General features: G+C 67.3%; 59 protein-coding genes and 3 pseudogenes. 38 read left to right on the forward strand and 24 right to left on the reverse strand.

The genetic code is table 11. The features are described from left to right. Positions 1-152 precede the first annotated feature (152 nt). Complete coding sequence (locus QM693_RS17740; RefSeq protein WP_283353004.1) at positions 153-941, reverse strand: pirin family protein; 789 nt, start codon at positions 939-941, stop codon at positions 153-155. A gap of 52 nt (positions 942-993) precedes the next feature. Next, on the reverse strand, positions 994-1,503 hold the full coding sequence (locus QM693_RS17745) for a VOC family protein (RefSeq protein ID WP_283353005.1): 510 nt from the start codon (positions 1,501-1,503) through the stop codon (positions 994-996). A 100-nt stretch (positions 1,504-1,603) separates the two neighbouring features. Here QM693_RS17745 and QM693_RS17750 point away from each other — a divergent pair, with 100 nt between their 5' ends. The 4 genes from QM693_RS17750 (at position 1,604) to QM693_RS17765 (ending at position 3,642) form a co-directional block, all read left to right on the forward strand. Then, positions 1,604-2,065 carry a MarR family winged helix-turn-helix transcriptional regulator gene (locus QM693_RS17750; protein WP_009476979.1) on the forward strand — a complete coding sequence of 154 codons (462 nt, stop codon included), beginning with the start codon at positions 1,604-1,606 and terminating at the stop codon, positions 2,063-2,065. Between the two features lie 17 nt (positions 2,066-2,082). Next, entirely contained in the window at positions 2,083-2,559 is a 477-nt protein-coding gene (locus QM693_RS17755; protein ID WP_283335696.1) for a carboxymuconolactone decarboxylase family protein, read from the forward strand. 123 nt (positions 2,560-2,682) lie between these two features. Beyond that, the gene (locus tag QM693_RS17760; protein WP_283330859.1) at positions 2,683-3,237 is read left to right on the forward strand and encodes a YceI family protein; all 555 of its coding nucleotides are present in this window, start codon (positions 2,683-2,685) and stop codon (positions 3,235-3,237) included. A gap of 165 nt (positions 3,238-3,402) precedes the next feature. Next, the gene (locus QM693_RS17765; RefSeq protein ID WP_005237803.1) at positions 3,403-3,642 is read left to right on the forward strand and encodes a DUF6400 family protein; all 240 of its coding nucleotides are present in this window, start codon (positions 3,403-3,405) and stop codon (positions 3,640-3,642) included. A 242-nt stretch (positions 3,643-3,884) separates the two neighbouring features. On the opposite strand, the gene QM693_RS17770 is transcribed toward QM693_RS17765, so the two are convergent. After that, positions 3,885-4,667, reverse strand: coding sequence for an IclR family transcriptional regulator (locus tag QM693_RS17770; RefSeq protein WP_009476976.1), 783 nt, complete (start codon positions 4,665-4,667; stop codon positions 3,885-3,887). 197 nt (positions 4,668-4,864) lie between these two features. Between QM693_RS17770 and QM693_RS17775 the strand changes: the two genes are divergently transcribed. The 3 genes from QM693_RS17775 to QM693_RS17785 are packed head-to-tail and all read left to right on the forward strand — an operon-like array spanning position 4,865 to position 7,523. Further along, the gene (locus tag QM693_RS17775; protein ID WP_016884572.1) at positions 4,865-5,632 is read left to right on the forward strand and encodes a CoA transferase subunit A; all 768 of its coding nucleotides are present in this window, start codon (positions 4,865-4,867) and stop codon (positions 5,630-5,632) included. Beyond that, complete coding sequence (locus QM693_RS17780; protein ID WP_005260718.1) at positions 5,629-6,291, forward strand: 3-oxoacid CoA-transferase subunit B; 663 nt, start codon at positions 5,629-5,631, stop codon at positions 6,289-6,291. Before QM693_RS17775 ends, QM693_RS17780 begins: the two co-directional genes overlap by 4 nt. A gap of 32 nt (positions 6,292-6,323) precedes the next feature. Continuing rightward, entirely contained in the window at positions 6,324-7,523 is a 1,200-nt protein-coding gene (locus tag QM693_RS17785; protein ID WP_105414646.1) for an acetyl-CoA C-acetyltransferase, read from the forward strand. A gap of 36 nt (positions 7,524-7,559) precedes the next feature. Here QM693_RS17785 and QM693_RS17790 read toward each other — a convergent pair whose 3' ends face one another. Beyond that, positions 7,560-8,222, reverse strand: a complete 663-nt coding sequence (locus QM693_RS17790) for an enoyl-CoA hydratase/isomerase family protein (RefSeq protein ID WP_283353006.1) — start codon at positions 8,220-8,222, stop codon at positions 7,560-7,562. Continuing rightward, positions 8,219-8,857 carry a TetR family transcriptional regulator gene (locus QM693_RS17795; RefSeq protein ID WP_105414648.1) on the reverse strand — a complete coding sequence of 213 codons (639 nt, stop codon included), beginning with the start codon at positions 8,855-8,857 and terminating at the stop codon, positions 8,219-8,221. Before QM693_RS17795 ends, QM693_RS17790 begins: the two co-directional genes overlap by 4 nt. Positions 8,858-9,010: 153 nt before the next feature. Between QM693_RS17795 and QM693_RS17800 the strand changes: the two genes are divergently transcribed. From QM693_RS17800 to QM693_RS17815, 4 genes are read left to right on the forward strand one after another with little or no spacing between them, the layout of a single operon-like run. Further along, positions 9,011-10,453, forward strand: coding sequence for a sugar porter family MFS transporter (locus QM693_RS17800; protein WP_280782732.1), 1,443 nt, complete (start codon positions 9,011-9,013; stop codon positions 10,451-10,453). A 36-nt stretch (positions 10,454-10,489) separates the two neighbouring features. After that, positions 10,490-10,849: a universal stress protein gene (locus QM693_RS17805; RefSeq protein ID WP_283353007.1), complete on the forward strand. Its 360-nt coding sequence runs from the start codon at positions 10,490-10,492 to the stop codon at positions 10,847-10,849. Between the two features lie 8 nt (positions 10,850-10,857). Further along, positions 10,858-12,042, forward strand: a complete 1,185-nt coding sequence (locus QM693_RS17810; protein ID WP_283353008.1) for a Gfo/Idh/MocA family protein — start codon at positions 10,858-10,860, stop codon at positions 12,040-12,042. A 1-nt stretch (position 12,043) separates the two neighbouring features. Beyond that, positions 12,044-13,045 (forward strand): Gfo/Idh/MocA family protein, encoded by a 1,002-nt coding sequence (locus QM693_RS17815; RefSeq protein ID WP_283353009.1) that lies wholly within the window; start codon positions 12,044-12,046, stop codon positions 13,043-13,045. Positions 13,046-13,051: 6 nt separating this feature from the next. On the opposite strand, the gene QM693_RS17820 is transcribed toward QM693_RS17815, so the two are convergent. Next, complete coding sequence (locus tag QM693_RS17820) at positions 13,052-13,723, reverse strand: nucleoside/nucleotide kinase family protein (RefSeq protein ID WP_283353010.1); 672 nt, start codon at positions 13,721-13,723, stop codon at positions 13,052-13,054. Between the two features lie 240 nt (positions 13,724-13,963). Here QM693_RS17820 and QM693_RS17825 point away from each other — a divergent pair. From QM693_RS17825 to QM693_RS17855, 7 genes and pseudogenes are all read left to right on the forward strand, one after another. Next, positions 13,964-14,191 (forward strand): annotated as a pseudogene (locus tag QM693_RS17825) (wax ester/triacylglycerol synthase domain-containing protein); the annotation flags it as partial. Beyond that, positions 14,169-14,454, forward strand: a pseudogene (locus tag QM693_RS17830) (exodeoxyribonuclease III); the annotation flags it as partial. The pseudogenes QM693_RS17825 and QM693_RS17830, both read left to right, overlap by 23 nt. Before the next feature lie 188 nt (positions 14,455-14,642). Next, a complete protein-coding gene (locus tag QM693_RS17835; protein ID WP_283353012.1) occupies positions 14,643-15,458 on the forward strand; it encodes an IclR family transcriptional regulator in 816 nt (271 codons plus the stop codon). A gap of 48 nt (positions 15,459-15,506) precedes the next feature. Then, positions 15,507-16,301 (forward strand): 2-keto-4-pentenoate hydratase, encoded by a 795-nt coding sequence (locus QM693_RS17840; RefSeq protein ID WP_054246730.1) that lies wholly within the window; start codon positions 15,507-15,509, stop codon positions 16,299-16,301. Beyond that, positions 16,301-17,092, forward strand: coding sequence for a 2-keto-4-pentenoate hydratase (locus QM693_RS17845; protein ID WP_005572659.1), 792 nt, complete (start codon positions 16,301-16,303; stop codon positions 17,090-17,092). Before QM693_RS17840 ends, QM693_RS17845 begins: the two co-directional genes overlap by 1 nt. Next, positions 17,092-17,328 carry a tautomerase family protein gene (locus tag QM693_RS17850; RefSeq protein ID WP_283353013.1) on the forward strand — a complete coding sequence of 79 codons (237 nt, stop codon included), beginning with the start codon at positions 17,092-17,094 and terminating at the stop codon, positions 17,326-17,328. Before QM693_RS17845 ends, QM693_RS17850 begins: the two co-directional genes overlap by 1 nt. 90 nt (positions 17,329-17,418) lie before the next feature. Then, on the forward strand, positions 17,419-18,687 hold the full coding sequence (locus QM693_RS17855; RefSeq protein WP_283353014.1) for an acyl-CoA dehydrogenase family protein: 1,269 nt from the start codon (positions 17,419-17,421) through the stop codon (positions 18,685-18,687). A 12-nt stretch (positions 18,688-18,699) separates the two neighbouring features. Here QM693_RS17855 and QM693_RS17860 read toward each other — a convergent pair whose 3' ends face one another. After that, complete coding sequence (locus QM693_RS17860; protein WP_283353015.1) at positions 18,700-19,722, reverse strand: AraC family transcriptional regulator; 1,023 nt, start codon at positions 19,720-19,722, stop codon at positions 18,700-18,702. Between the two features lie 124 nt (positions 19,723-19,846). On the opposite strand from QM693_RS17860, the gene QM693_RS17865 reads away from it, so the two are divergent. Genes QM693_RS17865 through QM693_RS17875 form a run of 3 tightly spaced genes read left to right on the forward strand, consistent with a single transcriptional unit; the run spans position 19,847 to position 22,452 of the window. Beyond that, a complete protein-coding gene (locus QM693_RS17865; protein WP_283353016.1) occupies positions 19,847-21,061 on the forward strand; it encodes a cytochrome P450 in 1,215 nt (404 codons plus the stop codon). Positions 21,062-21,064: 3 nt separating this feature from the next. Further along, positions 21,065-22,093 carry an NADH:ubiquinone reductase (Na(+)-transporting) subunit F gene (locus QM693_RS17870; protein ID WP_283353017.1) on the forward strand — a complete coding sequence of 343 codons (1,029 nt, stop codon included), beginning with the start codon at positions 21,065-21,067 and terminating at the stop codon, positions 22,091-22,093. Next, positions 22,090-22,452 (forward strand): EthD family reductase, encoded by a 363-nt coding sequence (locus tag QM693_RS17875; protein WP_283353018.1) that lies wholly within the window; start codon positions 22,090-22,092, stop codon positions 22,450-22,452. The genes QM693_RS17870 and QM693_RS17875 overlap by 4 nt, the downstream gene beginning before the upstream one ends. A 22-nt stretch (positions 22,453-22,474) precedes the next feature. Here the strand turns inward: QM693_RS17875 and QM693_RS17880 are convergent, their stop codons facing one another. After that, positions 22,475-23,482 (reverse strand): AraC family transcriptional regulator, encoded by a 1,008-nt coding sequence (locus QM693_RS17880; RefSeq protein ID WP_283353019.1) that lies wholly within the window; start codon positions 23,480-23,482, stop codon positions 22,475-22,477. A gap of 165 nt (positions 23,483-23,647) precedes the next feature. On the opposite strand from QM693_RS17880, the gene QM693_RS17885 reads away from it, so the two are divergent. Next, positions 23,648-25,210, forward strand: a complete 1,563-nt coding sequence (locus tag QM693_RS17885) for a 4-hydroxyphenylacetate 3-hydroxylase family protein (protein ID WP_283353020.1) — start codon at positions 23,648-23,650, stop codon at positions 25,208-25,210. 27 nt (positions 25,211-25,237) lie between these two features. Beyond that, the gene (gene nphA, locus QM693_RS17890; protein WP_005572670.1) at positions 25,238-25,768 is read left to right on the forward strand and encodes an NADH-dependent flavin reductase; all 531 of its coding nucleotides are present in this window, start codon (positions 25,238-25,240) and stop codon (positions 25,766-25,768) included. 68 nt (positions 25,769-25,836) lie between these two features. On the opposite strand, the gene QM693_RS17895 is transcribed toward nphA, so the two are convergent. The 5 genes from QM693_RS17895 to QM693_RS17915 all read right to left on the reverse strand — a co-directional run bounded on the left by QM693_RS17895 (position 25,837) and on the right by QM693_RS17915 (position 30,513). Then, the gene (locus tag QM693_RS17895; protein WP_283353021.1) at positions 25,837-26,256 is read right to left on the reverse strand and encodes a tautomerase family protein; all 420 of its coding nucleotides are present in this window, start codon (positions 26,254-26,256) and stop codon (positions 25,837-25,839) included. A gap of 26 nt (positions 26,257-26,282) precedes the next feature. Next, positions 26,283-27,035 carry an SDR family NAD(P)-dependent oxidoreductase gene (locus QM693_RS17900; RefSeq protein ID WP_283353022.1) on the reverse strand — a complete coding sequence of 251 codons (753 nt, stop codon included), beginning with the start codon at positions 27,033-27,035 and terminating at the stop codon, positions 26,283-26,285. 77 nt (positions 27,036-27,112) lie between these two features. Next, positions 27,113-28,591: an aldehyde dehydrogenase gene (locus tag QM693_RS17905; RefSeq protein WP_283353023.1), complete on the reverse strand. Its 1,479-nt coding sequence runs from the start codon at positions 28,589-28,591 to the stop codon at positions 27,113-27,115. A 15-nt stretch (positions 28,592-28,606) separates the two neighbouring features. Then, on the reverse strand, positions 28,607-29,638 hold the full coding sequence (gene dmpG, locus QM693_RS17910) for a 4-hydroxy-2-oxovalerate aldolase (protein ID WP_283353024.1): 1,032 nt from the start codon (positions 29,636-29,638) through the stop codon (positions 28,607-28,609). Continuing rightward, complete coding sequence (locus tag QM693_RS17915; RefSeq protein WP_283335704.1) at positions 29,635-30,513, reverse strand: acetaldehyde dehydrogenase (acetylating); 879 nt, start codon at positions 30,511-30,513, stop codon at positions 29,635-29,637. Before QM693_RS17915 ends, dmpG begins: the two co-directional genes overlap by 4 nt. 222 nt (positions 30,514-30,735) lie before the next feature. On the opposite strand from QM693_RS17915, the gene QM693_RS17920 reads away from it, so the two are divergent. Then, the gene (locus QM693_RS17920) at positions 30,736-31,818 is read left to right on the forward strand and encodes a VOC family protein (protein WP_005260745.1); all 1,083 of its coding nucleotides are present in this window, start codon (positions 30,736-30,738) and stop codon (positions 31,816-31,818) included. A gap of 90 nt (positions 31,819-31,908) precedes the next feature. Here the strand turns inward: QM693_RS17920 and QM693_RS37860 are convergent. Further along, a pseudogene (locus QM693_RS37860) lies at positions 31,909-32,624 on the reverse strand (lipase family protein); the annotation flags it as partial. 95 nt (positions 32,625-32,719) lie between these two features. On the opposite strand from QM693_RS37860, the gene QM693_RS37640 reads away from it, so the two are divergent. Continuing rightward, positions 32,720-32,848 carry a hypothetical protein gene (locus QM693_RS37640; RefSeq protein WP_349307448.1) on the forward strand — a complete coding sequence of 43 codons (129 nt, stop codon included), beginning with the start codon at positions 32,720-32,722 and terminating at the stop codon, positions 32,846-32,848. A gap of 45 nt (positions 32,849-32,893) precedes the next feature. Continuing rightward, positions 32,894-33,136, forward strand: coding sequence for a hypothetical protein (locus QM693_RS37645; protein WP_349307505.1), 243 nt, complete (start codon positions 32,894-32,896; stop codon positions 33,134-33,136). A 115-nt stretch (positions 33,137-33,251) separates the two neighbouring features. Here QM693_RS37645 and QM693_RS17930 read toward each other — a convergent pair whose 3' ends face one another. The 4 genes from QM693_RS17930 to QM693_RS17945 form a co-directional block, all read right to left on the reverse strand. Further along, on the reverse strand, positions 33,252-34,841 hold the full coding sequence (locus QM693_RS17930; RefSeq protein WP_283353025.1) for a GMC oxidoreductase: 1,590 nt from the start codon (positions 34,839-34,841) through the stop codon (positions 33,252-33,254). Positions 34,842-34,970: 129 nt separating this feature from the next. Then, positions 34,971-35,522: a TetR/AcrR family transcriptional regulator gene (locus QM693_RS17935; RefSeq protein WP_280782741.1), complete on the reverse strand. Its 552-nt coding sequence runs from the start codon at positions 35,520-35,522 to the stop codon at positions 34,971-34,973. Between the two features lie 42 nt (positions 35,523-35,564). After that, positions 35,565-35,870, reverse strand: a complete 306-nt coding sequence (locus tag QM693_RS17940) for a hypothetical protein (protein ID WP_283353026.1) — start codon at positions 35,868-35,870, stop codon at positions 35,565-35,567. A 2-nt stretch (positions 35,871-35,872) separates the two neighbouring features. After that, positions 35,873-37,378, reverse strand: a complete 1,506-nt coding sequence (locus QM693_RS17945; protein WP_283353027.1) for an APC family permease — start codon at positions 37,376-37,378, stop codon at positions 35,873-35,875. Between the two features lie 164 nt (positions 37,379-37,542). Here QM693_RS17945 and QM693_RS17950 point away from each other — a divergent pair, with 164 nt between their 5' ends. Then, the gene (locus QM693_RS17950) at positions 37,543-38,172 is read left to right on the forward strand and encodes a TetR/AcrR family transcriptional regulator (protein ID WP_105414701.1); all 630 of its coding nucleotides are present in this window, start codon (positions 37,543-37,545) and stop codon (positions 38,170-38,172) included. Positions 38,173-38,181: 9 nt separating this feature from the next. On the opposite strand, the gene QM693_RS17955 is transcribed toward QM693_RS17950, so the two are convergent. Further along, positions 38,182-39,795: an amidohydrolase gene (locus QM693_RS17955; protein WP_283353028.1), complete on the reverse strand. Its 1,614-nt coding sequence runs from the start codon at positions 39,793-39,795 to the stop codon at positions 38,182-38,184. Between the two features lie 328 nt (positions 39,796-40,123). Here QM693_RS17955 and QM693_RS17960 point away from each other — a divergent pair, with 328 nt between their 5' ends. The 7 genes from QM693_RS17960 to QM693_RS17990 are packed head-to-tail and all read left to right on the forward strand — an operon-like array spanning position 40,124 to position 46,006. Next, positions 40,124-41,491, forward strand: coding sequence for an MFS transporter (locus QM693_RS17960; protein WP_283353029.1), 1,368 nt, complete (start codon positions 40,124-40,126; stop codon positions 41,489-41,491). A gap of 21 nt (positions 41,492-41,512) precedes the next feature. Then, complete coding sequence (locus tag QM693_RS17965) at positions 41,513-42,157, forward strand: GntR family transcriptional regulator (protein WP_283335714.1); 645 nt, start codon at positions 41,513-41,515, stop codon at positions 42,155-42,157. A gap of 17 nt (positions 42,158-42,174) precedes the next feature. After that, positions 42,175-42,987 (forward strand): carbon-nitrogen family hydrolase, encoded by an 813-nt coding sequence (locus QM693_RS17970; RefSeq protein ID WP_283353030.1) that lies wholly within the window; start codon positions 42,175-42,177, stop codon positions 42,985-42,987. Continuing rightward, positions 42,984-43,661 carry a DUF2848 domain-containing protein gene (locus QM693_RS17975; protein ID WP_280782749.1) on the forward strand — a complete coding sequence of 226 codons (678 nt, stop codon included), beginning with the start codon at positions 42,984-42,986 and terminating at the stop codon, positions 43,659-43,661. Before QM693_RS17970 ends, QM693_RS17975 begins: the two co-directional genes overlap by 4 nt. Before the next feature lies 1 nt (position 43,662). Further along, the gene (locus QM693_RS17980) at positions 43,663-45,120 is read left to right on the forward strand and encodes a pyrrole-2-carboxylate monooxygenase subunit (protein ID WP_011596400.1); all 1,458 of its coding nucleotides are present in this window, start codon (positions 43,663-43,665) and stop codon (positions 45,118-45,120) included. A 6-nt stretch (positions 45,121-45,126) separates the two neighbouring features. Next, positions 45,127-45,474 (forward strand): cupin domain-containing protein, encoded by a 348-nt coding sequence (locus tag QM693_RS17985; protein ID WP_016884597.1) that lies wholly within the window; start codon positions 45,127-45,129, stop codon positions 45,472-45,474. Between the two features lie 7 nt (positions 45,475-45,481). Next, positions 45,482-46,006, forward strand: a complete 525-nt coding sequence (locus tag QM693_RS17990) for a flavin reductase family protein (RefSeq protein ID WP_005237834.1) — start codon at positions 45,482-45,484, stop codon at positions 46,004-46,006. Between the two features lie 76 nt (positions 46,007-46,082). Here QM693_RS17990 and QM693_RS17995 read toward each other — a convergent pair whose 3' ends face one another. Further along, entirely contained in the window at positions 46,083-47,102 is a 1,020-nt protein-coding gene (locus QM693_RS17995; protein ID WP_283353031.1) for a LacI family DNA-binding transcriptional regulator, read from the reverse strand. A gap of 164 nt (positions 47,103-47,266) precedes the next feature. Here QM693_RS17995 and QM693_RS18000 point away from each other — a divergent pair, with 164 nt between their 5' ends. Then, entirely contained in the window at positions 47,267-48,694 is a 1,428-nt protein-coding gene (locus tag QM693_RS18000) for a purine-cytosine permease family protein (protein ID WP_283353032.1), read from the forward strand. 59 nt (positions 48,695-48,753) lie between these two features. Further along, positions 48,754-49,863 carry a C45 family autoproteolytic acyltransferase/hydrolase gene (locus tag QM693_RS18005; protein WP_283353033.1) on the forward strand — a complete coding sequence of 370 codons (1,110 nt, stop codon included), beginning with the start codon at positions 48,754-48,756 and terminating at the stop codon, positions 49,861-49,863. A gap of 68 nt (positions 49,864-49,931) precedes the next feature. Here the strand turns inward: QM693_RS18005 and QM693_RS18010 are convergent, their stop codons facing one another. The 4 genes from QM693_RS18010 to QM693_RS18025 all read right to left on the reverse strand — a co-directional run bounded on the left by QM693_RS18010 (position 49,932) and on the right by QM693_RS18025 (position 53,968). Next, positions 49,932-50,582 (reverse strand): GntR family transcriptional regulator, encoded by a 651-nt coding sequence (locus QM693_RS18010; protein ID WP_280782771.1) that lies wholly within the window; start codon positions 50,580-50,582, stop codon positions 49,932-49,934. A 116-nt stretch (positions 50,583-50,698) separates the two neighbouring features. Continuing rightward, entirely contained in the window at positions 50,699-51,691 is a 993-nt protein-coding gene (locus QM693_RS18015) for a transketolase family protein (RefSeq protein ID WP_283353034.1), read from the reverse strand. Between the two features lies 1 nt (position 51,692). Further along, entirely contained in the window at positions 51,693-52,580 is an 888-nt protein-coding gene (locus tag QM693_RS18020; RefSeq protein WP_283335724.1) for a transketolase, read from the reverse strand. Beyond that, positions 52,577-53,968 carry an MFS transporter gene (locus tag QM693_RS18025; RefSeq protein WP_283335725.1) on the reverse strand — a complete coding sequence of 464 codons (1,392 nt, stop codon included), beginning with the start codon at positions 53,966-53,968 and terminating at the stop codon, positions 52,577-52,579. Before QM693_RS18025 ends, QM693_RS18020 begins: the two co-directional genes overlap by 4 nt. Before the next feature lie 237 nt (positions 53,969-54,205). On the opposite strand from QM693_RS18025, the gene QM693_RS18030 reads away from it, so the two are divergent. Beyond that, on the forward strand, positions 54,206-54,979 hold the full coding sequence (locus QM693_RS18030; RefSeq protein ID WP_283353035.1) for an SDR family NAD(P)-dependent oxidoreductase: 774 nt from the start codon (positions 54,206-54,208) through the stop codon (positions 54,977-54,979). Between the two features lie 64 nt (positions 54,980-55,043). Then, a complete protein-coding gene (locus QM693_RS18035; protein WP_280782776.1) occupies positions 55,044-55,331 on the forward strand; it encodes a WhiB family transcriptional regulator in 288 nt (95 codons plus the stop codon). Positions 55,332-55,426: the final 95 nt, after the last annotated feature.

The raw sequence follows: 55,426 nt of genomic DNA on the forward strand, positions 1-55,426 counted from the left end.
GACCACCGAGCTCATCGCCCTCGCCACCGCCAAGAACACACCCACGAGGAGAGCCCCCCTCACGCGGGCACTTCTGGATGAGTCAACGAATCAGACTTCGCGGGCATCTTGACATGAGGCAACAGGGACCCGCACCTGCCCCGCGGCTCGCGTCATGCAGCGATCGTCGCGTGCATCTCCCACACGATGATCTCGGCACCGGTGTCGGTGGTCACCTGTTGGCCGCCGCCACCGCTGAGCCGGACGGCGTCACCCTCGGCGAGGATGCCGACGCCTTCCATCGACGCTTCGCCGCGCGCGACGAACACGTGGAGGAACGGGGCGTCGGGCAGGATGATCGGCGCTTGCCCGGGCTGCAGACGTGCGACGTGCATTGCGGCGTACTTGTTCTTGATCCGGATCGCCGAGTGGTCCGCGTAGTGCGGCATGCCCGACGCGACGGGCACCAGTCCCCCGGCGAGCAACTCGTGGTCGATCTCGAGTTGCTCGTAACCGGGTGTGATGCCGGCTTCGTCGGGCACGACCCACATCTGGATGAAGTGGACCGGATCGGTGTGCTCGTCGGCGTGCTCACCGGTGACGCCGTCCAGTCGCCACGAGTCGTTCTTCTCCGAGTGCAGGATTCCGGTTCCGGCGCTCATGCGCTGGGCCAGTCCGGGGTAGATGACGCCGGAGTGTCCCATCGAATCCTGGTGCACCAGTGAACCCTGGAGCACCCAGGTGACGATCTCCATGTCCTGGTGGGGGTGGGTGTCGAAGCCCTGACCCGGGATGACGATGTCGTCGTTGTTGACCATGAGCACCCCGTGATGGGTGTTGGCCGGGTCGTAGTGGTTGCTGAACGAGAACGAATGCTTGGAATCCAGCCAGCCGGCGTCGGTCTTGAACCGGTCGTCGGCTCGGCGGACGTCGATGCGGGGTGGGGTGATGGCGGCAGTCATGAGCGAATCCTCTCCAGGTTTCTCAGAGCCAGGCTTCTCAGAGTCGGGGTTCTCACAGAACGTGTGAGCCGTACATTTCGCCGAGCGGGTCGGCGATGAGTTCGAGGCGGGCACCGTCGGGGTCGCGGAAGTACATCGACACCTCGCTGTGTTCGACCAATTCGACGTCGGCGTCGATCAGTTTCGTGCGCAGGTGGTTCCACCGGTCGGGTTCGACGCTGATCGCGATGTGGTGGAGTCCGCCGAGCACTTCCCGGTACGGGCCGACGTCGAGGCCCGGGAAGTCGAAGAATGCCAGCAGGTTGCCGTTGCCGATGTCGAAGAAGAAGTGCGACGACCCGGCGTAGTCCCGGTTCTCGATCAGTTCGGTGAGCGGAAACTCGAGCAGGTCTTGATAGAACCGGACGGTGCGCTCGACGTCACTGCTGATCAGCGCAGTGTGATGGAGTCCGCGGGCCGAGGACGCGGGCCTCGACGCCACCGGCTTCAGATGCTCGACGCGGATCCGGTCGCGTTGCTCCGCGAACCTCTGCGAACGCTCCTGCTCGTCTGTGGTGCTCATTGCCCTGCCCCTCTCCGCGGAGCGCAGTGATTGCGCTTTCAACTAAATTCAGACTACAGCAAGTCGTTGCGCTGTCAACTACTTGAGCTATGCTGGTGTCGTGGAACCGACCCGATGGCTCAGCGCCGACGAACAGAACACCTGGCGCGCCTACCTGGACGCCACACGCCTACTCCTGCAGGCGCTCGATCGACAGCTCACCCGCGACGCCGGCATCTCGTTCACGGACTTCGAACTGCTCGTCGTGCTGTCGGAGGCGCCGCAGCGGCAACTGCGGATGCGCGAACTCGCCGACGCGGTGACCACCACCCGCAGCGGCGTGACCAGGGCCATCAGCAGGCTGGTCGACACCGGCTGGGTGCGCCGCGTCGAATGCGAAGACGACAAGCGGGGAACATTGGCCGAACTGACCGACGCCGGAGCCGAGAAGCTCGCCGCCGCCAGCCCCGGACATGTCGCGGAGGTGCGACGCAACATGTTCGACCTGCTCAGCCCCCGCGACGTCGGCATCCTCGGTCACGACTTCAGCGAAATGCGCACCCACCTGCTGGAAAACCCCTGAGCCCGGAAAGGTCGACCATGAGCAGCACGGCACCCGTGAACGAGTACGTCCACATCGACAAGCAGAGTCCGGCCGTCTATCAGGCGCAAATCGGCGTCGCCAAGGCCGTCCGTCATGCGACCACCGAGGTCGGGATGGACCGGCGATTCGTCGAGCTGATCAACGTGCGCGTCTCCCAGATCAACCGCTGCGCGTACTGCCTGGACGTTCACGTCGCCGCGGCGCTCGCGGCCGGCGAGACCCAGCAGCGCCTCGCGGTTCTGCCCGCCTGGCGGGAGACGGAACTCTTCTCCGACCGGGAGGTTGCGGCGCTCACCATGGCCGAATCGATCACGACCCTCCCGGACGCGCATACCCAGGAGGCCGACTACGCGTTCGCGCGCCAGTTCCTCTCCGAGCCGGAGATCGCCACGGTGAGCTGGATCGCCGTCACCATGAACGCCTTCAACCGGATCTCCATCGTCAGCCGCCATCCGGTCCGGCCGAAGCAGTAATACCGCCGTTCACCAGCCTTTCGCAGAATTTAGTTGACTTCGCAACGACATCGGCCTAACGTAGTAGTTGCAGATTCAATTACCTCGATTTCGAGTGACCGTTCCACAGCCCAAGGAGTTTTCATGACCACCGCCACCGCCACCCTGCCCAACCTCACCGCCGGAACCTGGGCAATCGACACCGTCCACTCCACCGTCGGCTTCTCCGTCCGCCACCTGATGGTCAGCAAGGTCCGCGGCACCTTCAACGACTTCACCGGCGCGATCACCGTCGCCGAGGACGGCACCGCCGCCGTCACCGCCGAGATCCAGGTCGCGTCCATCGACACCAAGAACACCGACCGCGACGCCCACATCAAGTCCGCCGACTTCTTCGACGCCGAGCAGTACCCCACCGCCACCTTCACCTCCACCGCCGTCCGCCCCAAGGGCGACGACTACGTGGTCGAGGGCGAATTCACCCTCCACGGCGTCACCCGCCCCGTCGAGCTCGCCCTCGAGTTCAACGGCGTCAACCCCGGCATGGGCAACGGCCCGGTCGCCGGCTTCGAAGCCACCACCGTCCTCAACCGCAAGGACTTCGGCATCACCATCGACATGCCCCTCGAAGGCGGCGGAGCCGTCGTCGGCGACAAGATCACCATCACCCTCGAGATCGAGGCCGGCCTGCAGGCCTGACCCCACTCGCACCAGCGCCCCGTCATCCACCCGGATGGCGGGGCGTTTCGTCGTTAATACGACGCAACACTTTCGATCGACGTGATCCAGGTCATTGTGATCTTGGGCGGGCTCGAGTGACCCTGGCCCCTTCGATAACGGCGACTGCGAAACGAAGGTGACCACATGGGTAGCGACTCCGAACTCTCGTTCGCGCTCGACCTCACGCTGGACGAGGCGCGGCGGCGCACCGCTGTTCTCGAGGCGATCGGCGAGGACTGGGACCCCGTCGCCGTGCTCGCGGAGGAAGAGCGGGCGTACGACATGCTGTACTCCGGCCTCGACCCCGAGCAGCAGCGCATCTACGACGAGCTGGTCCAGGCGGGTGTGCTCCCGGATCGGACGGTGGGCCGTGTTACCGATTGATCCGACCGCGGACTTCTCCCGTCGCGCCTGGTTGCCCTGCCCTGGCTGCGATCACGGCTCGGACTGCCACGACTGCGGGTCCGGCCGCAATTGCGACCGGCATTGGCAGTACCTGCTGAGCAATCAGGGAACCCACGTCCATCTGCAGTGCCCCGACTGCACCCACCTGTGGAGTATCGACACTCGCCACGGGCGACCGCAGCGGCGGCGGAAGGCGGCGTAGGCGCCGGCCCACCGCTCGGTCATCCCCGACTCCGCGGCCTGTCGGCGAGCAGTTGGGTGAGCCGGTGCGCCTGGCGGAGGAGGAGTTCGCCCAGTTCGCGGCGGCGCTCCTCGCGGAACCGGCTCTCCACCCCCGTGATGCTCAGCGCCCAGGCCGGTGATCCCTGGGCGTCGAAGACGGCGGCGCCCATCCCCCAGCTGCCCTCCACCAGCAGTCCGGGATTGACGGCGTACCCGTTCAGGCGTGTCTCCGCGATGCGCTCGGCGATCTCGTCCCGCCTGTGCTGCGTTCCCCACTCGCCGGTGACGTCGGCGCGCGACAGGTAGTCGTCGATGTCGCGGTCCGGCAGGTGGGACAGGATGACCAGACCCGCCGACGCCACCCCGAGCGGTAGGCGGATGCCGACGTACAGCACGTGGGAGCGCAGCGGGAAGCTGCCCTCCTCGCTCGCGATGCAGACCGTTTCGTCGCCGCGGCGGGCGGACAGGAAGACACTCTCGCCGGTCTCGCGGGCCAGATCGCGCAGGACGTCGCGGGATCGGTCCGTGATGTCGTACCGGCTGGCCGCGAGCGAGCCGAGCAGGTACAGCTCGGGTCCCAGCGACCATTTCCCCGACTTCTGGTCGCGGTCCACCAGCCCCTCCTCGGCCAGCGAAACGAGGAGACGGTGCACGGTGGGGCGGGCGAGACCCGTCTCCCGTGCCAGGGCGGACGTCGAGGATCCCGACGATTCGAGGGCGGCGATGGCCCGGAAGAGGGCGCCCACCCGCCGAATGACCTGCGGTCGCTGCGCGTCGTCCATGACCGCAGTATACGTTCACTCAGTGAACGCTCTCCGGCAGTACGTTCAAACCGCGAGCACTCTCTCCGAAACCCTTGAAATGCATGAAGCGACCCCTTTTAGTGGAGCAAAGCTCGTCGCACGGAGACGTTCACCAGGTGGACGATGTGATGCGGAAGACGGTATCGCCGGTACGGCGGCCAGGAGAAAGGATGCACATGGGATCGAGAGTGTTCGACACCCCGGAAGAAGCAGTCGCGGACGTGTCCGACGGCGCGTCGATCGCCGTGGGCGGGTTCGGCCTGTGCGGAATCCCCGACTCGCTGATCCGCGCGCTCGCCGACTCCGGTGTCGGGAATCTCGAGGTCTTCTCCAACAACTGCGGTGTGGACGACCACGGACTCGGAATTCTGCTGGGCGCCCGCCAGATTCGGCGTGTCACCGCGTCGTACGTCGGCGAGAACAAGGAATTCGCCCGTCAGTACCTCTCCGGTGAGCTCGAGGTGGAGCTGACCCCGCAGGGCACGCTGGCCGAACGCCTTCGGGCGGGCGGCGCGGGCATCCCCGCGTTCTTCACCCCCGCCGGTGTGGGAAGCCCCGTCGCCGACGGCGGACTGCCGTGGCGGTACGCCGCCGACGGTTCCGTCGCGCTCGCGTCGCCCCCGAAGGAGACCCGCGTGTTCGGCGACAAGCGCTACGTTCTCGAACTCGGCATCACCGCCGACTTCGCCCTGGTCCACGCACTGCGGGGCGACACCGCCGGCAACCTGGTATTCGACAAGTCGGCCCTGAACTTCAACCCCCTCGCGGCGATGGCCGGGAAGGTGACCATCGCGCAGGTCGAGGAACTCGTCCCCGCAGGCACCATCGATCCCGCCCAGGTGCATCTGCCCGGAGTCTTCGTTCAACGCATCGTCGAGACCGGCCCCCAGAACAAGCGGATCGAGAAGCGGACAGTCAGCAGCACGGAAGGAGCCACTCGATGACCGGCACCAACGGATGGACACGTGAGCAGATGGCCGCTCGCGCGGCCGCGGAGATGGTCGACGGCGAATACGTCAACCTCGGCATCGGACTGCCGACGCTCATTCCCGGATACCTCGGCACCGACGTCACCGTGACCTTGCATTCGGAGAACGGGATCCTCGGCACCGGCCCCTACCCCACCGACGAGAACGTCGACCCCGACCTGATCAACGCCGGCAAGGAAACGGTCACCGTCAATGCCGGTGCCGCATTCTTCGACTCCGCGCTGTCGTTCGGCATGATCCGCGGCGGCCACATCGACACCGCCGTCCTCGGCGGCATGCAGGTCTCCCGCACCGGCGACCTCGCCAACTGGATGGTCCCCGGAAAGATGGTCAAGGGCATGGGTGGTGCGATGGACCTCGTGCACGGCGCGAGCCGCGTCATCGTCCTCATGGAACACACCGACCGGGACGGCAACCCCAAGATCATCGACGCCTGCACCCTGCCGCTGACCGGCCAGGGCGTCGTCAACCGCATCATCACCAACCTCGCCGTCATCGACGTGGTCGGCGACGGCACCCTCGCTCTCCGTGAGGTCGCTCCCGGCGTCACCGTCGACGAGGTCGTCGCCGCCACCGGAACCCCCCTCGAGATCCGCGAATCCGCACTCGTCTGAGCAACATTCGTCACGACACCAAGGACAATCCCATGACTTCTTCCGCCAGGTCCGTCATCGTCGCCGGAGCCCGGACCCCCGTCGGCCGGCTGACGGGTTCGCTCGCGTCACTCTCCGGATCCGATCTCGGTGGCATCGCCATCAAGGGCGCCCTCGACAAGGCCGGGGTGGCACCGGAACTGGTGGAGTACGTGATCATGGGGCAGGTCCTCACTGCCGGTGCCGGTCAGATCCCGGCCCGGCAGGCCGCGGTCAACGCGGGCATCCCGATGTCGGTGCCCGCCTTGACCGTCAACAAGGTGTGCCTGTCGGGTCTCGACGCCATCGCGCTCGCCGACCAGCTGATCCGCGCCGGCGAATTCGATGTCGTCGTCGCCGGTGGGCAGGAGTCGATGTCCCAGGCGCCGCACCTTCTCCCGAACTCGCGGAGCGGTTTCAAGTACGGCGACACCACCCTCGTCGACCACCTCGCCTATGACGGCCTGTACGACATCTTCACCGAGCAGGCGATGGGTGCGCTCACCGAGGACCGGAACGCGAACACCGACAAGATCGGTCGCGAAGAGCAGGACGCCTTCGCCGCCGCCTCACATCAGCGCGCCGCGGCCGCGTGGAAGAACGGACTCTTCGACGACGAGGTCGTACCCGTCACCATCCCGCAGCGCCGGGGCGAGCCGCTCGTCGTCACCGAGGACGAGGGCGTCCGCGCCGACACCACCGCCGAGTCGCTGTCGAAGCTGCGGCCCGCCTTCAGCAAGAACGGCACCGTCACCGCGGGTTCCGCGTCGCAGATCTCCGACGGCGCGGCCGCGGTCGTGGTGATGAGCAAGGCCAAGGCCGAGGAGCTGGGACTCGAATGGCTCGCCGAGATCGGCGCCCACGGCGTCGTCGCCGGGCCGGATTCGACGCTCCAGCAGCAGCCCGCCAATGCCATCGACAAGGCGTGCACCCGTGAGGGACTCGACCCCTCGGCGCTCGATCTCGTCGAGATCAACGAGGCCTTCGCCGCCGTCGGCATCGTGTCGACCCGGCAACTCGGAGTCGACCCGTCGAAGGTCAATGTGAACGGCGGCGCCATCGCCATCGGGCACCCGCTCGGCATGTCGGGGGCACGGGTCGTGCTGCACCTCGCGCTCGAGCTGAAGCGACGCGGTGGTGGAACCGGCGCCGCCGCTCTCTGCGGCGGCGGCGGGCAGGGCGACGCCCTGCTTCTCCACGTGCCCGGCGAGTGACCATCTCTCTGGCACAGTAGGTTTCGCGTCACCGGGTCATGATCGACCCGATGCGAGTGCGGCGACGGCCGGCGCGAACATGGTGGACTTGATGGCGCCGAGCGTGCCGGTGTCCTTCCCCGCGAGCGGCGCGATCAGGTCGACAGCGGCGCCGAGGACCGCCCCTTCGGGGGCGGTCCCGTCGACCAGCCCACTCGTCTGCGCGGCGGGGCCGCCGTAGCGGCGGCCGGTGGTCATGGCGGTGATCGCGGTCTGCGGTGTCAGCTTGGCCTGGATCAGCGCGGCCATCCCCGGGGTGAACGGAATGTGGATGTCGACCTCGGGGAAGCAGTAGTACCCGCGGTCGGACCGCATCACCCGGTAGTCGTGGGCGATTCCGAGCATGGCGCCGGCGCCGAACGCATGCCCGTTGACCGCGGCCACCGTCGGCAGCGGGAGCGTCAGAATCCGGCTGAACAGGGCCTGCACGCGCCCGACGTACCAGTCTGCGCGGTCACCGTTGGCCATCAGCCAGTCCAGGTCGAGGCCGTTGGAGTAGAACTTCCCGGTGGCCGTGGTGACCAGGGCCTGCGCGCCGTGGTCGTGGGCGTCGTCGAGGAGCCGGTCGACGGTGTCGAGCCACTCGGGGGAGAAACGATTCTCGTCGTCGCCGAGGTCGAGGACGGCGATCGTGTCCTGGTAGGTCAAGGTGGCGGTCATCGGGAACCTTTCGTGTTGCTGTCGTGACGTTTCCCCGGGGGCGGGGGGTCGAGAGTGAGGACGGCGCGGACCGCCGCCTCCAGGCGCAAGCGCATGGCGTCGTCCGGTTTTCGCCGGGCGTGCAGCAGGAGTCCGGTGGGGAGCCCGACGACGCACGCTTCGATCACTTCGACCGCGCGACCGTCCTTGCGCCCCCACAACGCCAGCGCCAATCGGACGAACAGTTCGACGAGGACGGAGTCGAGGCGCGACAATTCGGCGGCGACGTCCTCGGGGACCTCGGAGCCGAGCAGTTCGTCGCGGCGCACGGTGAGAAGGAGCCGCGACGACTGCGGGAATCGCTCGGCGAAGACGGCCGGGGTGTCGGCGGCCGCGACGACGGCGTCCACGGGACCGCGCCCCAGAGCCTCCTCGACCGATTCCTGTTGCAGGTCGAGAAATCGGTGCGCCGCCCGCAACCAGGCGCGCCCGACCAGCCCTCCCCGCGAGCCGAATGCGTGGTAGATGGCGCCGTTGGACATCTCCGTGGCCGCGGCGACCGCGCGCAGGGTCACCGCACTGGGTCCGCCATCGACGGCCAGCCGTTCGGCGGCATCGAGCGCGGCGTCGAGGTCGTGGACTCGTGGCCTGGGCATACGGCGAACAATAACAGATCGTGCGTTCTATTACTCGCGGGTAGGTAGCCACCGATCGGGCCGCGGGAACCGCCCGATGGTTGGCTTGCCGTTGTGCGCCGAGTCACAATGGGTTAGCTTTGTTCGGACATAAACACATTACGTGTTCTGTACATGGAATACGTCGAGGAGATGTTCATGGCCAGCGATCTCACCCGAACTACCGCCCCGTCCCTGCCTGCCGACGCCCCTGGGCGGCACTCGCACAGACTCGGCATCATCGCCGTCGTCGCCACCTTCGGCGGCCTGCTCTTCGGATACGACACCGGAGTCATCAACGGCGCACTCGCACCGCTGAAGGAAGACCTCCAGCTCACCTCGTTCACCGAGGGCCTGGTGGTGAGCATCCTGATCTTCGGTGCCGCGATCGGCGCTCTCATCGGCGGACGGATGTCCGACCGGTTCGGACGCCGGCACAACATCCTGGTGCTCGCGATCATCTTCATGATCGGGACGATCGGCTGCGTGCTGTCCCCGACGTGGGAGGTGCTCGCACTGTTCCGCTTCATCCTCGGCCTCGCCGTCGGCGGCGCATCCGCGACCGTGCCCGTCTACCTCTCCGAGATCTCCCCCACCGAACGACGCGGCAGCGTGGTCTCCCGCAACGAGGTCATGATCGTCGTCGGACAGTTCGCCGCATTCGTGATCAACGCCATCATCTTCAACATCTGGGGCGAGCACGAGAACGTCTGGCGCTTCATGCTTCTGGTCGCCGTCATTCCGGCCATCTTCCTGTTCGCCGGAATGCTGCGGATGCCGGAGAGCCCGCGCTGGCTGATGTCGCAGGACCGGCACGACGAAGCGCTCGCCGTGCTTCTCCAGGTTCGGTCCCCGGAGCGGGCACGTGCCGAGTTGGAGGAAGTTCGGGCGCTCGCCGAGGAAGAGAAGCTCTCACAGACCGGCGGGGCCGCCGACCTGTCGGTGAAGTGGATCCGCCGCCTCATCTTCATCGGCGTCGGCCTCGGAGTGTTCCAGCAGGCCACCGGCATCAACTCGGTGATGTACTACGGCACCCAGCTGCTCGGCGACGCCGGATTCTCCTCCAACGCCGCCATCGTCGCGAACACCCTCAACGGTCTGTTCAGCGTGCTCGGCGTCCTCACCGGCGTCGCCCTGATCAACCGGATCGACCGTCGGAAGATGCTCATCGGCGGCTTCACCCTCACCACCACGTTCCACGTGCTCGTCGGCCTGTCCGCGTTCCTGCTGCCCGACGGCACGCTCAAGGCATACCTGATCCTGACGTTCGTGGTGCTGTTCGTCTTCTCGATGCAGGCCACGATCGGCCCCCTGGTGTGGCTGATGCTGTCGGAGATCTTCCCGCTGAAGATCCGCAGCTTCGCCATCGGTGTCTGCATCTTCGCGCTGTGGATCGCCAACGCGGTTGTCGCGCTGCTCTTCCCGCCCGTCGTGGCCGCACTGGGAATCGGTGCCACGTTCTTCATCTTCGCCGGCCTCGGCGTGCTGGCTCTCGTCTTCATCAAAACCCAGGTCCCGGAGACCCGTGGCCGCTCGCTCGAGGAACTCGAAGATCAGTTCCGGCGCGACTACTCGTGACAGTCGCCGCACCGTGTCCCCTGAAAGGTTGATCCCATGACAGTGCTCGTAGCCGTGACCGACTCCTCCGAAGGATCGCACGCCCTCCTCGCCGGCAAGAAGGAAGCCGCGATGCTGGGTGCCGACCTCCTGGTGGTGAACCTCTCCCTCACCGAACCCGAAGAGGTGCACACTCTCGCCGACGGCGGCGTGACCGTCCTCGACCGCATCGGACGCGGAGACCGCGATCCCGCGACCGCCGTGCTCGACCTGCTCGACGAACGACCCGACATCGAACGACTCGTGATCGGCGTCAAACGACGCAGCGCGGTCGGCAAGGCGCTGCTCGGCAGCGTGAGCCAGCGCCTCATCCTGCAATCCCCGATCCCCGTCCTCGCGGTCAAAACCCCTCAGTAGGAGCCGAGTTGAGCAAGCAAGGGAGCCTGCGCCTGGTCGCGGGCATGGTCGGCGGCGGGCAGGGCGCCGACATCGGCAAGACCCACCGCTACGCGATGCGCCTCGACGACCGATACGACCTGCACGCGGGGGTCTTCGGGCGAGACGGCGCATCGTCGGTGCGGATCGCCGAGAGTCTCGGTGTGCCGGCAGATCGCACCTATCGCGACTACCGGGAGATGGCGGAACGGGAATCCGCCCGCGAGGACGGCGTCGACGTGGTCGCCGTGACCACGCCGAACGACAGCCACTTCGTCATCGCGCGCACGTTCCTGGAGGCGGGCATCTCGGTGGTGTGCGAAAAGCCCCTCACGCCCGACTCGGCGTCGGCTGCGGAACTGGTCGCGATCGCCGAGTCGTCCGGTGCGATTCTCGCCGTCCCGCACTGCTATTCGGCGTATGCGATGGTCCGGCAGGCGGCCCGGATGGTGCGCGACGGCGACCTCGGCCGGATCCGATTCGCCGCGGTCGAGCACGCGTCCGGTTGGGCCGCGGCACCCGTCGAACTCGGCGAGCACCGGCAGGCACGCTGGCGCACCGACCCCGGCGTCGCGGGATTCCCCAGCGTCGTCGGCGATCTCGGCACCCACGCCTTCCACCTCCTGCGGTACATCACCGGACTCGAAGCCACCAGGGTGTCTGCCGAACTGGACACCCTCGTCCCCGGACGGCGGGTGTTCGACAACGCCACCGTTCGCCTCACCCTCTCCAACGGGGCACCCGCGACACTGTGGGCGAGCATGGCCGCCACCGGCAACGAGCACGGCCTGAGCATCCGGGTGTTCGGCGACACCGCGAGCATCGAATGGCGACACGAGGACCCCCAGCACCTGACGGTGCGCGACCTCGACGGTGGCACGACGATCCTCGCGCAGGGGATGCGCACGCTGTCCGAGGACGCCGACCGGCTCACCCGCCCCGGCCTGGGACATCCCGAAGGCTTCCTCGAGGCGTTCGCGAACTTCTACCGCGATCTCGCGGACGAACTCCGCGCCCGCCGCGACGACACCCCCACCACCGTCCGCGATCTGTCCTTCCCCACCGGACGCGACGGGCTGATCGGCGTCCAGTTCGTCGAGGCGACGGCCGCCTCGCACGCCGCCGACTCCGCCTGGGTGGTTCCCGCTTTCGCACACGACAAGGTCGGTATCTGACATGCAGCGTTTCGCCCTCATCGGCGCGGGATTCATCGGTGGAGTGCACGGTGCCAACCTCGCCGCGCACCCCGACGTCGACCTGGCTTTCGTCTTCGACATCGACCTCGCTCGCGCGACGGACCTCGCCAAGCGGCACGGCAGCCGTGCGACGACCGATCTCGCGGAAGTCTTCGACCCCACGGCAATCGACGCCGTCTTCATCGCGTCGTCCACCGACACCCACGGCGAGCACCTTCGCGCCGCGGCGACGGCGGGGATCCCGGCCATGTGCGAGAAACCGATCGACCTCGATCTCGCGCGCGCCGTCGACATCGTGCGCTTCGCCGAGACCCGATCGCTGCCGGCGATGGTCGATTTCAACCGCCGCTTCGACCGCGACTACGCCGAACTGCAGCGGGTGGTCACGTCCGGTGAGATCGGTTCGGTCGAGCTGATCCAGATGACCAGCCGCGGTCCGGCGATGCCGCCGTTCGAGTACGTCGCGGTCTCGGGTGGGCAGATGCGCGACCAGACCGTCCACTTCTTCGACCTGGCCCGGTGGATCTCCGGGCTCGACCCCGAGTCCGTCTTCGCGACCGGTTCCACGCTCGCCGAACCCCGCCTCGCCGAGTACGGCGACGTCGACACGTCGGCAGTCACCCTGCGTCTGCCCGGCGGCGCGCTCGTCCAGATCGACTGCACCCGGCGGATCGGCTACGGCTACGACGAACGCATCGAGGTGCTCGGTTCGACCGGCATGGTCGAGGCGCGACGGCAGCGCGCCGGATCGGTTTCCCGTTACAGCGCCGGCCGCGTGGTCGACGACGGCTTGTACGCGGGATGGTTCGAGCGGATCAGAGGCAGCTACCGCACCGCGCTCGACCACTTCGTCGACGCGCTGGAAAACGGTGCCGCGATCGGCCCGACCCTGGCGGAGGCGCTGAAGGCGCAGGCGATCGCCGAAGCCGCGACGCGCTCACTCACCAGCGGCCGGATGGAACCGATCGAGTACCCGGCCTGAACCCGGTCACACCGGGTCACCGAGCACGACGACGTCGGCGCGGGCGCGGCCGGGTGCGACCAACGCGGTGTTGCGTTCGTCGCTGCGCCGCACCCACTCTCGCGCATCGTCGGGCGACTTGCCGAACCGGATGTGCCGCTCGACGAGCCGGGTGACGCGCTCCTCGTCGTCCGGCGCGAGGAACCATGCCTCGTCGAGCAGGTCACGCACCCTCGCCCACGGCTGCTCGTCGAGGAGCAGGTAGTTGCCCTCGGTGATCACCAGCGGCACGTCCGGCGGGACGGCGATCGACCCGGCGTAGGACTCCTCGACGTCGCGGTGGAACTCCGGGGCGTACACCGTCTCGCCGCCGGGTTCACGCAGCCGGCGCAGCAGCGCCACGTAGCCGGCGGCGTCGAACGTGTCGGGTGCGCCCTTGCGGCCGGCCCGGCCGAGGCGGACCAGTTCCGCACCCGCCAGGTGGAATCCGTCCATCGGCACCACGACCGCGGACGGTCCGAGCGCCGCGAGCACTGCCGCGGCGACGGTGCTCTTGCCCGAGCCGGGCGGTCCCGCGATGCCGAGAATGCGGCGCGTGCCCGGCTCGGTCAGCGCCCGGGCGCGCGCAATCAGTCCCGGCAGTCCACCCTCATACCGCACCGGACCGCCAGTCGTGCCCATTGCGTGCTCGTCGTCCATAGGCAGACCGTAGCTCAGCCGACGTGGACCTCGGTGCCCTCCGCCTGTCGCCCGTCGCCCAATGTCACCGCCGGCCAATCAGATTGAACTGTTGTGACATGGGGCGCGCGGCACGGGCCTCACGTCCACGCCAGCCGTCAAGCACTCGCGGCCGGGTTGGACAACTGACCTGCTCCGTCGGGCTCGATTCACCCAATTTTCTACCGGTTGTTTCTGCTCGGCGAATCCCGCGAGCATCCGATGCACGTCGGCGGCCTGGCGGTCTTCAACCCACCGGACGGGGCGCCCGCGGCCGACATGCGCACGATGTTCGACACGGCCCTGGCCGGCAACCAGGTCGCCCCACCTTTCCGTAAGCGGGCCCGCCGTTCGGTCACCTCGCTCGGCCGGTGGGGATGGAACCACCTCCCGCACGACGAGGTGGATCTCGAGCACCACGTGCGCCGCGAAGGGTTGCCTTCCGGAGGAGCGTGAGTGGTTCGACTCCATCCTGTCGCCGCGCACTCTCGTCGACGTGGTCCGGCAGCACCATCCTGGCGTCGACGGTCCGTACTCGTGGTGGTCGTGGCTGGGGCAGTTGATCGGTGAACGACACCGGGTGGGGCATCGACTACCATCTCGCGACGCCGCGCCTGGCACAGGCTGCGGTCGCGGCCGGCACCGATCGGGAGCCCGCGGCCGACCGGCGGATGAGTGATCACGCTTCGGTCGTCGTGGACTACGACCCCTGATCGGGGAGATTCCCGGGGTTCGGGAATCCGGCTATCGCCCCATCGCGGGTGGTGCGCGTGCAGTCATCCATTCATGCGCTGGTGGTCATGGTGTGGTGGCCGCGTTCTTCCTAGTGTTTCAGATCACAGACGCTCAGCGAGGTGCACGTTCGCTTCCCGCGGAGCCGTGGGAAGAAAGGACGGACACCGTGGCGACACTGCAGACGGTCCAGAAGATCGGGCCGGTGCTGGACCTGTTCACCGCAGCGCAACCGGAATGGGGGGTCTCCGAGGTCGCCGCTGCCATCGACGTCCCCCGATCGAGTGCACACGCCTTGCTGTCGAGTCTCGTCGACACCGGACTGCTCCAGTGCCGCACGCGTGGTCGCTACCGGATCGGGTGGCGGGTGATCGAACTCGGCGAAACCCTGCGGGGCACCGTCGACGTGCGGTCCTGCGCCGCGCCGGTCATCGAGAACCTCGTCGAGCGGTACGGCGAAACCAGTCACCTCGCGGTGATGGAACGGTGGCACGTGCTGTACGTCGACAAGGTGGTCGGTACGCACAACATCACCGTGCAGGGTGCACGCGTCGGCGCCCGTCTCGAAGCACATTGCACAGCGGTGGGCAAGGTCCTCCTGGCGAGCCTCGAGGAGAACGAACTGCACCGGTACCTGGCCGGTCGCCAGTTGCGCAGGCACACGCCGTCGACGATCACAAATGCCGGGGCGCTGCTCGACGCGTTGTCGGTGGCGCGGTCTTCCGGCCACGCCTACGACCTCGGTGAAGCCGTCTCGGAGGTCCACTGCGTCGCCGCGCCGGTGCGTGACGACATGGGTTCCGTGGTGGCCGCGGTGAGCATGAGCATCCCGGTCAGCCGTTTCGTGCCCCGCCGCGTCGAGTTCACCCGTGCCGTCATGGCGGCAGCCCGCGACGTCTCGCACGCGGTCGCGAACACGAACCACGCCACACCCACCACGACCAGGGACGTTCCCGAATCGGGCCGGCCGGCGCTGGCCTCCTGACGTCCCGTCACCCGAAGTCCGAACCGAATGACACAGAGCAGAGGTGCCATGGATACCGTCGCACGTAAGGCCGCCGACCGGTTGCTGGAGGTGTACCGGACGGGCGAACCGATCGACCCGCTGACCCCGGAGCATCCCGACGCGTCGATCGAACTCGCTTATCGCATTCAGCAAGTGCAGGTCGAGGAGTGGACGCTCGGCGGCGACGTCGTCAAGGGGCACAAGGTGGGCCTCGCGTCGCGGGCCATTCAGCGGCAGATGGGGGTGAACCAACCCGACTTCGGACATCTGACCGCGAGCATGTTCCATCTCGAGCACCAGCCCATACCGGCGGGGCGGTTCCTCCAGCCGCGGATCGAGCCCGAGATCGCGTTCGTGCTGGGCCGGCCTCTGTCCGGACCGGGTGTCACCGTCGCCGAGGCGGTCCGGGCGGTCGACTTCGTCCTTCCCGCACTGGAGATCGTCGACTCGCGGATCCGGGACTGGAAGATCGGCATCTTCGACACCATCGCCGACAACGCGTCGTCGGGCGGCGTCATCCTGGGCAGCCGACCGGTCGCGCTCGACGCGGTGGACCTGCGACTGGCGGGGTGCACCCTCCACATCGGCGGTGAACTCGTCGCGACCGGCGCGGGCGGTGCCGTTCTCGGCTCGCCGCTCAACGCGCTCGTGTGGCTGGCGAACACTGTCGGCCCGATGGGCGTGACACTCGAACCGGGCCATGTCGTGCTTCCCGGCTCGATGACCAAGGCATTTCCGGTGAATCCGGGCGATTCGATCGTCGCGCAGATCAGCGGGCTCGGCAGTGTGACGGCCGTCCTCGGCACCAAGGAGGAACAGTGATGGGTACCGACGCATGGAGCGCAGCACTCGTGGCGGAGCGACTTTTACAGGCGGAAGATCGTGCCACGGCCCAGACGTCCATCAAAGCTGAGTGGGAGAGCCTCGACCTCGCAACGGCCTACGCCGCGCAGGACATCGCCCTCGGCATCCGGGTGGCGCGCGGTGAGAAGGTCACCGGCGTGAAACTGGGGGTCACCTCGAAGGCCAAGCAACGTCAGGTCGGTGTCGACGCACCGTCGACCGCGTGGCTGACCGACCGGATGATCCTCCCGATCGGGGAGACCGTGCCCCGCGACCGCCTGATCCACGCGCGGGCCGAACCGGAGATCGCGTTCGTCATGGGACGCCGACTCGAAGGTCCGGGCATCAGCGCAGCGACCGCCTTGGCCGCCGTGGATCACGTCGTGGGCGCGATCGAGATCATCGACAGCCGGTTCTCGGGCTACAAGTTCTCGATGATGGACGCGGTCGCCGACAACAACTCGTCCGGACGCTACGTCACCGGGCCGATCAGCCGGCGGCCCGAAGATCTCGACCTTGCGCTCGAGGCGTGCCTGCTCGAGGTCGACGGCGAAATCGTCGATTCCGCGACCGGTGCTGCGGTACACGGACATCCGGCCGAAGCGCTGGCGTTCGCCGCCAACACGCTCGCCGAACGGGGCCACGCCATCGAGGCCGGCTGGGTGGTGCTCACGGGAGGGATGACCGACGCGGTGCCGGTGGAGCCGGGCGCGCGGATTGCGGCGCACTTCACGAATCTGGGCACGATCACCGTGGCGGGAGGTCGCTGATGCCGATCATCGAGGTCACCATCGCCGAGGGCCGCAGCCCCGAGGAACTGCGCCAGCTGATCCACGAGCTCACCCACGCCGCTCACCGGGCGGTGGGGACGCCCGTCGCGAACGTCCGTGTGATCCTGCGCGAGACACCGAAGACGCACTTCGCGGCCGGCGACGTCACGCTCGCCGAGCGGGAGGAAGCGGCGAACATCCGGGTATCCGGAACGGCCGCCGACGTCGGCACCTGAGGAGTCGGGCATTGCGATTCGACGTCGACGCGAAAACCAGACCCGGGTTACACAGGGAAGGCACGCATGCCGTCCGTCTCAGGAGATCCGATGCCCCCGAACAGTCCCGTCACCCTCGTCGCGGAGGCAGCGCCCGCCTCGCCCGCCGTCGCGCGCATGTCCGACGAGTTGTATCACGACCTGTTGTCCCCGAACGAGGTTCGCGACCTTCGTCTGCGGGTGCGCGACTTCGCCACCCGGGCGATCGAGCCCGTCGCGCATCGCATCGCCGGCGGCGACGAGCGGCTCGACGGCTTCCCACGTGACGCGTTCGAATCGATGGCGGCGGAGGGACTGTTCCGGATCCCGTTCCCGTCCGACGTCGGCGGCGACGGTCTGTCGCATCGCGCCACCGCGACCGCAGTCGCGGTGGAGGAATTGGCGTATTACTCCAACAGCGTCGCGGCCATCTACGACGTGCACTGCATCCTGGCGGGCACCGCGCTCGACCAGGGCACCGACGAGCAGCGACGCCGCTGGCTGCGGCCCCTCGTCGAGGGGGAGATCGTGGGTGCCTTCGCGACCAGCGAACCGGGTGCGTCCAGCGACCTGTCCCCCGACGCCGTGTCCACCGAAGCGACCCCGGACGGTGACGGCTGGATCCTCCGCGGTCGGAAACGGTGGATCACCAACTCAGTCGTCGCCTGTGTGGTGGTGGTGCTCGCACGCACCGGTGACGACCTCACGACCTTCATCGTGCCCACCAACGCGTCGGGCGTCACGATCGGAACCCCCGACCGAAAACTGGGGAACCGCGGGCAGATCACCGCCGATGTCAATCTCGACGACGTCCGCCTCGGGCCGGATTCGGTGCTCGGACGGGTCGGGGGTGGACTGCGCATCGCGCTGCAGACCCTCACCTACGGACGCATCGGGATCGGTGCCGCGGGCGTCGGCATGGCGCAGGCCGCATTCGATCGGACTGTCGCCCATCTGAAGTCGCGGCACGCCTTCGGGGGTTCGCTCGCCTCGAAACAGCACTGGCAGTTCGTGATGGCCGACTACGCCGCGGATCTGGAGTCCGCCCGCAGCCTGTATCTCAAAGCGGCAGTGCGGCTCGACGCCGGCGAGCGATTCCCCGAACCCGAGGCGGCGATGGCGAAACTGCGGGGCACGGACCTGGCCGCGCGGATCGCCCGAGATGCCGTGCAGGCCTTCGGCGGACTCGGCTTCGTCCGGTCGCTCGGCGCCGACGACACCGAGGGTCCGGTGGAGGCCATCTACCGCGACAGCAAGATCGGCGAGATCTACGAGGGAGCCAACGAGATCCAACGGTGGGTGCTGGCGCGTCAGATCTTCGGGCGCGACCACACCGGTTAGAGCGAAGAAAACCTAACGGTCCGTACGTGAATCGCCTTTCCCGTTGTGCTGTTCACGGAAATGCGCGGGGCTGACGCCGAACCGCTTGCGGAATGCGCGGCTGAAGTGTGAGACGTCGCGGAAACCGACACGGTCGCTGATCTCGGCGACGGTCGAGTCGGTGTCGAGGAGCTGCCCTCGGGCGCGGTCGAGGCGCAATTGGTACAGCCATGTGCGTGGGGTGGTGCCGGTCAAGCTGAACAGTTTGTGGATGTAGCGCAGGGACATTCCGAGTTCGACACCGATCTCGGCCGTCGAGTGGTCGGGGTCGTGCAGGTACCGCGTCATCGTCTGCTGCACCGTCCGGAGGTCGTCGTGGTGGACCCGTTTCGTCGCGGTCAGGGGGCGCGCCTGCTCGGTGAGGGCAGAGGTGAGCAGATCGACCGCGGACGCGGCCACCGATGCCGAAGACCCCACCGACAACCGGGCGTCGGTCGTTGCTATGTCGACGAGAAAACGGGAGACGAGGCCGCCCATCCCGGTCTGCCCGGAGATCCCCAGCCCGGCGACGCCCTCCATGGCCTCGGCGGAAAGCCGGGAGATCAATAGTTGGCGGGGTGCACGCAGGACGACCTGCTCGAATTCCGTCCGGCCGTCCACGACGAAGGGTGCGGCCGAGTCGAGGATCCCGAATGCTCCCTGCTCGAGGGTCGCACTCCGCGAATGCTGCTGGAGGGTGGCCGTCCCCCGAATGATCAGACACAGCAGGTAGTCGTCGTTGGGGTCGGACCGGATCATCTCGGGCGTGCGCACGACCGTGTGCGGGTCTGCGTGCACCACACTCACGGTCAGGTCCCCGAAGGGCCGCACCGTCAATTCCGCGGCGAACCGGGCGTGTCTGTCGGGCCAGTCGACGTCCATCTCGCAGTAGGTGGAGTCGAGGGTGTCCGCCCAGCGCACTCGCCCTTCGGTCGACTCCAGCTCGCGCGTACTCAGCACCATCGACGCGGCGCTGTCGGTGCAGGCGGAGTCATCCTTCTGTGCACTGTCGGTCATGTTCGATCGCACCTCCGCCTCCTAGTGTTCCAGATCACAGGCACTCCCCGCGCGGACGATCCCCGAAAGGCTCCGGGCCGCGCCCACTTCGAATCTTGCGAACGACTTCAGAGGAGACAGCGTCATGACCACCAGCACCACGTGGATCGAATCGATCACCATGGAGGAACTCGACCGCGATCCGAACCCGATCTACGACCGGCTCCGGCGCGAGGCCCCGATTGCGTTCGTGCCCGCGGTAGGGATGCACGTCGTGTCGTCGCGCGACCTCTGCCTGCAGATCGCGCAGGATTCCGAGACCTGGTCCACGGTGATCGCGCCCTCGGGTGGACGAACCTTCGGGAAAGGTACCGTACTCGCCGCCAACGGTGAACAGCACGAGAAAATTCGCGAATGGATCGATCCCCAATTGCGGCCCAGTGCAGTGGACTCCTATGTAGAAGCGCTGGTCCGGCCGCAGGCGCGCAGCCTCCTGGAAGGGATCGAGGATCTGGGTGCCGCAGACATCCAGGAGGCCTACTTCGCGCCGATCAGTGTGCGTTCGGTTGGGGACCTGATGGGTCTCACCGAAATCCCTTCGGAGACATTGGTGCGCTGGTTCCAGACGCTGGCGCAGTCGTACGGGAACGCGGAAGTCGACGAGAACGGAAACTTCGCCAATCCCGGGCCGTTCGAGGCCGGTGACCAGGTGAAGGCCGAGATCGTCGCCGCTGTCGGCCCGATGCTCGACCGCTGGACCGAACATCCCGACCACACCCTGATCTCGCACTGGCTGCACGACGGGACGCCCGACGGCCAGGTCCGCGACCGGTCCGAGATCTACCCGAACATCTACGTGTTCCTGCTCGGCGCCCTTCAGGAGCCCGGGCACGTCATGACGACCACCCTGGCAGGGCTATTCCAGCATCCCGACCAGCTCGAACGCGTCATCGACGACCCCACCCTCATTCCGCGCGCCGTCAACGAGAGCGCGCGCTGGGTGGCCCCGATCTGGAGTGCCGCGGTGAAGGTCGCGGGCCGCGATGTCACCATCGGCGGCATCGACCTGCCGACGGGAACACCGGTCATGCTGGCATACGGTTCGGCCAATCGAGACGAGTCCGTCTGGGAGAACGCGGAGGCCTACGAGATCGACCGGCCCATCATGCCGCATCTGGCGTTCGGAGCGGGAAACCATGCTTGCGCCGGAACGTATCTCGGTACCGCGATCGTGCGGATCGCACTCGAGGAGCTGTTCGAGACGATCCCGAACATCGAGCCCGATCCCGACCGCGCCCCGCAGTTCTGGGGATGGACGTTCCGCGGACCGCAGGGCCTGCACGTCACCTGGGAGGTCTGACCGATGGACCGTATGGTGACGGTGTCGGGGCAGGACGGGGCGTTCCCGGTCGCACCCGGCACGTCGGTCCTGGAAGCCGCATTGCGGGCGAATCGCTGGCTTCCGCACGCCTGTTCACAGGGGACCTGTGGCACGTGCAAGATCCGGGTTCTCTCCGGGGAGGTCGACCACGGCGCCGCCGAGGAGACCATCCTCTCCGCCGACGAACGCTCGTCGGGACTCGCGCTGGCCTGCCAGTCGAAACCGCACGGAGACCTGACCATCGCCCCCGTGAACGACGCCGACCCCGGCCGGCCGATGCACCCCCTCCGCGACTACATAGGCACAGTACGGGAACTGTCCGACATCGCTCGGCAGACCCGCAGGCTCGTCGTCGAACTCGACGAGCCGATGGAGTTCGACGCCGGTCAGTACGCCGAACTGATCGTGCCGGGCTCCGGTGTCGCGCGCCAGTATTCGATGGCGAACCCGCCGTCCGAGCAACGGCTGCTCGAGTTCCACGTCCGGAATACGGCGGGCGGCCTCGCCACCGAGGGCTGGATCTTCGACTCACTCGCGGTGGGTGACCGCATCGATCTGCGTGGACCGCTCGGCCAGTTCGGTGTCGTCGAAGCCCGGGAGGAGCCGGCCATCCTGATCGGCGGAGGCACCGGGCTCGCACCGCTCAAATCGATTGTCCGGCATGCACTGGACCACGATCTGCTACCGGCGATTCACCTCTACCACGGTGGTCGCCGGGAAGCCGACCTCTACGACGTCGAGTGCTTCCGCGCGATGGAGGCGACCGATTCCCGATTCCACTATCACCCGGTCCTCAGTGAGGAGAACTGGGACGGGGCAACGGGAATGGTCACCGACGCCGTGCTGGGTGACTTCGCCAGTTGCCGTGGCCACAGCGCATACCTGTGCGGACCGCCCGCGATGGTCGCCGCCGCCGTCAAGGCCTTGAAACGCCGCCGCATGTCGCCGCGGTTGATCTTCAAGGAGGAGTTCACCGTGAACACTCCGCGGCCGGCGGCCGAGGCCGTGTGATCCCACTGTCCCCCAACCCGACCTACGACGTCGAGAACAGGAATTACATGTACCGAGTGAGCATCATTTACAACCCGCCGACCGACCCGGCGGAATTCGACGAGTACTACGCCACAAAACACCTGCCGCTGGTCCGGCAGGTGCCCGGGGTCGTCCAATTCGCCGCCGGCAAGTGTGAGACCCTCGACGGCACTAGTCCCGCGGCATACGCGCTCGCCGAGTTGTTCTTCGACTCCAAGGATGCCGCCGCGCAGGCTCTGTCGTCACCGGCTGGGCAGACGGCCGCCGGAGATCTCGCGAACTTCGCCACCGGTGGTGTCACGATGCTCTTCAGCAACGAGGACACCGTTCTTCCCTGACCGTACTTGTTGGCGCAGCGCATCACGAACCTCTACGCGCGTGCTCCTTCCGGTACAGGCCGGGGCTCGAGCCGAAGGTGCTGCGGAACAACCGGCTGAAATGGGACACGTCGCGGAAGCCGGCGCACTCGCTGACGTCGGCGACGGACAGATCCGTGGTGAGCAGGTACTTTCGCGCAGCCTCGAGGCGGGCCTGGTACAGCCAGGCCCGCGTCGTGGTGCCCTCCGCATTGAACAGCTTGTGCACGGTGCGCAGCGACATACCCGCTGCCGCGGCGATGTCCGACAGCGTGATGTCGGCGTCGTGGAGATTCTGTTCGATCACCCGCTGAACCCGCGTGAGGTCCTCCGTGCGGTGCAGGTCTGCAGCGCTGGTCGCCAACAGGCCCTCGGTCAGGGCCGTGGCAAGCATGTCGACGGCGGAGGATGCGAACGACACGGCAGCACCTTGCGACATCGGCGCGTCCATGTCCGCGATATCGACGAACAACCGACCGACCAGTCCGCCAGCCCCGGTGTCGCCGTGAATCGAGCGCGCCGTGCCGTGTTCGACGATTCGTCCCGGAAGGCGCGACGTGAGCACCTCGCGGGGGGATCGAACCACGACCTGTCGGAACGGGGCGGGTGAGTGGAACACGAACGGTGCGGCGCAGTCGAGGAGCGCGAAGGAACCCGGCTCCACCACCGTGGCCCGGCCGGACTGCCGGACCTCCACGCTTCCGTCCGTGACGAGGCAGACCAAATACCCCTCCCCCGAATCGGACTGGATCATCGCCGGCGATCGGACGACGGTGTGCGCGTCGGCCCGGATCGTGCTGACATGCAGATCACCGAACGGTCGCCCGCCCCACTCCGCGTCGAAGTGACGCCGAGGCTCCGGCCACGCCACGTCCGTCTCGCAGTAGAGCCGCTCCAGCGTGCTCGCCCACTGCATACGGCCCTCCCCGGTATCGAGCTCCCGTGTTCGCAGAGAGACGATCGCGGGCACGTCGGTGCGCGCGGAGTCATTCGATTGTTCGCGCTCAGCCATGTTCCACCACACCTCCGCCTAATAGTGTTCCAGATCACAGGAACGTGGCGTTCGGGTCAATATACCCCACCCCGTCGAGTACGACACCGACAGCGGTGACCGAGGCGCGCCGACGTCCTCGCCTTCCGAAACAGGTTCCTGCCCAACGAGACCAGGAGTGACTCCATGACCACATCAGCATTCGTCGACGATCGCGTCGGAGTTCCGAACGACGTCCGGCCCATGACGGGCGACGAGTACCTCGAGTCGCTGCGCGACGGCCGCGAGGTCTACTTCCGCGGGGAGCGCGTCGACGACGTCACCACCCATCCGGCTTTCCGTAACTCGGCGCGGTCGGTGGCGCGGATGTACGACGCACTGCACCAGCCGGAGGCGAAGGGCGTGCTGGCGGTGCCCACCGATACCGGAAACGGCGGCTTCACGCACCCCTTCTTCAAGACCGCTCGTAGTGCGGACGACCTGGTGCTCGCCCGTGACGCGATCGTGGCCTGGCAGCGTGAGGTGTACGGCTGGCTGGGCCGGTCGCCCGACTACAAGGCCTCGTTCCTCGGCACGCTGGGAGCCAACGCCGACTTCTACGGCCCGTACCGCGACAACGCCCTGCACTGGTACAAGCACGCGCAGGAGCGGATGCTCTACCTCAACCACGCCATCGTCAATCCGCCGATCGACCGCGACAAGCCGGCCGACGAAACCGCCGACGTGTGCGTGCACGTCGTCGAGGAGACCGATGCGGGTCTGATCGTGTCCGGCGCGAAGGTCGTCGCGACGGGATCGGCGATCACCAACGCGAACTTCATCGCCCACTACGGACTGCCGCTGCGCAAGAAGGAATACGGCCTGATCTTCACGGTGCCGATGGATTCGCCAGGACTGAAGTTGTTCTGCCGCACCTCCTACGAGATGAACGCTGCGGTGATGGGCACGCCGTTCGACTATCCGTTGTCGAGCAGGTTCGACGAGAACGACGCGATCATGGTGTTCGACCGGGTGCTGGTGCCGTGGGAGAACGTCTTCGCCTACGACACCGACACCGCGAACGGCTTCGTCATGAAGTCGGGATTTCTCTCCCGCTTCATGTTCCACGGATGCGCTCGGCTCGCGGTGAAGCTCGACTTCATCGCCGGCTGTGTGATGAAGGGTGTGGAAATGACCGGCTCCGCGGGATTCCGCGGTGTGCAGATGCAGATCGGGGAGATCCTCAACTGGCGCGACATGTTCTGGGGGCTGTCCGACGCGATGGCCAAGTCACCCGAACAGTGGGTGAACGGCGCCGTCCAGCCGAACCTGAACTACGGCCTCGCCTATCGCACCTTCATGGGTGTGGGGTATCCGCGGGTCAAGGAGATCATCCAGCAGGTGCTGGGCAGCGGGCTGATCTACCTGAACTCCCATGCGAGCGACTGGGCGAACCCGGCCATGCGTCCCTACCTCGACCAGTATGTCCGCGGATCGAACGGCGTCGCCGCGATCGACCGCGTCCAGTTGCTCAAGTTGCTGTGGGACGCCGTCGGCACCGAGTTCGGTGGGCGGCACGAACTCTACGAGCGCAATTACGGCGGCGATCACGAGGCCGTCCGCTTCCAGACGTTGTTCGCCTACCAGGCGACCGGACAGGATCTGGCGCTCAAGGGATTCGCCGAACAGTGCATGTCCGAGTACGACGTGGACGGCTGGACCCGGCCCGACCTGATCGGCAACGACGATCTGAGGATCGTTCGGGGCTGAGTGGAACCGACGACGAGGAGCGCAGCCATGACCGAGACAGTGGGCGAACTCGATCCCGAGGTGACGCCGCTACACCTGAGGAAGGCGCTGGGACGGTTCGCCAGCGGTGTCACCATCGTGACCACCGCCGAATGCGAAGACGAGGACTCGGTGCACGGGATGACCGCCAATGCGTTCACCTCGGTGTCGCTGGACCCACCGCTGGTGCTCGTGTCCATCTCCACACGCGCGAAGATGGACACGAAGATCAGAGAGACCGGGACGTACGGCGTTTCGATTCTCGCCGGAGACCAGGAACCTGTGTCGTTGCACTTCGCGGGCGCGGCACACGAACCGGATCGGGTTCGGTTCGTGTGGCGCAGGGGCGTGCCTCTCCTCGAAGGCGCTCTGGTGCATCTCGCGTGCACCGTGGTCGCCTCGCACCCCGCGGGCGACCACACGCTGCACGTGGGCCGGGTCGAGCAACTCTGGTACGACGACGGGCACCCGCTCGTCTTCTACACCGGCAGTTTCCGGTCGCTGGAACTCCTCGGGCGCGACGAGCCCTGGGGGTTCTGAACCGAGTGCCGACGGCTGGCGCGGCCGCGACGAATGTCGCGGCCGCCCATACGTATGTGTGGTGCAGCTCAGGGCACAGCCTGGGCACGAGCCGCGATCTCACCGGCACGAGTGGTGGCGGCCGCGGTCCCCGCGATCGCCCAGTTCGCCGGGTCGACTTCGATGATCTGTCCGCGCACGAGCGCACGCTGCGCACCGAGGATGTCGACGATCAGATCGGTGAACCGCGCCGCAAGTTCCTGACGTTGCGAGGCGGGGCGTCCGGCGAGCACGATCGCCGTGAAATAGGGCGCAGCGGGCGCGCCGTCTGTAACGGTGGTTCCCGCGACAGCGACATCGTCGGGCCGGCATCGCACGATGAACGCCCTTACGCGGTCAATCGGTGAGTCGAGAACCTCGGAGTAGCACCGACTCGCGGCGGTGAGCAGTTCTCGGTGCTGCTCGGCGGTGTAGGCGCCGTCGACGAGGTGGAAGTGGGCGACAGGCATAGGTGACAATCCTTTTCGGGAGTTGGTCAGTGGATTCCGTGGCGGGTTCCGGCATCGACGTTGATCACCGAGCCGTGCAGCACCGCGGCCTCCGGAGCGAGCAGGGTCTCGACCATCCAGCCGATCTCCTGGAGCGTCGGCAGCCGACCGAGGCTGGTCTTGGCGCGGTAGCGGTTCCAGATCTTCTCCGGATCCTGCCCGGTTTCGGCGGATTCGGTTTCGACGAAGGCACGCAGCCTCGGAGTGTCCACCGGTCCGGGAGCGATCGTGTGGGTGGTGACACCCTTCGGCCCGTAGAGGGCACTGAGTTGGCGCATGAGGTTGAAGACCGCCGCGTTCGCCGTGCCGGGCGCCGCATCGAGCGGACCCGGTTCGAGACCGAGGGAGCCGGCGATGGTGACGAAGCGGGAGCCGTCGACGAGATGGTCGCGGACGGCGTGCAGGAGGCGGACGAGTCCGCCCACCTTGATGTTCGTCGCCAGGGCCAGGTCGCCCGGTGGAATCGTGTCGACGGAACCCCGCACCGGGAGGCCGGCGGCGAACAGCGCCATCCGAACGGGCGAGTCGATACACGCAGAGATCGTGTCGATTGCAGTGTCGTCGGCGATGTCGGCGACGCACGGCGTGATCAGGTCGTCGGAGATCGCGAGCTTCTCGAGTTCGTCGCCTCTGCGGGCGACGGCCAGCACTCGCAGCCCGCGGCGGGCCAGTCGCAGGGTGATTTCGGTGCCCATCGCACCGGTCGCACCGACGACGACACAAAGGTCGGGTGTAGTCACAGCACAGTTCTCCTCGGTTCGGAAAGACGAAGGCCGGGACGGTGGGTACCGCCCCGGCCGCTGGTGGACGAGTTCGATCAACTCCGCAGGCGGATGGTGACCGCTCGGGGCTCGGTGAAGAATTCGCGGGAGTACTGGCCGCCCTCGCGTCCGAGGCCGCTGCTGCCTTCGCCACCGAACGGCAGTCGGAGGTCGCGCTCGAAGAAGGTGTTGATCCACACCGTGCCGGCCTTCCACCGTGCGGCCATGCGGTGCGCACGGTTGAGGTTGTCGGTGAACAGAATCCCTGCCAACCCGTATGGCGAGTCGTTCGCGATGCGCAACGCCTCGTCCTCGGTGTCGAACCCGAGGACGGTCTCGACGGGCCCGAAGATCTCCTCACGCGCGGTGCGCGAGTCGTTGGTGAGCCCGGTGATCACCGTGGGCGGGTAGTAGAAGCCTTTCGCCCGCGCATCGTCGGTGAGCCGCGACCCACCGGTGACGACCTTGCCGCCCTCCTCCTGGGCCAGTTCGACGTAGCCGTGCACCTTCTCGAGGTGTCTTTGCTCGATCAGCGGGCCGAGGAAATTCGACGGGTCTTTCGGGTCGCCGACGGTGAGTTTCTTCGCCTCCTCGGTGAACCGGTCGAGGAATTCGTCCATGATCGAGTTCTGCACCAGCAGGCGGGAGCCGGACAGGCACACCTGCCCGTTGCCGCCGAAGATCGCCCGGATCGCCATCGGAACAGCGACGTCGAGGTCGGCGTCGTCGAAGACGATGTTCGCGGACTTGCCGCCCATCTCCGCCGAGACCGGGGTGTGGTTCACCGCGGCGGCCTGGAGGATCCGCACGCCGGTGGCGCTCGAACCGGTGAACGTGATCCGGTCGACCCTCGGGTCCGCGGTGAGCGGACCGGCGACGGCCTCGCCCCCGAATCCGTGGACCACGTTGAGTACGCCTTCGGGAAGGCCGGCCTCGAGGGCGAGTTGCGCGAACCGGTGCGCGGTGAGCGGCGTCTGCGGTGCGGGTTTGAGAACGGTGGTGTTGCCGAAGGCCAATGCGGGGGCGATCTTCCACGTCGCGAGCATCAGCGGCGCGTTCCACGGGCTGATCGCCGACACCACCCCGGCGGGTGGGTACAAAACGTAGGAGAGCAGGTCGCCGTCCTGGTAGGCCTCGTTGGCGGCCATCGACACATAGTCGGCGAAGAACCGCAGATTGTGTGCCACCCGCGGGATCTCGGCGTGCAGGGACTGGTTGATGCTCTTGCCGCCGTCACGGGTCTCGATCAGCGCGAGTTCCTCACGGTGTTCGTCGACCTTGTCGGCTACTGCGTGCAGGATCTTCGCACGCTCCTTCGGCGACATCCGCGGCCACGGACCGTCATCGAATGCGGTGCGGGCTGCGGTGATCGCGGCCTCGCCGTCGTCGGCGGTTCCGCGGGGGACCGTCCCGAGCAGTGAACCGTCGTGCGGATCACGGGTTTCGAAGGTCGCCCCGTCCGAGGCGGCCACCCAGTCGCCACCGATGAGGTGACGAACCTCGGTCGCCCCGGTTACGGATTCCGTCGTGGTCATGGTGCTCCTTGCCTGTCAGACCCCGGCCGGGGCCGGGGTCTCGTAGGTGCGGCCTGCGAGTTCGGAGGCGACGTCGATGATCATGTCTTCCTGACCACCGATGACACCGCGACGGCCGAGTTCCATGAGGATGTCGCGGGCGGGCACCCCGAACTTCTTCGCGGCCCGCTTGGTGGGGTGGAAGAACGTGGAGTACACACCGGCGTAGCCGAGGACCAGTGCGGTCTCGTCGACGATCTGCGGTTCCTTCATCAGCGGTGCGACGATGTGTTCGGCGGTGTCGATGAGCGGGAAAAGGTCGACCCCGGTGTCCCAGCCGGCGCGTTCGAACGCGGCGGCGAGGACCTCGGTCTGCGCGTTGCCGGCGCTGGCGCCGAGACCGCGCAGGGACCCGTCGATGAACGTGGCCCCGTTCTCCGCGGCGGTCAGCGCGTTGGCGATCCCGACACCGAGGTTGTTGTGGGCGTGGAACCCGATGTCCGCGGTGATCGCCTGCCGCAGAGCGGCGACCCGGTCCCCGGCGTGCCGGGGAACCATGGCACCGGCGGAGTCGACGACGTAGACGACGTCGGCACCATAGGAGTCGAGTTTGGCGGCCTGCTCGGCCAGCGGCTCGGGCTCGAGCTTGTGGCTCATCATCAGGAACGTCATCACCGTCAGCCCCTGCTCCTTGGCCCACTCGACCGGCTGCTGCCCGCAGTCGGCCTCGGTGCAGTGCACCGCGATGCGGACGGTCTTGATGCCGGCGTCGATGGCCTTCTGCAGTTCGGCGAGCGTCGCGATGCCGGGCACGTAGAGGGCGGCGATGTCGGCGTTCTCGACGGCCTCGACGGCGGCGCGGACGTAGTCCGGGTCGGTGGCGGCGGCGAACCCGTACTGGATGGACGAGGCGCCGAGACCGATGCCGTGCGCGACCTCGATGGTCGACACTCCGGCCTTGTCGAGCCCGCGGGCGATGTCGGCCACGTTCTGCGGGGTGAACTGGTGCGAGACGGAGGACATGCCGTCGCGCAGGGTGGTGTCGACGATCGTGACTTTCTTACTCACTGTGCTGCTCCCTGGACGAGGTTCTGCTGGGCCATGACGTCGGCGACCTGGACGGCGGCGGCGGTGATGATGTCGAGGTTGCCGGCGTAGGTGGGCAGGTAGTCGCCGGCGCCGACGACCTCGAGCATGACGGTGACCAGGTCGCCGTCGACGTCGACCAGACGCAGCGAGTAGCCGGGGACGTACCGCTGGACCTTGGCGACCATGTCGACCACGGCGCGTTCGATGGCGGCCGGGTCGGGGTTGCGGACCTTGGCGTAGACGGTGTCGCGCATGTTCATCGGCGGCTCGGCCGGGTTGATCACCGAGATCGCCTTGGCATGGTCGGCGCCGGCCACCTGGGCGAGGGCCTTCCCGGTCTTTTCGCTGAATTCGCTGAGGTTCTGCCGGGTGCCGGGGCCGGCACTGTGGGAGGCGATGGCGGCGACGATCTCGCCGTAGGAGGCGTCGGCGACCTCGTTGATGGCGTAGAGGATCGGAATGGTGGCCTGGCCGGCGCAGCTGACCATGTTCACGTTGGGTGCGCTCAGGTGCGCGTCGAGGTTGACCGCGGGGACGACGTACGGGCCGACCGAGGCCGGGGTGAGGTCGATGGCGGTGATTCCGGCGTCGGCGTAGCGCGGCGCCGCGGCGGCGTGGATCTTCGCCGACGTCGCCTCGAACACGAAGTCCGGCAGTTCCGGTTGGGCCAGGAGCCAGTCGAGTCCGCCGGCGGAGGCTTCGAGGCCCTCCTGGCGGGCCCGGGCCAATCCCTCGCTGTCGGGGTCGATGCCCACCATGCACACGGGTTCGACGTGCTCGGACCGCAGCAGCTTGTACATCAGATCCGTACCGATGTTCCCGGATCCGACGATCGCGGCTTTCAATCGACTCATCTTCTAGGCCTTCCCTGGGCAGGCGGGGTGATGCGGTCGACGCTAGGAAGAATTCGCAGGTCCGGGACCGGCGATTCGGCTGTGCCGGACAGCGAGCGCCATCACGCGACCGCTGTTCGGCTATCACGAAAAGCGCTGACCGCCCCGGACCCCGTCCGCCACGCTCGTGACATCGACCACAACCGGTGCAGCAGGCCCGGACGTCGGAAACCAGGAGAAGCCATGAGTGACGCTCGTTTCGACATCGCGCACCTCGCCCGTGCCGAACTGTTCAGCCCCAAGCCGCAGGAGACGCTGGACTTCTTCACGAAGTTCCTCGGGATGTACGTGACCCACAGGGAAGGGCAGTCGGTGTACCTTCGCGGATACGAGGACCCGTATCAGTGGAGCCTGAAGATCACCGAAGCACCCGAGGCCGGGATGGGCCACGCCGCGATGCGGACGAGTTCTCCCGAAGCGCTCGAGCGACGGGCCAAGTCACTGACAGACGGCAACGTCGACGGCACGTGGAGCGAAGACCAGTTCGGGTACGGCAAGACCTTCGAGTACCAGTCACCCGACGGACACAATCTGCAGCTGTTGTGGGAAGCCGAGAAGTACGTCGCTCCCCCGGAACTGCGGAGCAAGATCCTCACCCGGCCGTCCAAGAAGCCGCTGCAGGGTATCCCCGTCAAGCGCATCGACCACCTCAACCTGATGTCGTCCGACGTGACCGCGGTGAAGGACTCCTTCGAACGGCACCTCGGATTCCGGACCACCGAGCGGGTCGTCGACGGCAACGTCGAGATCGGGGCGTGGATGAGCTCGAACGTGCTCGGTCACGAGGTCGCCTGCATGCGCGACATGACCGGCGGGCACGGCAAGCTGCACCACCTCGCGTTCTTCTACGGCACCGGGCAGCACAACATCGACGCCGTGGAGATGTTCCGCGACTACGACATTCAGATCGAAGCCGGCCCCGACAAGCACGGCATCACGCAGAGCCAGTTCCTGTACGTCTTCGAACCGGGCGGCAACCGCATCGAGCTGTTCGGCGAGGCCGGCTACCTGCACTTGGACCCGGACGCCGAGACCAAGACCTGGCAGATGTCCGACATCGACACCGGACTGGCCGTCGGAGGCGCCAAGCTGCCGTGGGAGTCGTATTTCACCTACGGCACCCCGAGCCCGCTGTCCCTGGACCAGCACATCGAAAAGTACGCCCACTTCGGGCCCGGTGCCCCCGATCCCGACGCCCTCGCGGCGGAACTCTCCGTCCCCGACGAGTTGGAGCACTCCCGCGCTGTCGCCGACGCGTCGCTCTGACACACCCTCGGTGAGCGCCAGGGTGGTCGCGGCCTCGTGCCGTGACCACCCTGGCGTCGCGTAGTCTTCGCGATCGAAGACCCACCGGTGTCAGTTCACTCTGCAGCCCTCGGCGATCGGGGTGTCGTTCAACCGGTCGACGATGTAGGACACGGCGCCGTTGGTGTCGTAGCCGTCGATGAGTTCGGGGCCGAAGTGGTTGGGGATGGTGGTGCCCGGTGCGATGGGCGGTAGGTCGTTGGTGCGGAAGGTGACCTGTGCGCCTCGGTCGCACCAGTCGGTGGCGAGTTGGCGGGCCTGCTCGTAGGGCACGGTGTCGTCGTTGCGACCGCTGGTGACGAGCACCGGGCTGCTCGGGGTGAGGGTGCCGAGGCGCTGCGCGTCGAAGACGGGGGCGGCTTCGGGGATGTCGCGTAGGTTGTCGAGCAAGGATTTGTGGTCGTTCGTGTACGTGCTGGTGCGCAGGAACGGCTGGTTGGTGATGACGTCACCGATGCACTCGGTGCTCACCGTGTTCAGCATTGCCTGGCCCTCGGGAGTGATGCGTTCGTGCAGTGGTTTCTGCAACTCGGGATGGCGTGCGACGAAGCGTTGATCGCGAACCCGATGGCACCGCCGATGAGGTTGCCGTCGATCTGGGCGAGCACGGTGAGGAGGTCGGCCGGCGGTCCGCCCGCCCAGGTGCCCTTGACGTTCAGTTCCGGGGCGTAGGAGGACTGGAGCTCCGCGGCGGCCGCGGCGGCTCCACCGCCCTGGGAGTATCCCCACAGGGCCAGTGGCGTCGTCGGATCGCTGCCGCCGAGTGCGTTCGCGGCGCGCGCGGCGTCGAGAACGGCGTGGGCTTCTTCGAGCCGGTTGACGTAGGTGTGGACTCCGGGGGGTGCCGAGGCCGATGTAGTCGGTGACGAAGACGCGCGCTCCCATCGCGCTCCACACGTTGGCCGACAGCGCTTCCTGGTTGGCGGACAACGAGAACGGGGCCGTGGTCACGTTCAGCCCTGTGGAGAACGCGTGCGACGGGGCGCACTGATCACCCTGCCCGACCGTGCCGGGCGCGATGATCACGGTCGGCCGCGTGCCGCTGCCATTCCAGGGCCGGGTGGCGTCGATGAAGGTCCCGGTGACCGCTGTCGGGGAACCGTCCTGCAGCCGCGACGTGTACATCACCCGCTGCCCGGCGCCCGGCCAGGTGCCGTCCGTTCCGGGCACCGAGGCGAACAACGGCATCGGTTCGGTGCGGATGATCGATCCCGGAGCCGACGCGAATTCGGCTGGCAGAGTGCAGAAGTCGTCGCCGGGGGCGGCGTGTGCCGGATGAGCGCCGGCAGTGAGCGCGACCGCGGCGGCTATGCAGCTGACGACGGCGAGGACGGCGACCCGGACAGCGTGCGGTGTGTGCGAGCGGCGAAGACGAGAAGGGGTGGTGCGCATGGTCAGATCACCGTTCCGACGTCGCGGGCGACCAGGTGGTCCAGGGCGCGTTCGGCGACCGCGGCGATGGTCATCGACGGGTTGCATGCCGCGGTGTTGCCGGGCATCAGGGCACCGTCGAGCACATACAGACCGCGCTGGCCGAGCACCCGGCCCTCGAGATCGCAGACCGAGCCCATCGATGCCCCGCCGAGCGGATGCCAGGTGGAAGGGAAGATCGAATTGGTGTCCGTGAGTATGGATCCCGGCCCGGCGATCTTCCGCACCATCGGGTCGATGCGGCCGTTCTGGATGACGGCGTCGCCTTCCTTCGGCCAGCGCAGTACCGCGTCGTCGGTGGCCGAGTCGTACACGAAACTCCCACGGCCTTCGCTGACGCCGTATCCGACGAGCATGGTGCTGCGTGCGTCGAGGGACAGTGGTGGCATCGACGCCTGGATGACCGTGACGGCGGTGGCGGGGTCGTCCCAGTTCAAGCTGCCGTAGACGACCGGGCCGCCCTGCGGAGCGCCGAATCCTTCTTCGAGGCTCGTCCAGACATAGATTCGGTCGGCGTTGGTTCCCCAACCGGTACCGAGTTCGTCCGGCAGATCCGGGATGCGGCCCGTCGACGCGGCACGCACCAGCAGCTTCGTGGTGCCCACGCTTCCGGCGGCCATCACCAGGGCATCCGTGGTGAGGATCTTGTTCTCGAGTACGTTGCCGGACGTATCGATCCGGTCGACGTACACCGTCCAACGGCCGTCCGGGGCGCGTTCGACATCGGTGACCTGGTGCAGGGTTTCCACCGTCACCCGGCCGGTCGCTTCCGCGGCAGCGATGTAGGTGACGTCGACCGAGTGCTTGCCGCCGTTGTTGACCCCGAGGGCGCCGTCGCCGTTGGTGTACGAAGGTTTCATCCGGCCGCGGAGTTCGTCGAGCGCGAAGTTCCAGTCGATCGGCATCGGGATCTTCGACACGGGCAGTCCCGCTCGCTGCACGTTCTGCGCGAACACCCTCGCGGCCTGGTAATTCGGGCTGTCGATCAACTCGTCGGGGGCGACGGCGAGCCGCAACATCCGCGCGACCCGCGGGTAGTGAACCCGGTCCATCGTGGCCCAGTCGAGCGCTTCGGGCAGGTGCGTGTTGAAGACGGCCTCGGTCGGTTGCAACGTCATCCCCTGGTAGACGAGGGAACCACCGCCGACGCCGGCGGCACACAGTGCGGTCATGTTGTCGCCGGGCACCGCCTCGAGCAGACCGGTATACGGCTCCAGCGCCACCGGCTCACCGAACAGTTGCGGACTGGACCGGTACCAGAGGATGCGCTTGTCCGGGGCGGTCGCACGGGGAAAGGTGTCCGCGTCCGGCCCTGTGGGCCAGCGTATTCCACGCTCGAGCACCAGAACGGGCACGCCGGCCTCCGCGAGCCGGAGCGCCGCGACGCCGCCGCCGAACCCCGACCCGACGACGATGACCCGGTGATCTTCGCGGGTGAGCGGCACGGTAGTCCGGCGGCCTCCGGTCCCGGCCTGCGCGATGCGCGGACTCGCCAACGCGACGCCCGCGGCAGCGGCCCCGGCCAGAAAGGAGCGGCGATTGAGTGCTGACACAGATTTCCCCCAGATCACAGACGGACTCACTCGGCGAGATGTCGAAAGATCAGCGTGGAGCATTTCTCTTAGGCGAGCTCAAACTAGACACTGTGAGCGAGATGTGTCAAGAAGTAACTGTGACTGCCGTTACGAGCTGGACGGCATCGCCGGCGACAGCCAGCGGGTGAGAAACCGGCGAAGGTCGTCGTCGGTGTGAACGGCGTCGTCGTCGAAGAGGACGACCGACAGCGCCAGCCGAAGTGCGATCTCGACGATATCGTCCAGGCTCGACTCCACGCCGGGATCGCGCTCGACGAGGGGCTCGAGCAGTTCGCGCGCTACGGGTTTCGCGCGGGACATCATGCCCGTGTCGAAAACAGGGTTTCCCCGTTCCGCCTGCAGCAGGGTAGCCAGCACCGGATGCGCGCGCACCGCGGCCCGGCCCGCGACGATGAGTTCGACGACGTACTCGCACGTTGTGTCGGTCGCGTTCGAGCGGGAGTGGATCCCGCCCAGCACCTCGACGGCGAGACCGGCGATCGCCTGCGACACCAGTTCTTCGCGCGACCCGAAGTTGGAGTACACGGTCTGCCGCGTGACGCCCGCACCCTGCGCCGCCGCCGCGATGGTGACCCCCTCGAAACCGTCACTCGCGATCAAGTCGAGCGTGGCGTCCAAGATCTTCCTCCGCGACCGCATGCGACCATTATCGATCACGATCCCGAAGGGCCCGCACCCTCGCTATTCGCGTTGCGGATAGGCCCGTTTCAGTTGCGTCTCGTCGGCTCGCCCGCAGCCGAATTCGCCGATGACTTGCCAGAGTCGTTCCGCGAATCGAGTTGGGCACATCCCGAAGTTGACGAGGGTCTCCTCCTCCGGGGGTCCGCCGAATGGCGCCCAGGTTCGGGCGAAGTCGAGGATGTCGTCGACCTCTTTGCCCGGTCTCGGCTGTCGGGCGCGGTGTCGTTCGGCTTCTCGTCGTCGATCGCGCCACCGGCGGTAGCGCCGGACGTCCACCTCGAACTGATCGGATTGCTGTGAAGGCACGTCTAGGTGGCCTTGCCGCGCGGGATGGGACTGGTGCTCACTTCTCCGGGCGGGACCGAGGGTTCGGCGTCCACGTCGGTGGTGCCCAGCCGGGCATAGAGATCGGGGTGGCGTCGCGCGAGCCGCGCACCGAGCGCCAGCCCGATCGCCAGGCTTACCGGTGTCACGGCGACGAGGACCGTGTTCACGGCGGGTCCTGCGGCAGTGAGCAAGTCCATCTTGGCCACGATCAACCACGTCGCGTAGGTCAACATGGCGAGGGCGGCAGCGGGGGCTACCCGCACCCTCCACACCGAATGCCCGCGGCGATCCCGCCAGAAGAATGCGAGAACGGCGGCGGCGGCCATGGCCTGGAGTACGACGATGCCGACGACGCCGGGCGAATTCACCCAGAGCAGGAGCTGAAGGTAGGGGTCGGCGCCGGCGAGCGCGAACCCGACGATCACGACCATCGCAAGCAGACTCTGCACGGCGCTCGCCACGTACGGCGACTTGTAGACCGGGTGCAGTGTGCCGAGGACCCGCGGCAGTACGTGCTCGCGCGACAGCGCGAAGGCGTAGCGGGTGATCGCGTTGTGGAACGCGAGCAGGCTGGCGAGGATGCTCGTGATGATCAGCAGTTCCATGAGCGTGCTCGCCCAGCCGCCGACGTAGTTCTCGATGGCGTCGAAGTACATTGCGGCGGGATCGGAGGCTGCGAGCGCGAGCGCCTGATCCGGGCCGTAGGCCTGGATGATGATCCACACCATGAAGGCGTAGAAGAGGCCGAGGAATGCGACCGCGAGGTAGGTCGCCCGGGGGATCGTCCGGGAGGGATCTTTCGCTTCCTCCCGATACAGGGCGGTCGCTTCGAACCCGATGAACGCGGCGAACGCCAGGGTCAGCACCCCACCCAGGCCGGGGCTGAAGACGTGGGCGGGAGCGAACGACTCGACACCGAGCCCCTCGGCGCCGCCCCGGAGAAGGACGGCGGCCGCGAGCAGGACGAGGATCCCCGTCTCAGCGGAGAGCAGCAGGATCAGGAACCGGGCGCCGACATGGACCGATCGCGACCCCAGGAACCAGACGAGCCCGACGCCGATCAGCGACCACAGTCCCCACGGAAGATTCAGTCCGACCAGATCCGCCATGGTGGACTGGGTGAAATACCCGAGGGCGCCGAAGATCCCGATCTCGAGGGCGTTGTAGGAGACGAGGGCGAGTACCGCGGCCGCGAGGCCCCAGCGGGGGCCGAGTCCGATCGAGATGTACGAGTAGAACGCTCCCGCGTTGTGGATGTACTTGCTCATCGCGGTGAAGCCGATCGCGAACACGCCCAGCGCGAGTCCGGCCAGGATGTACCCGCCGGGCGCCCCGATGCCCGCGACGTTCAGGGCCAGGGGAGCCACCCCCGCCATCACCAGCAGCGGCGCGGCGGCCGCCACGACGAAGAACACGATGCCGGAGGTGCCGAGGGCGCCGCCTTCCAGCTGCGTGCCGGAGGCGGGTCCGGGTGCGGATTTCTTCATGAGGGACGTCTCCAGTCAGGGCAAGGGCGCGGCGGCGGGGAAACCCGGGGGCGCGGATACGCGACGAGGTTCTAATCGAATGTGTTTCGATTAGACTAGAACGTTGTGACCGGCGCCACAAGGGCATAATCGAATGAATTTCGATTGGAGAGGTGGGTGCACCGATGGGCAGACCTCGCGTCGCACGCCTGGACCGCGAACGCATCGCGGAGGCGGCGCTCGAACTGGTCGATCGTGACGGCGACTTCAGGATGCCGGATCTGGCCCGGCACCTGAATGTGCAGGTGTCGTCGATCTATCACCATGCCAAAGGCCGCGCGGCCGTCGTCGAACTGGTTCGCCACCGCGTCGTCCGGGAAATCGACGGATCGGCCTTCGAGCGCCTGCCCTGGGACGAGGCCTTCTCCGAATGGGCCCGGTCCTATCGGGCAGCGTTCAGCAGGCACCCCACCGCCATCCGCCTCCTGGCCACCGAGACGGTGCGCGATCCCGGCTCGCTCTCGGTGTACCACTCGGCGGCGGCCGGACTGCGCGACGCCGGCTTCCCGGACGACCACATCATGGCCGTCATCACCGCCGCGGAGAATTTTCTCCTCGGGGCCGCCCTGGACGCGGCCGCGCCGGAGGTCATGATCGAAGCGGATTCGACGACGACCGACGACGCCCTGACGCGGGCGCTTGCCGCCGCACCCCGCGGCCCGGCGAGGGCCGAGCAGGCGTTCGAACTCGGCCTGGCGGCCCTGCTGGCGGGCTTTCGCAACCTCCTGCAGGAATGCGGCGCGGTGCAGCGGTAGCGCCGAACCTCAGTGAACCTGCGTGCCGCCCAACCAGGTTCGGGTCACGGCAAGGTCACTGAGCGCCTGCGTGGACGACAGGTCGTAGGGGTCGACCGGCAGCTGGATCATGTCGGCCCGCATTCCTGGCCGGAGGCAGCCCCACAGGTTCTCCTCGAATCCCTGATAGGCGACGCCGGCCGAATACGCGGCGAGGGCTCGTTCGAGGCCGACGCGTTCGCGCGGCAGCCATCCTTCCGTCGGTACGCCGGACGGGGTCTGGCGGTGAATCGCGGTGGCAATTCCCTTGATCGGCTCGTAGGCGGTGATGGGCCAGTCACTGCCGAAGGCCACCCGTGCACCTCGCTCGGTGAGGGTTCCGATGCGATACTGCTGCGCGCTTCGTTCGGCCCCGATCCGCGGAATCGTCAATTCCGTCATCAGGGCGTCGAGTTGGGCCCACAGCGGCTGGAAGTTGGCGACCGCCCCGAGGGACGTGAACCGGTCGAGGTCGTCACCGTCGACCAACTGCAGATGTGCGATCGTGGCGCGCCGATCACGCGGACCGTTGCTGCGGTCCACGTGCTCGATCGCATCGAGCGCCATGCGCACCCCGGCGTCGCCGATGGCATGGATGTGGATCTGGAACCCGAGCCGGTCCACTTCGGCCGCAGCCCGAGACAGTTCGTCCGTCGTCCAGTTGCTGATGCCGTGGGAGTGCGGACAGTCCGTGTAGGGCGCCAGAAGCGCCGCCGTACCGGCCTCGATCACCCCGTCGGCGAAGAACTTGACCGTTCCTGCCCGAACCGCGTCGCCGCCGCGTTCCTCGACCTTCCGCCGCGCCAGGACGAACGCCTCCCGGTCGGCCTCCCAGCTCTCCGGGGTGGCACGAAACGCTAGGTTGGCACGGGTCGACAGCCTCCCGCGATCCGCGGCGGTCAGCCAGACCTCGACGTCGTCGAGTTCGGTCCACGCATCCTGCACCCACGTGATGCCCGCGGCGGCAAGCATCTTCGACACTGTCGCCAGCGCATCGACCCGGTCGTCGAGGGTCACCTCCGGCACCAGTGTGAGAACCGGATTGATCGCACCCCATTCACGCAGAGTGCCGAGCAGCTCACCGTCGGCGGTTCGCACGATCTCTCCGCCTGCCGGGTCCGGGGTGTCCCGGGTCAGTCCGGCACACCGCAGCGCCGCACTGTTGACCCACGCGGTGTGATGGTCCATTGTGCGCAGGACCACCGGCCGGTCCGGCACCACACTGTCGAGCCACCGGGCCTCGAAGCGCCCGCCCTCGGCGAGCGTCGGAGAGACACCATCCCCGAATACGCAGGCGGCTCCGGGATTCTCGTCCGCCCACCGGCGCACCTCGCGCAGGACCTCGTCGACGTTGCCGCAGTCGCGAATCGAGGCCCCGCGCAGACCGAGCCCGCCCATCAGCGGGTGGACGTGCCCGTCGCCGAACGACGGCAACAACGCGCCCCCACGCAGGTCGATCAGTTCGGTGCGGCTCGACTGCAGGGCACGAGCCCGCTCCCCCAGCGCGACCACGCGGCCGCCGGCCACGGCAAGCGCGTCGGTGACCGGCCGGTCGGGATCACCGGTGCGCACCGTGCCTCCAACGACGAGCAGTTCGGCGTCCACGGCACCTCCTCAAATTAATCGAATATGATTCGATTAAGCTAGGTCGTGCTCGGGCCTGCGTCAAGAGTTGCCCGGTCGCGGGGCGGAAACGGAGAGTTCAGCCGCCCTCTTGCGAATCGTAGACCGGTCGTATACAACTGGTGTACGGCCTTTTCGTGATCGGCTTCACAGTCGGATGAGGCAAGAAAAAAAGCGGGCTCGGCAGCTGTTGGAGCAGCCACCGAGCCCAGGCAGCACCATCTGCGCGACCGTTCGAGTCGCCTACTTGGAGGTAGGCGCAAGGACGTGCAGCTCGTCACGTAGCGACGATTCGACCTAGGAGTCGACTATGGCAACCGCCAACAACAAATCTATCAACCGCAGACCCCACACCAGCCTGCCCGTCATTGCAGGTTCGAGCCTCGCCGGTACCGCAGTCGAGTGGTACGACTTCTTCCTGTACGGAACAGCGGCGGCGCTGGTGTTCAACAAGCTGTTCTTCCCCACCGAGGATCCCCTGGTGGGCACCATGCTCGCGTTCGCCACCTACGCGGTCGGCTTCGTGGCGCGCCCCCTCGGTGCCGCGGTGCTCGGGCACTACGGGGACGTCAAAGGCCGGCGGGCCACCCTGATCGCCAGCCTGATGCTCATGGGAGTGTCGACCTTCCTCATCGCCTTCCTGCCCACCTACGCGTCCATCGGCGTCGCCGCACCGTTGATCCTCGTGCTTCTGCGGCTGGTGCAGGGCTTCGCCCTCGGCGGCGAATGGGGTGGCGCAGTCCTGCTGGTCTCCGAACACGGCGATTCGAAGAGACGGGCGTTCTGGTCCGCCTGGCCCAATCTCGGTCCGCCGCTGGGTAACCTGCTGGCGGCCGGGGTGCTCGCAGTCCTCGGTTCCACGCTGTCGGAGGACGCGTTCCTGTCCTGGGGATGGCGGATCGCCTTCGGGCTGTCGGCACTGCTGGTGATCATCGGTCTGGTCCTGCGGCTGTACGTCGCGGAGACCCCGCTGTTCGAGCAGTCCCGGGACACCGCGACCGCCGAGAAGAAGGGCATGCCGCTCGCCGCGGCCGTCCGGGGACACTGGCGCCAGATCCTCCTCGCGGCCTTCACCCGCTTCGGCGAGAACGCCGGCTTCTACATCTTCTCGCTGTTCGTCATCACCTACATCACCCAGATCCTCGAACTCGAGCGCAGCACCGGATTGAACGCCGTCATGATCGGCATGGTCGTCGCCCTGGTGACGATCCCGATGTTCGCCGTGCTCGCCGACCGGATCGGCCGGCGACCGATCTACATCGGCGCGTCCGCCGCCACCATCGTGTGGGCGTTCGTGTTCTTCGCGCTGCTGGACACGAAGAATCCGGCGGCAATCACCCTCGCGGTGTCGGTGGGACTGCTGATCTTCGCGGCCTACAGCGCCGTGATCGGCGCATTCTTCTCCGAACTGTTTCCCACCGAAGTCCGGTACTCCGGAGTGTCGCTGGCCTACAACCTCGCGTCCGTCCTGGCCGGCTCGCTGGCCCCGATCATCGCGATCGCGCTCTACACCCGGTTCGGCACCGGATACGCCATCGGTGCCTATCTCGCAGCCATGGGAGTCATCTCCCTGATCGCCTCACTTCTCGCGCAGGAAACGCAGTCCGTGGATCTCGCGGCCGTGGGCGACGAGGCCATCTCCCGGACACCGGAAACACCGGCTTCCGTCCACAACTGACTCTCCTCGAAGGGGCAAGCCATGACGACATCGAAGACCACCGGAGCAACGGCGCCGGAGCTGGCCTACGAGTGGCTGAAGAACACAATCATCACCCTGCCCCGCGACGAGGAGATGTTTCTGTCCGAAGCGCAGGTCGCCGCGTCCTCCGGAATTTCCCGAACCCCCGTGCGCGAGGCGCTGTTACGCCTCGAGGCCGAAGGCTTCATCCGGCGAGTGCCCCACAAGGGCGCCTTCATCCCGGCCTTGTCCGACAGCGACGTCGAAGCCATCATGCAGGCCCGCCGGGTGGTCGAGGAATGGTCGGTCACCGAAGTGGCGCCCCAACCGGGCCTGGTGCCGGACCGGCTCCGCATTCTCCTGGACCTCCAGGAGAACGACACCGACCCGGTCGACTTCATCGCGCACGACCTCGAATTCCACACGGCCATCATCCGTGCGGCCGGCAACCCACTGATGAACAACTTCTACAGCTCACTGCGGGACCGTCAGATGCGGATGGGAATCCGCATCGTCATGGCCGACGAAACCCGCAAGAAGCAGGTTCTCGTCGAGCACCGCGCCATCGCCGACGCGATCGCGGCAGGCGATCCGCAGGCCGCGGTACAGGCGGTGCGGGAACACCTCGACACCACCCTGCAGTCAATGAAACGGCCGAACATCTAACGGCACGAAGGAAACCCATGAAGATAGCCCTGGCTCAACTGGCCAGCCCCGATTCCGAGACCCCCGCGCATCGACTCGAGCGCGTACGCAACCTCCTGACCGGACTCGACGAGCGAGTCGACCTGATCGTTCTGCCCGAGCTGTGGCGCGTCGGATACAACCACTTCGACGACTACTCGACAGCTGCGGAAACCCTCGGCGGCGGTACCGTCCAGGTTCTGGCAGCCGTCGCCGCCGAACGGCAGTGCTACATCCACGCAGGCAGCATCGTCGAACAGGGCGAAGAGGGCAGGCTGCGCAACACCGCGGTCCTGATCGGCCCCGACGGACAGATCCACCACCACTACAGCAAAGTTCACGTGTTCGGATACGACTCCCTCGAAGCGCAGCTCCTGCAGCCGGGGACGCAGATCCACACCACCGATACGCCGTTCGGCCCGATCGCGGCCACCACCTGCTACGACCTGCGGTTCCCCGGATTGTGGACCGAATTGGTCGCCGCCGGAGCACAACTCGTCATCGTGCCCGCGGCCTGGCCGAAGGCCCGCAAGGAGCACTGGCGGCTGCTGACCTCGGCCCGCGCCGTCGACAACCAGGTCTTCGTGATCGCCTGCAACGCCACCGGCACCCACAATTCGGTCGAACTCGGCGGCCACAGCCGGATCGTCGACCCGTGGGGAACGGTGATCGCCGAGGCGGATTCGTCCGAGGGCATCACCATCGCCGAGATCGACCCCACCGTGGTCGACCGCACCCGCGCCGAGTTCCCGGTCCTGAGGGACCGGCTCGACGACTACAGCTTCCTCAACCGCAGAAAGGTCCTTTCATGACCGGCGCCACCACGGAGGTGCTCACCTTCGAAACCCTCGATTCCTCCGAGATCCTGCAATTCGGCGACGGCCGAACCCTGGTCGCCGGGTACACCGGCCGCGACGAAGCAGCGGTGCAACATCACATCGACGAACTCGCCGCCATCGGAGTCGCACCGCCGGCACAGGTGCCGATGTTCTACCCCGTCGAGATCGCGACGATCACGACCGCGACGCAGGCCCCCGTCACCGGCGCGCACACCTCCGGCGAGGTCGAGCCGGTGATCCTGAGGCACCGCGGGCGGTACTACCTCGGTGTCGGCTCCGATCACACCGACCGCCAACTCGAGACCGTCGACATCGGTGATTCGAAGCGGGCGTGCCCGAAGCCGGTAGGCCCGGCCGTCGTCGAGATCGCGGACTGGGCGTCGTTCGACTGGGACGCGTGCCGGGCCCGATCGTGGGTCGACGGGGTCCTGTATCAGGACGGCACCCTGGCCAACCTCCGTACACCGCACAACCTTCTGCAGATCTTCGCCGACCGGATCGGCGACACCGGCGAGGACCTGCTCTGCTTCGCAGGCACCCTGCCGCTGCTCGACGGCAAGTTCACCCCCGGTCACCGGTGGGACCTCGAACTCACCCTTCCCGACGGCCGAACCCTGACCCACTCCTACACCACCGAAGGACACTGACATGCGCACCGGAGCCGACTACCTGGCCTCCCTGAACGACGGGCGCGTAGTGCTCGTCGACGGGGAGAAGATCGACGACGTCACCACCCATCCGGCTTTCGCGCCCGTGACCCGGACGATTGCCGAGATGTTCGATCTGGCCGCGGACGAAGCCAACGGCATGCAGTACGTCGCCCCCGAAACCGGGAACGCGGCCAACCGGGTGTTCTCGATTCCACGGTCGCGGGAGGAGCTCGCGCAGCGGCGGGAGGCGATCGAGCGGTGGGCGAAGCACACGCACGGCTGGATCGGCCGTAGCCCCGATCATGTGGGGACGTTCCTCGCCGCGTTCGCCGCGCATCCCGAGGTGTTCGCGGCCGAGGGTGGGCACGACTTCGGGGCGAACGTGTCCGAGTTGTACCGGCGCCTGCTCGACGAGAACCTCTACGTTTCGTACGCGATCATCCCGCCCCAGGTCTCACGCGCGACGACGGCGTCGGGCTGGGAGGGCGAGTACCTGCAGGCCGGCGTGGTCGAGGAAACCACGGAGGGTCTGGTCATCCGGGGTTCGCAGATGCTCGCCACCGGCGGGGCGATCGCCGACGAAATCTTCGTCTCGTGCATCAAGCCGCTCGGCCCGGACGACAAGGACTTCGCCGTCGGGTTCGTGGTCCCGACCAACGCCCCCGGTCTCAAGCAGTACGTCCGCCGCCCGTACATCCCGGCCGCGACGAGCTCGTTCGACTACCCACTGACCTGCCGCTACGACGAGCCCGACTCGCTCCTCGTCTTCGACGACGTCCTCGTGCCGTGGGATCGAGTGTTCGTCGACCGCGACACCACCGGCGTCCGCCGACAGTTCTTCGAGACCGGCGCCCACGTTCTCGGCAACTGGCAGGCGCAGATCCGCTTCGCGACGAAGCTCGAATTCATTGCCGGCGTTGCGCGTCGGGTCACCCAGGTCAACGGGGTGGACAAGATCCCCAGCGTTCAGGAGAAGCTCGGCGAACTCGCCGCACTCGTCAGCGGCGTCCGTTCCGCGGTGCTGGCCGCCGAGTACACCGCCGAGCCGGATTCGGCCGGGATGTGGCTGCCGGGCAGGCAGGCGCTGTACGGGTCGATGGGCCTGCAGTCGGAAATCTACCCGCGGGTGATCGCGATCCTGCGCGACCTCGTCGGCGGCGGTGTGCTGCAACTCCCGTCGAGCGTCAAGGATCTCACCAGTCCGCTGACGTCCCGGGACATCGAGCACTACGTCCAGTCCCCCGGTGTGCCGTCCGAGGAGCGCGTCAAGCTCTTCAAGCTGGCCTGGGACATCATCGGATCCGAATTCGCCGGACGACACCAGCAGTACGAGATGTTCTACGCCGGTGCCCCTTTCGTGGTGAAGGGTGCATACACGTACCGCAACTACGACTACGACAGCGCCGTCGCGGCAGTGCAGCAGTTCACCGACGGCTACAAAGCGGAAAGCGAGTAAACCATCATGGCCAAGCCCGAATTCGAATTCTTCCCGGTCACCGACGTCGAGTGGACGGTATGTCCGGGTGACGATCCGAAGATCACCGAACGCATCCTCGCCAAGGACCCGGAAGGCAACGTCGCCACCCGGATCCTGCGCTACGAACCCGGCGCCGACTCGACACCGATGGGCGTGCAGAAACACGACTTCTGGGAGGAGGTCTACATCCTCGAGGGGTCGTTCACCGACCTGACCCTCGGCGAGACGTTCACCGCGGGAATGTACGCCTGCCGGCCGCCCGGCATGCCGCACGGCCCCTGGAGCACGGACGAAGGCGTCGTCACCTTCGAAGTCCGGTACCACAGTAAGTAGGCCCACGATGACCCTTCCGGCATTCCACGCCCCCACCCCGACGGACATGCGACGAAGCATGGGCCGGTTCACCACCGGCGTCGCCGTCGTCAGCGCCGACGACGGCGACGGCAACCCCAGCGCCATGACGATCAGCTCCCTGACCTCGATCAGCCTGGACCCGGCGATCCTGCTCGTCTCACTCACCCACGGCTCCCGCACCACCGAGGCCGTGGAAGCCGCGGGGTCGTTCGCCGTGTCCGTCCTCGGCTCCCGTCAGGAAGCCCTCGCCCGCCGCTTCGCCACGCGGGGCGGCGCCCGATTCGACGACCTGCCCTGCGATCGCAGCCGCTCGGGTCTGCCGCTGATCAAAGACGCTCTGGCCCAGCTCGAATGCAGGGTCCACAGCGCCCACGACATCGGCGACCACCGCGTCTTCTACGGCGAAGTCACCGACATGCGCTGCCGGGAGGGCACCGGCCTGGTGTTCTACTCGGGGCGGTTCGGCGACTTCCACGACTTCGGTCACGACGAAGTCCCCTGGTTGTTCTGATCCGGCCGAACGTGCTCGCCGGCGCATCACCGACGGTGCGCCGGCGAGCACGTGTAATTCGGGGTCATCGACGGGACTACCGAGTGGAGCCCCGCACGACGAGTCGTCCGTGGAGGTGCCCGGGTGGGACCGGCCGGTCCAGATTGTCGAGGCGGTTCACCAGCAGCGTGACGGCTACGCGGGCAAGGTGTTCGGGCTGCAGGTCCACCGAGGTGATGGGGGGGACGGCTGATCGCGTGTGTTCCGAGTCGGAGCCGCCGACGATCTGCACGTCGCCGGGAACGTCGAGTCCTCGTTCCCGGACCCGCGCGAGCACCCCCGCCGCGTGCCTGCCGGTCAGGCAGTACACCGCGTCGGGTGGGTCGCTCCGGTCGAACAGTTCGTCCGCGGCGTCGCGTCCGCCGGCCTCACCGGTGGTCTCGGGCCGGATGGCGACCCGACCGTCCTGACCGCGCGTCGCTGCCCACGCGCGGTAGGCGGCCTCGGCGCCCAGGTTCCACGAATTGGGATCAGTTCCGGCAACGAGAGCCACTCGCGTCGCCCCCGCGTCCTCGAGGTGCCGCAGCACTCGGCCGGTCATGAGTTCGGTGTCGGTGTCGAGCCAGGCGTCGTACGCAGCCCTCGCCGGATCCTTGCCGACGGACAGGAACGGCACCCCCTCCCCGAGGAGCATCTCGATGAGAGGGTCGTTCGTGACGGGTTCCGTGATCAGGAACCCGTCGCAGGCGAGGGCGGCGGCGGGCGACTCGTCGCGGGTCGGATCGGACACCAGCATGAGCCCGTATCCGAAATCCATCGCGGCCAGAGCCGCCGAACCCGCGAATCGCAGGAAGTAGTCGACGCCCTCGGGGAGAGACGAATCCAGTGTCTCGAGTGGCCGGAGCACGAGGGCGAGCACGCCGAGACGGTTGCTTCGCAGGCTCCTCGCCACGACGTCCGGCCGGTAGCCGAGGGATTTTGCGACCGAGCGGACACGCTCGCGCGTCGCGGTGGCGACGACGCCCTTGCCGCTGAACGTGTGCGACACCGTCGTGGTCGACACCCCCGCGTGCCGAGCCACGTCGGCGATGGTGGGCCTCGATCGCTTCTCCGTCACGCACTCAGGCTACCAATAGCCCGACCTGCACCAAATCGATTTGTAAATTCGCCTGCGCGACTCTTGTCCAAATCGATTTGGTTCCGTACGGTGACCGGGGTCACGCCAGATCGGCGATTGCGCCCACCAGCCGCACATCCGTGCCCATCTATCCGGAGGACCCCATGGCATCGACAAAAGCAGACCCGCGCGCGGTGACGCCCGGCGAAACACCGCCGGCCGATCGCGCCGGGCGGGTGGAGACACACGGCATCGACTTCATCCCCGACAGCGAACGGCACGGCCGCGCCCGGGACCTGTTCGCGGTGTGGGCGGCGCCCAACGTGAGCTACCTGGCCCTGGTCGTCGGCGGCGCACTGATCCTGATGGGCCTGTCCTTCTGGCAGGCGCTGGCGGTGATCGTGGTCGGCAACCTGTTCTCGATCCTCACCGGGATCGTCGCCGCCAGCGGACCCGCGTCGGGCACGCCCAGCGAGGTGATCACGCGGGCGATCTTCGGCATCCGCGGCAACCGGGTGAACATTCTCGTCACCAGCTGGTTCATCAGCGTCTGCTACCTGGCGCTGAACTGGGCGGCCGCGTCGTACACGGCCTTCCGGCTCGTCGAACGGTTCGGGATCGACGCGACCACCCCCGTCAAGGTCGTCGTCATCCTGGCGATCGCCGCCGTCACGCTGGCCATCGGCGTGTACGGGCACGCCACGATCGTGCGGCTCTACCAGCCGCTGGCCCTGGTGCTGACGTCGATCTTCGTGGTGATGGCCGGATACGTCCTCGGTAACGCCGACTGGGGCTACCAGCCGGCGGAGGCACTCCACGGAATCGGCCTGTGGGCGACGGTGGCCGCGGGTGTGTCGATCGTGGCGTCGGCTCCGCTGTCCTACACCAACAGCGCGGACTTCGCCCGCTACCTGCCGGCGACCACCTCGCCGGTCTCCGTCGCCGTGTGGACGGCGCTCGGCGCGTTCGTCCCCAGCGTGCTGTTCACCGCGCTCGGCGCACTCGCCGGTACCGGACTCGAAATGGCCGACCCGCAGATCGCACTCGAGACCATTCTCCCGGCGTGGTTCACGCCGATCTTCCTGCTCGCCGTCATCGTCGGCACCATCGCCAACAACGCGATGACCGCCTACAGCTCCGGGCTCGCCCTGCAATCGGTCGGCCTGCGCCTGCGCCGCTCGCGCAGCGTCCTCCTCGACGGCTCGATGGGTGTGGCCATGACGCTGTACGCCCTGCTCGTCTCCAACTTTCTCGACACCGTCAGCAACATGATGCAGCTCGTCGTGACCGTGATGGGTCCGGTCATGGCCGTGTACGTCGCCGACGTCCTGTGGCGACGCAACCGCTACGACGGCCTCGAGCTCGGCAACGAAACCAGCAGCAGTCCCTACTGGTACAGCGGTGGGATCAACTGGGCGGGAACGGTCGCCGTCTTCACCGGCATCGCCGCGGCCGCGCTCTGCGTCGCCGCCCCGGTCTACACCGGTCCGATCGCGAACGCGGTCGGCGGCGTGGACCTGTCGCTGCCGGTCGGGTTGATCGTGTCCGCAGCACTGTACGTCGCGCTGATGCGCTCGTACCGAACCCGCTGATCGACTCTGATCGGCCGGCACACAGCACTATTCACACCAGAACCACAACGAGGACGACGATGACCGAGACCAGCACTGTCCACTCCCACGTCAGCGTGGACGACACCCGGCCGCGCGAACGCGGCATCGCCCGCGGCACGCAGCTGCGCACCGACTTACCCGCGTCCGTGGAACTGTATCTGCGCCTGTTCGACACGGTCGGCGTAATCGAGTCCCGCACCCGCGACAGCGCGCACCGGCTCGCGGATGTCCTTGCGGCGTGGGGCCCCCGGTACCTCGAGGAGATCGAGGGCATCGCTGCCGGCGCCGGGCTCGAGCCCTGGCACGTGATGGCGTTGAACGGCCGGACGGAGATCCTGTCGCAGGCGACCGCGGCCCGTCCCGGCGAGTGCTCCACCATCGCGTACGCACCCGCGGATCGTCCGTCGGCACCGTTCGGCGTCCAGACCTGGGACTGGCACGAGGAACTGGACCCGTACTGGCACACCCATCAGGTGCGCGGAACCCGCCACAGTTACGTGGGGCTGACCGAGCACGGCATCCTCGGCAAGATCGGGATGAACAGCGCGGGTCTCGGAGTGTTCTTCAACATCCTCGGCCACCGCGACGACGCACCGGCCGGGGTGCCCGTGCACGTCCTGTCGGCGGCGGTCCTCGGTGAAGCCGGAACCGTCGACGAAGCCCTCGAGTTGCTGCGCTCGGCACCGATCGCCACCTCGGGCGCACTGACCCTGATCGACGCCGACACCGTCGCGTGTGCCGAGGTCAGCCCCGTCGGCGTCGCGACGCTCCGCCCGAGCGACGGATTCCTCACCCACACCAACCACTTCCTCGACCCGGCCAACGCCGCCCGCGAGAAGACCGGTCTGTACGAGCCGGACTCGCAGGACCGCTACGGTCTGATCGCCTCCCGGCAGCAGCGGTACGCCGAGCCGGCCGTCGCCGATCACCTCGTCGAGTACCTGTACTCCGATCCGGGGCAGCCCCAGCTGTGCTGCGTCCCCGCCCCGGACGCCGTCTTCGGTCAGCGCTGGGCCACCCTCGCGACAGTGCTGCTCGAACCCGAGCACCGCCGTGCCCGCATCCTCGCCGGCACACCGATCGACGCCCGCCGACGGTCGTGGACCACACTCGACGCCACCGGGACCGCCTGCGTCGTCGGCGGGTGACGCGGCGGCCTGTCCCGGGTACGTGAGCGGCAAAGCGTGTGCCCGCACTCTTTCTCACTCACCTGGGGTCAGGACACCAGATTCGCTGAGGCCCAGTCCATGTGCGTCTGAATCGCTGTGGCCGCTTCGTCGGCGTCGCCGGTTTCGATGGCGTCGACGATCGCGCTGTGGCGGCCGACGTCCATATTGCCGACGGCGCGGTCGAGGCCGGCGAACATGATCGACATCCGGATCGATCCTTCGAGGGAGATCCACGAGTGCAGGAGTGTGTCGTTGCCGGTGAGGGTGCACATGGTGCGGTGAAAGTTCAGGTCGGCCTCGATGCGGGCTTCGAGGACGGCGGTGTCCATGACGTCGAGGGCGGCGCGCAGTTCCGCGATGACGGTGGTGCGGTCGGCCAGGCCGGCGAGTTCCCGGACGGCCAGCGCCTCGAGTGCGGCGCGGACGGCGAAGATGTCGCGGATCTCCTTGGAATCGAGATGCCGGACGTACAGCCGGCCCCGCGCGCCTGCGGAGATCAATCCCTCCTGCTGGAGTTGCCGCATCGCCTCGCGGAGCGTGCCGCGGCTGATCTGCAGCATCTCGGACAGTTCGGTCTCCACGAGCGGGCTGCTCGGCGCGAGTTCCCCGCTGGTGATCGCGACCCTCAGGGCGGCGACGGCTTGCTGACGGAGACTGGTCTTCTCCAGCCCGAGCAGTGCGGCGGGTTGTCCGGCCATGGGTGCCTCCGTGGGGTCAGCGATCAACTGTCGACAGCGGTCTGTTGACAGCAACCTGTTGACAGCCATCGTACGGCCCGCGCCGCCCGGCCTGCGGCGTGGGCCGTACGCGCTGGTCATGCCAGTTCGCCCAGAACCTTGGCGACGATCCGGTCCGTGCTCAGGCCGTACCGCTCGTGCAGGGTGGGCAGGGCACCGGCGTCGAGGAACTGGTCCGGGAGAGCGATCGGCACGATCCGCTTGCCGAGCCCGGCCGTGACGACGGCGGCGGCCACGGTCTCGAACAGGCCGCCGATCACGGTGTGGTTCTCCAGGGTGACCACCAGGCGGTCGGTGTTCACCTCCGCGAGGACGGTCTCTGCGTCGAACGGTTTGATCGTCGGCGTGTGCACGACCGCGACGTCGACGTTGTGCTCGGCGAGTCGGTCCGCGGCCTGCAGAGCGCGCATCGTCATCAGCCCACTGGTGACGAACACGACGTCGTTGCCGCCGCGGAGCACCTTGGCCTTGCCGAGTTCGAACGTGTAGTCGTACTCGTCGAGCACGGTCGCGACCTTCCCCCGCAGCAGCCGCAGGTAGGTGGGACCGTCGGACGCGGCGAGCTGCGGGACGGCCTGTTCGATGTCGATCGAGTCGCACGGGTCGACGATGGTGAGGTTGGGGATGCCCCGGAAGATGGCCATGTCCTCGGTGGCCTGATGGCTGGGCCCGTAGCCGGTGGTCAGTCCGGGGAGGCCACCGATGATGTTGACGTTGAGGTTCGGTTCGGCGATGTCGAGGCACAGGAAGTCGTAGGCGCGGCGCGCGGCAAACACCGAATACGTGGACGCGAACGGCACCAGACCGGTCTCGGCCATCCCGGCGGCGGCTCCGAGCAGGAGCTGTTCGGCCATCCCCATCTGGAAGAACCGGTCGGGGAACTCCTGAGCGAAGATGTGCATGTCGGTGTACTTGGCGAGGTCGGCGGACAGGCCGACGATCTTGTCGTTCTCCCGGGCAGCCTTCACCAGCGCGTGCCCGAACGGCGCGGACGTGGTCTTCTGGCCGTCGTCGACGAACGAGGCGATCATGGCCGAGGTCTTGAGCTTCGGCTTGCTGGCGGTGGTCATGTCAGGCGTCCTTGTGGTCGAAGCCGGTGGTGAGTTGGTCGCGGCAGATCTGCCACTCGTGTTCGTCGATGCGCATGAAGTGCGCCTTCTCCCGGGACTCGAGCAGGGGCACACCCTTCCCGACGCGGGTGTCGCAGAGGATGATCGACGGTTTGCCACCGGATTCGGCGGCGGCGTTGTCGAACGCGCGCACCAGTGCGGTGACGTCGTTGCCGTCGACGCGTTCGACGTGCCACCCGCAGGCCGCCCACTTGTCGTGCACGGGTTCGGTGCTCAGCACCGTCGAGGTCGCACCGTCGGCTTGGAGGGCGTTGATGTCGACCATCGCGGTGAGATTGCCGAGCCGGTGGTGGTGGGCGCCCATCGCCGCCTCCCACGTCGAACCCTCGTCGAGTTCGCCGTCGGAGAGGAAGTTGAAGACGCGGGCGGTGGAGCGCTGGTGACGCAGACCGAGGGCCATCCCGACCGCGATGGTCAGACCGTGGCCGAGGGAGCCGCCGGAGATTTCCATGCCGGGGGTGTACGTGGACATTGCCGACATCGGGAGGCGGGAGTCGTCTGAGCCGTAGGTTTCCAGTTCGCTGCGGTCGATGATTCCGGCCTCGGCGAGGGCGGCGTAGAGGCCGATGGCGTAGTGGCCGGTGGACAGCAGGAACCGGTCCCGGCCCTCCCATGCGGGATCGTCGGCGCGGTAGCGCAGTTGGTCGGCGTAGACGGTGGCGAAGATGTCGGCGGCTCCGAGCGCCTGCCCGACGTATCCCTGGCCCTGTTCCTCACCCATGTCGATGACGTTGTGCCGCATGCGGTAGGCGAACTGTTCGACGGTCGCGATGCGCGACGCGTCACTGGTCGTGTCTTCGACCGCGGTGGTGGCGGTTGTGATGGTCACAGGAGTTCCTTTTCCTTGCGGATCGTGGGCGTGGTGCCGGTGGACGTCGGCGCGTCGGTGCTTTTGGAATCGGTGCGCGCCGCAGCCTCGGCGGCGAGGCGCCGTTCGGTGGGTCCCCAGGTCTCCCTGGTGATCAACGCCGCCCACAGTCCGATCAGGGCGTACGTGCTGAACAGCAGCGCCGGACCCCACCAGCCGAAGGAGACGAACAGCAGCGTGGTGACGAAGGGGGTGAAGCCGGAGACCATCGCCGAGATCTGGTAGGCGAGGGACGCTCCCGAGGCTCGGCGCGAGGCGTCGAACAGTTCGGGGAACCACGCTCCCTGCGCTCCCGCCATCGAGTTCTGGCAGACCGCGTAGGCGATCACGATGGTGGCGATGACCAGGATGAACAGACCGGTGTTGACCAGAAGGAACATCGGGATTCCGAACAGTGCCGCGAAGGCGCAGGACGCGATGTAGAGGGGGCGTCGTCCGATACGGTCAGTGAGGCGGGCCCAGGCGACGGTGGCGAAGACGCCGATTGCGGACGCGATGCACAGGGCGACAAGGGTTTCGGACTTTCCGGCGAGACCCTGGTTGTGCAGGTAGGAGATCATGTAGGTGATCGACACCGCGTAACCGGCCGTCTCGGCGACTCGAAGACCGATACCGCGCAGAATGTTTCGCCAGTCGTACTTGATGGATTCGAGTACCGGGGATTTGACGATGTCGCCCTCGTTCTTGACGTCCTCGAAGACCGGGGACTCGGGCACTTTCGACCTGATGACCAGGCCGACCATCACCAGGACGATGCTGGCGAGGAACGGTACCCGCCAGGCCCAGTCGCCGCCGAGGTGCACGCTGAACAGGAACACCAGATTCGCCAGCAGCAGCCCGACGGGGAAGCCGGCCTGCACGATGCCGGTGAACTTGCCCTTGGACTTCCAGGGGGCGTGCTCGTAGCTCATCAGGATCGCACCGCCCCACTCGGCTCCGAACGCGAGGCCCTGGACGACGCGGACGAGGACCAGCAGCACCGGCGCGATGAGCCCCACCTGTGAATAGGTGGGCAGCAGGCCGATCGCGAAGGTCGCGAGACCCATCGCGATCAGTGATGCCACCAGCACGGGCTTGCGGCCCAGCTTGTCCCCGAGATGTCCGCCGAGCACCCCGCCGAGCGGGCGCGCAGCAAAGCCGACACCCAGCGTCGCGAACGCGGCGAGTGTTCCGGTGACCGGGTCGGCGCCCGGGAAGAAGGCGGTACCGAAGTACAGCGCGGCGGCCGTGCCGAAGCCGATGAAGTCGTACGTCTCGATCACGGCCCCCACCGAGGAGCCGATTGCTACGCGCTTGGCGTCCTTCGTGCCATGGACGGGACCTCGCATCCTGAGTGTTTCGGTACTCATGGGGACTCCTCTTCGGGCTGCCGGTTTCTACGATTGCCGCCGATTTGTTGACTGTCAACAGTGCGGTTCCAACAGTGTGATCCGAGCCACGTCCATATGTCAACCGTTACCCGCCGACGGTTGACTGTTAACAGTCGATCGGCTTACTGTGGTGGCAGTCACCTACCGCGTCGTCGACCTCCCTGCTCTCCACCGCATCGGACGGGACGCGCGATTCCAGCAACACGAGGAGCGATCATGTCGTCCATTCAGCGCACCGCCGTCATCACCGGCGCCACCTCCGAGCGCGGGATCGGTCTCGCCACCGCCCGCCGCTACGCCGAAGAGGGCTGGGCGATCGTCGTTCTCGACCTCGACGGAGAGAAGTCCGCGAAGGTCGCCGCCGAGATCGGGAACGAGTTCGGTGTCCCGGCCTTCGGTCACGACATCGACGTCGCCGACGAGAACTCGGTCCAGCGGGCACACGAGGCCGTCGCCGCCGAAGTCGCCGGCGGCAACCTCCCCGCCGTGGGTGCGCTCGCGAACATCGCCGGCATCACCTCGCCGGTGCCCTTCCTCGAGACCACGCTGGAACTGTGGAACAAGGTGATGGCGGTCAACGCCACCGGCACCTACCTCGTCACCCGCGCATTTCTGCCGGCCATGATCGACAACGGCTGGGGGCGTGTGGTGAACATGTCCTCCGTCTCCGCCCAGCGGGGTGGCGGCGTCTTCGGGAAGGTGCCCTACTCGTCCGCCAAGGCCGCGGTCCTCGGTTTCACCAAGTCACTCGCACGAGAACTCGGCGACAGCGGAGTCACCGTCAACGCCGTCACCCCCGGTGCGGTCGACACCAGCATCCGCGTGGGCAGCACCGCCGAACAGGAAGCCGCACTCTGCCGCGACATCCCCCTTGGCCGGGTCGCGACCACCACCGAGGTCGCCGCCGTCATCACCTTCCTGTCCTCGCAGGACGCCGCGTACCTCACCGGCACCACCGTCGACATCAACGGCGGCAGCCACCTGCACTGAGTCGGTGCAGCCACAGCGGTGGACGGTACCCACCGTCCACCGCCCGAATCCCCCGGGACACCCGATGATCGACCACACGACACTTCACGACGACCTACCCCCAACCGCCGCCGAACGCTGGGGATGGCGATACCGCGCCCACTGCCGCACCACCGAACCCTCCGCCTTCTTCGCACCGGACGGCGAACGACGCGGCGCCCGGATCAGGCGCGAACGACGCGCCAAACAGATCTGCGACGGGTGCGTCGTCACCCGGCAATGCCGCGCACACGCAACCGAACACCGCGAGACCCACGGAATCTGGGGAGGCACCACGGAAACTGACCGGCGCCGAGCCGGCCGGGCGCGATAGATTCGAAAAAAGATTCCGGCGAGTGTGTCGATTCATGTCACTCCCCGTTCGACCTGAGGATGAGAAGGTCCAAGAGGGACCTCGACATCCAAGGA

Source organism: Rhodococcus sp. IEGM 1305, assembly GCF_030058635.1.
Classification (GTDB): domain Bacteria; phylum Actinomycetota; class Actinomycetes; order Mycobacteriales; family Mycobacteriaceae; genus Rhodococcus_F; species Rhodococcus_F opacus_D.

Excerpts from the sequence above, each read along its gene's own strand:
- QM693_RS17740 (WP_283353004.1), bottom strand. The coding sequence starts at position 941 with ATGACTGCCGCCATCACCCCACCCCGCATCGACGTCCGCCGAGCCGAC.
- QM693_RS17745 (WP_283353005.1), bottom strand. The coding sequence starts at position 1,503 with ATGAGCACCACAGACGAGCAGGAGCGTTCGCAGAGGTTCGCGGAGCAA.
- QM693_RS17755 (WP_283335696.1), top strand. The coding sequence starts at position 2,083 with ATGAGCAGCACGGCACCCGTGAACGAGTACGTCCACATCGACAAGCAG.
- QM693_RS17760 (WP_283330859.1), top strand. The coding sequence starts at position 2,683 with ATGACCACCGCCACCGCCACCCTGCCCAACCTCACCGCCGGAACCTGG.
- QM693_RS17765 (WP_005237803.1), top strand. The coding sequence starts at position 3,403 with ATGGGTAGCGACTCCGAACTCTCGTTCGCGCTCGACCTCACGCTGGAC.
- QM693_RS17770 (WP_009476976.1), bottom strand. The coding sequence starts at position 4,667 with ATGGACGACGCGCAGCGACCGCAGGTCATTCGGCGGGTGGGCGCCCTC.
- QM693_RS17775 (WP_016884572.1), top strand. The coding sequence starts at position 4,865 with ATGGGATCGAGAGTGTTCGACACCCCGGAAGAAGCAGTCGCGGACGTG.
- QM693_RS17780 (WP_005260718.1), top strand. The coding sequence starts at position 5,629 with ATGACCGGCACCAACGGATGGACACGTGAGCAGATGGCCGCTCGCGCG.
- QM693_RS17785 (WP_105414646.1), top strand. The coding sequence starts at position 6,324 with ATGACTTCTTCCGCCAGGTCCGTCATCGTCGCCGGAGCCCGGACCCCC.
- QM693_RS17790 (WP_283353006.1), bottom strand. The coding sequence starts at position 8,222 with ATGACCGCCACCTTGACCTACCAGGACACGATCGCCGTCCTCGACCTC.
- QM693_RS17795 (WP_105414648.1), bottom strand. The coding sequence starts at position 8,857 with ATGCCCAGGCCACGAGTCCACGACCTCGACGCCGCGCTCGATGCCGCC.
- QM693_RS17800 (WP_280782732.1), top strand. The coding sequence starts at position 9,011 with ATGGAATACGTCGAGGAGATGTTCATGGCCAGCGATCTCACCCGAACT.
- QM693_RS17805 (WP_283353007.1), top strand. The coding sequence starts at position 10,490 with ATGACAGTGCTCGTAGCCGTGACCGACTCCTCCGAAGGATCGCACGCC.
- QM693_RS17815 (WP_283353009.1), top strand. The coding sequence starts at position 12,044 with ATGCAGCGTTTCGCCCTCATCGGCGCGGGATTCATCGGTGGAGTGCAC.
- QM693_RS17820 (WP_283353010.1), bottom strand. The coding sequence starts at position 13,723 with ATGGACGACGAGCACGCAATGGGCACGACTGGCGGTCCGGTGCGGTAT.
- QM693_RS17840 (WP_054246730.1), top strand. The coding sequence starts at position 15,507 with ATGGATACCGTCGCACGTAAGGCCGCCGACCGGTTGCTGGAGGTGTAC.
- QM693_RS17845 (WP_005572659.1), top strand. The coding sequence starts at position 16,301 with ATGGGTACCGACGCATGGAGCGCAGCACTCGTGGCGGAGCGACTTTTA.
- QM693_RS17850 (WP_283353013.1), top strand. The coding sequence starts at position 17,092 with ATGCCGATCATCGAGGTCACCATCGCCGAGGGCCGCAGCCCCGAGGAA.
- QM693_RS17855 (WP_283353014.1), top strand. The coding sequence starts at position 17,419 with ATGCCCCCGAACAGTCCCGTCACCCTCGTCGCGGAGGCAGCGCCCGCC.
- QM693_RS17860 (WP_283353015.1), bottom strand. The coding sequence starts at position 19,722 with ATGACCGACAGTGCACAGAAGGATGACTCCGCCTGCACCGACAGCGCC.
- QM693_RS17865 (WP_283353016.1), top strand. The coding sequence starts at position 19,847 with ATGACCACCAGCACCACGTGGATCGAATCGATCACCATGGAGGAACTC.
- QM693_RS17870 (WP_283353017.1), top strand. The coding sequence starts at position 21,065 with ATGGACCGTATGGTGACGGTGTCGGGGCAGGACGGGGCGTTCCCGGTC.
- QM693_RS17880 (WP_283353019.1), bottom strand. The coding sequence starts at position 23,482 with ATGGCTGAGCGCGAACAATCGAATGACTCCGCGCGCACCGACGTGCCC.
- QM693_RS17885 (WP_283353020.1), top strand. The coding sequence starts at position 23,648 with ATGACCACATCAGCATTCGTCGACGATCGCGTCGGAGTTCCGAACGAC.
- nphA (WP_005572670.1), top strand. The coding sequence starts at position 25,238 with ATGACCGAGACAGTGGGCGAACTCGATCCCGAGGTGACGCCGCTACAC.
- QM693_RS17895 (WP_283353021.1), bottom strand. The coding sequence starts at position 26,256 with ATGCCTGTCGCCCACTTCCACCTCGTCGACGGCGCCTACACCGCCGAG.
- QM693_RS17905 (WP_283353023.1), bottom strand. The coding sequence starts at position 28,591 with ATGACCACGACGGAATCCGTAACCGGGGCGACCGAGGTTCGTCACCTC.
- QM693_RS17915 (WP_283335704.1), bottom strand. The coding sequence starts at position 30,513 with ATGAGTCGATTGAAAGCCGCGATCGTCGGATCCGGGAACATCGGTACG.
- QM693_RS17920 (WP_005260745.1), top strand. The coding sequence starts at position 30,736 with ATGAGTGACGCTCGTTTCGACATCGCGCACCTCGCCCGTGCCGAACTG.
- QM693_RS17935 (WP_280782741.1), bottom strand. The coding sequence starts at position 35,522 with ATGCGGTCGCGGAGGAAGATCTTGGACGCCACGCTCGACTTGATCGCG.
- QM693_RS17945 (WP_283353027.1), bottom strand. The coding sequence starts at position 37,378 with ATGAAGAAATCCGCACCCGGACCCGCCTCCGGCACGCAGCTGGAAGGC.
- QM693_RS17950 (WP_105414701.1), top strand. The coding sequence starts at position 37,543 with ATGGGCAGACCTCGCGTCGCACGCCTGGACCGCGAACGCATCGCGGAG.
- QM693_RS17960 (WP_283353029.1), top strand. The coding sequence starts at position 40,124 with ATGGCAACCGCCAACAACAAATCTATCAACCGCAGACCCCACACCAGC.
- QM693_RS17965 (WP_283335714.1), top strand. The coding sequence starts at position 41,513 with ATGACGACATCGAAGACCACCGGAGCAACGGCGCCGGAGCTGGCCTAC.
- QM693_RS17970 (WP_283353030.1), top strand. The coding sequence starts at position 42,175 with ATGAAGATAGCCCTGGCTCAACTGGCCAGCCCCGATTCCGAGACCCCC.
- QM693_RS17975 (WP_280782749.1), top strand. The coding sequence starts at position 42,984 with ATGACCGGCGCCACCACGGAGGTGCTCACCTTCGAAACCCTCGATTCC.
- QM693_RS17980 (WP_011596400.1), top strand. The coding sequence starts at position 43,663 with ATGCGCACCGGAGCCGACTACCTGGCCTCCCTGAACGACGGGCGCGTA.
- QM693_RS17985 (WP_016884597.1), top strand. The coding sequence starts at position 45,127 with ATGGCCAAGCCCGAATTCGAATTCTTCCCGGTCACCGACGTCGAGTGG.
- QM693_RS17990 (WP_005237834.1), top strand. The coding sequence starts at position 45,482 with ATGACCCTTCCGGCATTCCACGCCCCCACCCCGACGGACATGCGACGA.
- QM693_RS18000 (WP_283353032.1), top strand. The coding sequence starts at position 47,267 with ATGGCATCGACAAAAGCAGACCCGCGCGCGGTGACGCCCGGCGAAACA.
- QM693_RS18005 (WP_283353033.1), top strand. The coding sequence starts at position 48,754 with ATGACCGAGACCAGCACTGTCCACTCCCACGTCAGCGTGGACGACACC.
- QM693_RS18010 (WP_280782771.1), bottom strand. The coding sequence starts at position 50,582 with ATGGCCGGACAACCCGCCGCACTGCTCGGGCTGGAGAAGACCAGTCTC.
- QM693_RS18015 (WP_283353034.1), bottom strand. The coding sequence starts at position 51,691 with ATGACCACCGCCAGCAAGCCGAAGCTCAAGACCTCGGCCATGATCGCC.
- QM693_RS18025 (WP_283335725.1), bottom strand. The coding sequence starts at position 53,968 with ATGAGTACCGAAACACTCAGGATGCGAGGTCCCGTCCATGGCACGAAG.
- QM693_RS18030 (WP_283353035.1), top strand. The coding sequence starts at position 54,206 with ATGTCGTCCATTCAGCGCACCGCCGTCATCACCGGCGCCACCTCCGAG.
- QM693_RS18035 (WP_280782776.1), top strand. The coding sequence starts at position 55,044 with ATGATCGACCACACGACACTTCACGACGACCTACCCCCAACCGCCGCC.